Source organism: Sporomusa rhizae, assembly GCF_041428845.1.
Classification (GTDB): Bacteria; Bacillota; Negativicutes; order Sporomusales; family Sporomusaceae; genus Sporomusa; species Sporomusa rhizae.
This window is the reverse complement of sequence record NZ_CP156925.1, coordinates 3,140,001-3,197,671: the sequence shown is the minus strand read 5'-3', so window position 1 is coordinate 3,197,671 and position 57,671 is coordinate 3,140,001. Positions and strand designations below refer to the sequence as shown.

Genomic DNA, 57,671 nt, shown 5'->3' with positions numbered 1-57,671 from the left:
TACAGGGAAAAACGGCTAAAGATTATCCGGTCGAAATTATTAATACCGGATCCTATTGGTTTGACTGGCGGGAAATACAACGCTGGGATATCGATGAGGCTAGTCTGCCGCAAGGCAGCCTTGTTATGTACCGCCCAACAAACTTTATGTATGTTTACAAGTGGTACATCGTGGGCGGAGTGGTACTGTTTGCTATTCAAACTATCATCCTCGTTCTGCTAGTAAAAAACTTGAGGAAAAGGAAGAGAGCTGAGCAGGAGCTGATACGTCTTGATCGGCTTAATATAGTTGGTGAAATGGCGGCTAGTATAGGGCATGAAGTACGGAATCCACTAACTACAGTGCGTGGTTATTTACAGATTTTTCAGCGTAAAGAGAAATTTATCGAACATAGAGAGCAACTTGCGACAATGATTGAAGAGCTAGACAGGGCTAATACCATTATTACAGAATTTTTATCACTTGCTAAAAATAAGAAAATTGACTTGCAGCCTGGTAATTTGAATGCCACGATCCAAGCTCTCTTACCCTTATTGAAGGCAGAAGCTCTTCATTTCGGGAATGAAATTCACGAAGAAATAGGACATATCCCCATGTTTAATTTTGATGATAAGGAAATACGACAGCTTATCCTTAACTTGTCGCGAAATGCTTTTGAGGCTATGGACGCGGGTGGTATATTAACGGTAAAAACTTATTTTGAAAACGAGAAAATCGTACTTGCTGTTAAAGATACCGGCAGTGGCATACCAAAAGAAATTTTAAATAAGTTAGGTACCCCATTTGTTACGACTAAAGCTAGTGGAACTGGTTTAGGATTACCGGTATGTTATCGAATTGCCGATAGACACGGAGCTAAAATAGATATTAGTACCGGCTTAGAGGGAACGACGTTTACGCTAAGATTTCCCCCAGTTAACCCGATTTGATAAAAAATGTGCCCCCGTTAATTAAGCGGCTGCTTAGATAACGGGGGCATGGCGTATTATAGAATCATTTGCCGGCATTCTGATGCGCATGACCTGCAAATTTATAGAGATGTAATTTTTATTTTATCCTTATGTTGCGGGAAGACTAAATCTGGGGGTGATTACATGCCTAGAAAACATAAAAAACTAGGAAAAAAACTTAGACCAATTGTTCCGAAGACAACATGGCGGGATGGTGCCTATCTGGATACTTTAAAGCAATTACAGGAAGAAAGGGAAGAAGATTCGCAGTCTTTTTGATTTAATACAAAAGGCCACGCTGGCAACTTGCAAAATGCTGGCATGGCCTTTTAGGATTGAGAGAGATTAATTTGATTCTTGTGGGTACTTTTTAGATCGCGGTAATAGTCTAATGTCCAAATTGGCAGACGATACCACAAGTAAAAGAATCTGCCATTTTCAACGCCAAAATTTCAATCTGATCAAATATACTAATACTTTTATTAAACTTCTTGTTAAGTATTGCAACGGCTTCATCTTTTGTCAGAGCAAGATGTTTGAACCACATATCCCTCATGTCTTCATAGGACCAGCAATCGTTAATTTGGGCTAAAAAGCAGGCAATTTCATCTGCATTCTTATACCAGCGTCTTTCCGCATTTTCAGCAGTTTTGCTGTTGCCAGCCTTTGCTGCAGTTACAAGTTCGGCGGCAATCTTTAGATGATCAGTGATCAGTCTTCCAAATTCATCAGCAATTTCATCATCGTAAAAGCGGGAGAACACTTTCGCAAAATCAGGTGCATTACGGAGAAGGCGATTTGTTGTAGCTTCTAAATCAGGTGAACCAAAGGCAATAGCCAATATAACCATTCTTGTCCAGTAGATGTGCTGTTCCCAAAGCAGGCGAAAACAATTACTAAGTTGAAATTCCATTTTACTTACACAGCAATTACCATAGCCGGAGCTAGTATATCCATAATTTTTAGGCATTTTTCCTACTCCTTACACTTAGTTATGGTACATAATATGCATATGCTTTACATTTTGTGCAAATTTACTTGTGATCATAAATAATTATGGTGAGATTAGTTTAAGCACAATTACTGGTTCATGCATACAATATGATAGCTATACTTTTACAAAGGAGGGATTTTGTATGGATAGCCGACAATCTAGTATCGGTTCGAATTTCTTTTGTAACAGTAGTTTGATTTGGATAATTATTATCCTTCTCAGCTTGTTTTTCTTATTTGTAAATGAGACCTTCTAGTTAAATCCCAGGCGCCTAACGACGCTTAGTGCAATAAGAAAGCTAATTCCTTTTGGTTTTTAGGAGATAGTAAACTTTATTTACAATCCTTAATCTTTGGTATTACATGTAAAAAAGCAACAGCAAGTCGTTTTCTGGAACATGATTATGGGAGTAAGAATAATATAAAATAGGTTAACTGAAATTTATCACAAGGAGGAATGGGGATGTTTTGGAGTACTAATAGAGAGCTGTGGTTTGTAGTTTTGGTTATTGCTTTATTTATCCTTTTGTTTCCAGAGTTTGGAGATTCAACTTCCTGTACGTAAAAAGTCTTGCTTAAAGTTTAAGGAGAGGTTTTGACTTGAAATTTACAAACTTAATATACTTACCTGTTAGCTCCGTATTTTCTACAGTATAAAGGCAGACATCAACCCAGCTTGAGGGTTGATGTCTGCCTTTGTGCGTATTAGCTTACAGTATGTCATAATTTTTAGTCTCTCAAAAGGTTAACATATCTTGACAACAGAGAGTTGATATAATAGAATATAAATGAGAATGAATATCAATTGTGCAATTTAATGGTATGCTATTATAATCTTTGCAAGGCAAAGGTTTTTATTTCGAGTATTAATTGATAATGAATTTCATTATCAATTAATACTCGAATTCGGTGGCTTGAAGGCAAAGGAAAATTGCCTAATTACTGGTGTTTAAACGTAGTTGGAATTACATAAGAATGGGGTGAGATCATGTCAATAGTAGTTATTGGTGGAGACTATCTTGGTGGGATTGAAAAGAACCTTTATTCCGTGGGAGTTACCGAATTAATACATATTTCCGGTCGAAAAGCGTTAGACAGGAATAAAATTAATCTACCTAAAGCCACAGCTTTTGTCTTAGTATTAACTGACTATGTAAATCATTGTACGGCTAAAAGTGTGAAGTGTGTGGCTAAATCCCGTTCAGTACCTTTGGTTTATGCCAAGAGATCATGGAGTGCGGTTGAGGAGAAACTTAGAGAGGGGAAGTACATTGCTGTTAAAAACTGATTGCCTGTTTTATAAAGATAAGGTGGCTTAACGACCACAGAAACAAATTCTATTTAGATTAAACATGTTTGCCAGACCTGCAGCAGTAACTCCATAATAAATTACCGGTTTTCCATGTTGTAACTCATGATAAGTATCGTTTACCAGGACACTGCCTGTTGAAAGGACAATATCTGCCCAATGGACATGTTCGGAATTATTGATGGCATCGTAAATTTTTTCGCCACAGCGAACCTGAGCAATATTATCAGGGTTAAGGTCAGTTACGCGCATTTCAAAGCCGGCATCATGAAGAGCCTGAATAAGACCGGGCTGCAGTCCGATAAAAGCAATTTTGGGCTGTCCATAGCGCTTACGGATATAGTCGGGAACTTGCGTGGCGCAAAGTGCAGGCTCATTGTCCTTACAGTGAATGGTTGCATCTGCTTGCTTCAAATGACGCATTACAGCGTTTAAGGTGGCGACAAACACTGCCCTGTAAAAATTGGTGTTGAGCGGCAATTGCAGCACTTCACCTAGTGTGCCTTCAAATCGGCCCGCCTGATCGGTATAGGCTTGGCCAATCCCATCACGGAACCGGGCTTCCATCATAACTTCCTTTCCTTTAAGGAGAGGATAGTCGTTTCGGTCCGGGGTCCCAATAGCTTCTGTTGGTGTGAGATCGCGAGCTGATACAATATGAATTTTTTCGGTCTCATCCCAGTTGTGGATTGCTGCTAGTTGGCGTAATTTTGTTCTGGCTTCTTCCAAGAGGGTCATAATAGTATACTCCTTAACAAAATATTATCTATTAACCAAATCTTTTTTGGTGTTAGATGTATTTTCCTGAAAAAATTCCCCAAATAGTATTATTACTATCTGCATTATAAAGAATTATGTTGTAATATTCAATGATTTACAACAATTTTCCCTACAAGACTTAATTTTACCTCAGCATAGTTTAAAAGTAGATGGACAAGTAGCCCCTAGGATATTTTCTAAGGGTTGACTTACCAATTTGTATAGGCGCTTACAGTTACTAAAGGGTATCATAAGGAAAAATAACACTAATTCGATTATACAAATAGGGGATATTATTTACGATACCTATACCATGTACAGACAGGCATTAGAAAAAATGGAATGAGCTGCGAACTTCGTAATATTGCAATAACTCGCTTACGGTAACAAATGTATAGCCTTGTTCGCGGAGATTGTCAATTATAGTTGCTAGCGCCTCTGGTGTTGGCAACGGGTACTGTCCATCATGGAGCAGGACGATACTGCCTGGTTTTACGTCTTTTAATACCCGTTTAACGACTTGCTCTTTTGGTGGGCAGCTCCAATCTCGTGGGTCAATAGACCACAGTACTACGGTATAACCTTTTTGATGGGCTATGTCAAGAACTTGTGAATTATAGAAACCACCGGGCGGACGAAATAGAGTAGGTTTTGGTGCTATAGTGGCAATTGCTTTTTCCGCTTTTTCAAATTCTTCGTTAAGCTTGTTGGCATTTAACTTTGGTAATTTTGGGTGACTATAAGTATGTGTGCCAATTTCGTGGCCATCGTTTACTTCTTGAGCCAGAAGTTTAGGATTTTGCTCAGCATTTTCTCCCAGCACAAAAAACGTAACTTTTACTTGTTTTTCCCTGAGAACTGCTAAAATTTCCGGAGTTACTTTATAGTGTGGGCCATCATCGATTGTTAAGGCTACAACCTTATGAGTTGTGGGAACGGAAGAGATTGTTTGAGCATCTTCTGACAGCTTGTTTTCAGTAACACCTGCTAGTATAAGAAGGACGCCTGTTATACAAACAAGCCAGTGAGACGTTTTCATATCAGTTTAGCCCCCTTTAGAAAAATTGGGAAATTCCTTTGGCAATTGCCTCAGCAAGCTTTTGTTGATATTCAGGCGTCTGCAATAACTGACGCTCATCCTTATTTGTAATATAGCCTACTTCGATGAGCACGGCCGGAACTTTGTTGCGACGTAATACGAAATAATCGGCAGATTTCGCTGTTCGGTTAATCTGGGTAACTTTACAAAGTTCAGCTTGTATACAATCTGCTAGCATCTTTCCTTCTGCTGATTTAGCTGAAAAGAAAACTTCAGCCCCGTGTCTCTTCGCGCTAGAGACAGCATTGGCATGGATGCTAATAAATACGTCTGCGTCAGACTCCTCAACCATTTCCAGCCGAGCCGCTAAATCACGATGATAACGGCCTTTCACCTTCTCGTTGTCACATTCCGGACTAAGCTCTACGTCTGTTTGGCGCGATAGCACAACTTTTGCACCATGTTGATGAAGCGCTTCTTTGAGCGCCAATGCTATGGCCAAATTAACATCTTTTTCGAGGATTCCCGGGCGGTTTGCCCCGGGATCAATGCCGCCATGACCTGCGTCCACTACAATAACACTACCGGCCAGCTTCTGGTTGTCATGGTACGCATAGTAGGTACTGAATAGGAAAATAGCAGGCAATATGAGCATGATAAAATGTCGTTTGCCGATGTATAACATTCTCAAGTAATAAACACCTCGCATAGATAAAATATATGCTAAGGATTGGGGAATATATCGAATTTCAGGCGTCAATTTAATTTTAAAAAAGCTAACCAGACAATAAATGAGCCGGTTAAGGAAAAATCCTAACCGGCTCATTTATACATGAAAATATCTTTATGGTGTATTAATGGGGAGTGTCATTATCGCGGATGTTACGACTTATAAAGAACTGGCCTTTGGAATCTATTCCGGCATAGGTAACTTCGGATTCGTCGGTAATGTTCCGGGCAGCTAACTGCTGTTTTAACCACGATGTGCTCAGCTTTTTCAATTCTAAATTACGCATAATAATCTTGCCGTCCATAATTAACTCAACAGGGAAAATAGGATCAGGTGTATGAATATTTAAGTCACTTCTGGTGATTGGTTGATAATCAGACTTTTTAATAACGCTCAAGTCACCATTAATTTCTAAAATCGCATACTGAACTTCAGATGGATCAAACACGCCTTGTTGCCGGAGCTGGCCGTGCAATTCATCCAGGTCGTAACGGAGTTTTCCCATACTCTCTTCCAGAATTCGGCCATTTTGAATCACTATAGTAGGCGAGCCTTCAATTATCTTACGAAGTGGACGGCTTTGCAATGTGACTAAGGAGATCAGATAAGTAAGGGTTACAAACAATAAAAGGTCATAGAAATGACTCCAAACTTTATCTGGGTCGGATGAAACCACGGTAGCCGCGATAGATCCAATTGTAATACCGCTTATGTACTCATAAAAGGTCAACTGGCCCACTTGCGTTTTTCCAAGTATGCGGGTTAGCACCAGTAAACTAAAAAAAACCAGTGAAGTTTGCCAGGTATCACGAAAAAATTCTTGAAAATCCATTCTTTTCCTCCATTATAGTAGTTTACCTTTATAGTTAACTACTATAAGAATAAATATTCTTAGCCAGAGTACAGGAAGGACAAAATGACCGCAATTAGTTGTGCAGCACTTCACAAACATTTTACAAATTTGGCAAATTATTGTAAAATAAAATCGAACAGAGTTGTGAAAACTCATTACAAGTTAGTCACGGTAAAAATTTAAATAGTAGCGAAATGTAGCTCAAGGTATGAAACCGAAAGAGGATAAAAATAATCCTCAGGTTATTCATACCTTTTTTATTTATTAAGTAGTCGTTTTACTGATATGGCTAGCTGAGCCTGATGAACGGCTAATAAATGATAAATGGAGGTTGAAAATACTATGAATCGCCCATGAAGGGATGTAAATGTACAGGTGCTCCTAGTAATTCGCACTGAAGTCATTTTACGAAGAGTACCAATGTTGTCTAATAATTCGTTAAGGAGGTAGACAAGAATGAAAAAAAACTGCTATCGAAAAGTTCTCTCACTAAGCATTGGGTTGTCTTTGACTTTACCAATTTATTGTTTGGCTAATGAAACACCAAGTTTTGATTTAGAACAGGTGGTTGTTACAGCTACGCGTACTGAAGCAAAAATGAAGGATGTTCCTGCAAGTGTTTCAATAGTTACGGCCAAAGAAATTAAAGAATCGGGTGCAAACAATATGGCCGAAGTTCTGAAAAAGGTAAGTGGATTATTTGTTGTCGATTTATATGGTAGTGGTTGCGATACCCGTATGGGGTTGCGGGGATTTCAGGGTGTTGATGGCAACCAGGATATTCAGGTTCAGGTGGATGGGATTACGGTTAATAATCGAGGGCAAAATGCATATACTGCACTAGGTAACATAAACATTGATAGTATCGAAAAAGTTGAGATTGTCCGTGGGCCGGCATCTGCTTTGTATGGAGCGGATTCTATGGGTGGTGTTATAAATGTAATTACTAAAAAAGGCAGTCCTGACGGTAAAACTACTGTTGCTTTAAAAAATGGCAGTTTTAAGGGGCGGGATTATGCATTTAGTCATTCAGGTCAGGAAAAAAATCTGAGCTATTCATTCTCATATCGGATTCAAAAAGGTGATGGATATAGAAAAAACAACGATTATGATAATAAGTTTTTCAATTCACGATTTGATATTGACTTTGACAAAAAAAGTAATGTTGAAGTGATAATAGACCATAACGATCGCTACTACAGGTATCCAGGATTATTGACACAGGCTCAATACGACCAAGACCCACTGAGGACCTCAACGCCAAACGATTTTCGGAAATTAAAAGAGGATAGAATTGCCGCTATATATAAGTCACAGATTAGTCCAGATATGAGTTTAACTAACAAGATTTTTTATAGTAAAACTAACGAAAGCCGACATTTTGATATGGAGATACCATCCAAAAATGCAGATGTTTATCGTCTTAAAGATGGTGATGGTACAGCCTATGGTGTTGAATCTCAAGTCAATTTTAAGACTCAGCTTTGGGGCAGAGAGCATGATATAATTACCGGAATATTATATAAAAGAGAAAAATTAGCTAAAGACTTTTTTTATGAGTCATTTGATGTTCCTTACGAATTTGGTGATACTATCTTAAAACAAAAGACTACGGCATTTTATGTACAAGACAAGCTTAATGTTTCGCCTAAAGCTTCTTTGTTATTTGGCATCCGGCAGGATAAGTTTAATTTTGACTTTTCGGATCACAAGGATTCATCCCAAAATTATTCTTCATCGACTGACGCTTGGAGCCCTAAGATGGCTTTGAATTACATGCTTTCTGACAAGACCAATGCATATGTCAGTATATCCAGAGCTTTTAAACCGCCTAGCGATCTCAGGCGGATTCAAACCAACAAACTTGAGCCAGAGAAGGGATGGAACTATGAAGTTGGTATCAAATCTTCTCCATCAGAAAAGATCAGCTATAGTTTAGCTGCCTATAGGATGAATATTGATAATCTAATTGTTTTGAATCCAGTTGACCTCAAGAGTCAACAGAATGCAGGCAAGGCACATCATCAAGGCATTGAATTTGAGAGTGAATACCAATTAGCCTCCAAATGGTCTGGATTCTTAAATTATAACTACACCCAAGCAAAATATGATAATTATCTTTATAAAGATGATTATGGCTCTAAACATGTTGCTGACGGCAAAAACGTTGAACAAGTTCCTAAACAGATTATAGTGACCGGATTACGCTATGATGATAAGCAAAACTTCCAAGGAAATCTATCGCTTCGCTGGGTGGACAAGCAGTATATGGATCCTATGAATGAAGCGCCATTACCAAGTTATGCTGTAGTTGATTTGGGGTTGAGACAAAAGCTGGATAAAGATACGACTCTAAGTCTAAATGTTAATAATCTGTTTGACAGGAAATATGCGGAGTATGCTCACTACAATTCTAAACTGCACGAGTATGGTTATTCGCCGGGTGTTGGAAGAAATATCTGGGTTGGTTTATCTAAACAACTTTAGTAAAGTCAATACCCCATTTGTAGAAAAATTACAAATGGGGTATTCGCTCGTTTATATTCATTCAAATTTTTCCGGATAAAAGGCCTTTGCCAAAGCCTCTACTGTTGTTGGGTTTCTTACTCCATGGAAGATATTTTCCAAAGGGATTATTACAATTCGATCTTTTTTTACAGCTTCCAGTTTACCCAAAACAGGATGATTTTTAATGAATGTAATCTTTTCTTTGGACGGAGGCAGATCATAGTCATGGACAATGATTACTTCCGGATTGCGTTTTACAGCTTCTTCCCAGCTTACCCGGGCAAACTCTTTATTGATATCATCAAACACATTCTCTCCCCCTGCCAATCTGATTAGGTTAGATTCCAATCCCTTGCCGCCGGTAATAAGGATATCACTGCCCTGATCAAATACCAGAACCCGTACAGGTTTGTCAATTTGGCCAATTTTGTCTCTTACTGCCTGTATTCTCAACTGCATTGAAGATATTATTTTTTTTGCTTGGGACTGTACCGAGAAAATATTTCCCAAATTTTCAATCTCACTGTAAACATCTGCCATGGTAGCGCCTTTGATGTATGTCGGCATTGCAATGTAAGTCTGGATTTCATAATTAGAAAGTTCCTGCAGGTTTAATCCATCGGGGCCGCCCAAATCCCAGGCAGTACTATAAATAAAGTCTGGTTCGGCACTTAACAATATTTCTTTAGAGGGCCCCTTTTTGGCTAAAAGCGGTATTTTGGAATACTTATCCTTATATTCAGGTAATACTTCGCGGAAGTGGTCTTCATGAGCGGTTCCCACAATTTTATTTTCCAGGCCTAAAGCCAACAGAATTTCAGTACAATGCGGGTAAAGGCTTACAACTCTTTTGGGACTGTGTTGAAAGGTAAGCTCGCGGTTATAATTTTGCAGAGTAACCGGTTTATAATTTTCGGTGATAACTGTTGTATTTTTCGTATCGGTCTGCGGATTTTTGCTGCAGGCTGATAGGATCAGCGATACAGAAAGCATTACGGCAACTATCATTAGTATGATATAGTCTAGTCTTGAACGAAATGATTTCCGCATTTAGCAATCCTCCTCATACATAATGAATATTTCCTTGTTATGAAACAGAATTTAGACTTACCAGCATTCCGGGGATATAGGTAATTACCGGTCTTCCGATAACAGGATGCAGAGTAACATCAGCGAAAACATCGAAATATTGGTTGATGATACTAGGCGTAAGCACTTCCTCAGGAGTACCGGTTACAGCCACTTTGCCGTCATGAATAATACAAAGGCTGTCACAATATATTGAGGCAATATTTAAATCGTGGATTGCGGCCAATACGGTAATTCCTAGCTGTTTTACAATTTCCATTATTTGCAATTGATAATGAATATCCAGGTGGTTAGTTGGCTCATCCAATATTATTATATTAGCTTGCTGGGCTAGCGCTCTCGCAATTAAAACACGTTGTTTTTCTCCGCCGGATAAAGACATAAAACTACGCTTGGCTAAAGCGAGTAAGCCCACTTTATCTAATGCACTTTCAACAATGTGGATATCTTCAGCGGTATCTGGCGCAAACATTTTCTTATGGGGATGACGTCCCATATGCACTATTTCAGTTACGGTGAAATCAAAGACAGCAGAAGTTTCCTGCGACACTACCGCTAAGTTTTTGGCAGTTTCTTTATGGGACATCTGATACAGATTTTTACAATCAACATGTACTTGACCAGAGTCTGGTTGTAAGGTTCTATAGAGATTTTTAAGTAAAGTTGATTTTCCACTGCCGTTAGGCCCTACAAGTCCAATAAATTCTCCAGATTTAATTTCGAGATTAATATCTTGAATAATCTTTGTACCCTGAATGGAGCAGGATAGTTCTTTTACTGAAACTTTCATCTTTATCCCCCGCAATACTGTCCGTTTTTTTGTAAGATCCAGATAAAAAAAGGTCCTCCGAGCAAAGCAGTTATGACGCCTAGCGGTAATTCCTCCGGGGAAAGTGCCATTCTGGCAAAGACATCGGCCCAAATGGTAAAACTAGAGCCTAGGAGAATACTGACAGGCAATACCCGGCGATGTTCTGAGCCTACCAAAATTCTTGCAATATGGGGTATCATTAAGCCAATAAACCCGATTGCTCCGCTTACGGCGACAACCGCACCGGCAATGAGGGAGCTAATAACAACTAAGAGCTTACGCAACTTGTCCACATCTACGCCAAGGGTCACTGCAGCCTCATCCCCAAGCAGAAGAGCGTTGAGCGGCCTATGGTAGCATAAAAGAAATATAGTGCCAATTGTTACTATGAATGCAGGGATTATAAGATAACTCCATTTGGCTCCGGCTAAACTGCCCATTATCCAAAATAATGCCGAGCGAATCCCCATTTCTCTGGGGGCCATCATAACAATCAGGTTGGTTGCCGCGTTTAACATTAAAGAGAGGGCTACGCCGGAGAGCAATAGTTTGGTACTAGAGATTCTTCCACCAACCCGGGCCAATACATATACCGTAATGACAGACAATAAGGCGCCAAGGAAAGCACCCATGGATAGAGCAAATTGCCCCAATGCTCCGAAGAGGCCAAAGAGGATAACTAATGTTGCCATTACTGAAGCGCCGGAGGAAACCCCCAGTATATAAGGATCTGCCAGCGGGTTGCGCACCAAGGCCTGAATCGCCACGCCTGTTACAGACAGCCCGGCTCCCACCACTGCTCCAAGCAGTACTCTGGGAACTCGGATATGCCATACAATATTTTCCTGAACTGATGTCCAGTCAGGATTAATCCAAGTCTCAAGGATAGCTGCTTTGACTAAAGCAATTCGCCAAATTAAGTGAGGCTCAATTTTCACTGGCCCGATCATAATGCCAAGGGTGATAGATATTAGTAAAAATAATAGTAGGAAGGTGACTGTAACTATTAAAGGAAGTTTACGGGTATTTTTCTGGATAATTCCGCCATATTGTAGTTGCGTATTTCCTTTATGCAAAGACTTGTGACCTCCTTGGGTTTTTCTGAGTCCAATAAATGCAAAAGGAGATAGGGTATATTTGCCCTATCTTTGTACTTTCATGGATGGGGGGATTTGTGCGATTACCAAAATTCACGTACAAAAAATTCTTTTTTATAAATTAACCTTTGTAAAGCTGCGCTTCCAGGTACAAAAACTTTTGATGATCTAGCCAGACCTCCTTTGCCTTCATCTAGAATCCAATGGTAATTGTCTGTATCTAAATTACCCCAGGTAGCGTTGAGCCCTAATTTTTTGGCAGCTTGCCGAAACTGTTCCATAATTTCATCTGTGTCATTCCAAGCAAATAAAATAGCTCTTAATGATATTTTGGGCAACTGGCTTCGAGATCGCTTTCTTAACTTAAGTAGGGTCTCGATGTTGGAAAGCACTTGTTCGTAGTTCGCGCCAGTTTTTGCGTATTTTAACATATTACTAGTTCCGGGACCGCCATGTACAGATACAACTACTTGATTCAATTGACTTTTAATCAGCAGCTTAGAGATAGTTTCATTCATTAATAAGCCATTAGTGGCAAGTGTTAAAATTAAATCTTTAGAAGTATTGCGGCAGTTCAAAGCAAATTGGCCTAGATCATTGTTGAGTAATGGTTCACCGTAATTAAATAATTTTAGTCTTTTTATATGGGGGAGAAAGGACTTAATTTTTTCAAAAGTTTCTTGTAAATCCAGCTTGGCAGCATTGCGATAATTGTGTAAATCTTTGGCAACACAACATTGGTAGTTGCAGGCACTCATAACTTCAACAATCAGTTCACTAGGAAAGGAACTACAGCGATTTATCCATGTATTATAATCACCTGATTCAGCTATCAGAGAAGGTAAGCCTTGGTTGCCAATACAAGATTTACAGTAAGGCAGCTTATAGAGGCCCCGCTCCAAAATTTTTGGAATTACTAGATTCCAAGTGGTTACTATGTCTTGCTCATAAATATTTGCAAAAGAATTTTCGCCCAGAGTGTCTAAACAACAGGTAGTGATGCTGCCATCTGATAAGATACATATTCCATTTGGAAACATAGCACACCAGGGCTTAAATTGGGGGAGGGCATGTCTTAATTGATCTCCTTCGGGAGAAAGCATAATTTCCTTTACGAGTTTTCCGTCCGATGAATCAATATACAAGGGTCCGCTCAACTTACTTAAAAAATCTACAACATTGTTTTTCAACCGTAACACCTCACAGATCACCAGCACGACATACACCTTGATACAAAATCGAAATTTTTTTAGAAAGAAATGGCCTCATCTTTTACGTTATTATGTTTAGCTTTGAAAAGGTAAACAAAGCGTATGGTCCAGTAAATTCCGGCCATCAAAACAAAAAGACCGGTCATGAGTCCAATTAATTGCGCTGAAAAGCCTTCTAAAAGGAAACCGGCTAAAAGATTAGTGGAACTCATGATTATCAGCAATTTAGTTCGATCTATAACAAATATCCTTCCCTGAACCCCTTTGGGAATCAGAAACATTAGTAGTGAAATATAATGCACACCACAAGTTCCCTGGCAAAAATAAAGTACAACTAGCCAGAATGCAGCTAGCCAAATAGTAGGACTCTGGCTAAAAAAAATGATGGACGCTCCAATCCCAACGAGCATAAAGCTATTTATCAAAAAGCTGGTTTTTAACCTTTTGGGCTTTACTTTGCTAGTGAATATGCTGCCAACAATGAAACCCAACCCTAGAGCATTATAAAATATTCCAATTCCTATGCTTTCGCCTAAAAAAACTTTTACGGCAAAAATGCCAATTAAAACATTCATTAAACCACTGCCAACAGCCAAACAGGAATCGGCAAGAAGTAATGCCAGAATTAATGGGTTGTCCTTTATACACTTGCAAGAGGCTAGAAATTCGGAACTCCAGGAAGCGTACTTTTTTTCACATAAAGTTTGAATGGACTCTATCCCTTGTAGTAATAGCGCAGAAATCAAGAAAGAGGCTGAATTAAAAATAAAAGAAACATAGTATCCAAATTCTCCGATAGTCCAACCACTTAACATTGATCCCAATGCGATAGTCAAGCCAAAAGTAAAGCTAGTAAGCGCATTTGCAATATAGAGATTTTCCTTTTCTAAGATTTGCGGCATATAAGAAAGCTTTGCTGCATCAAAAAGAACAGATCCTATAGACAAGACTGCACCCAGCAAGTAGATAATCCACAAATCTTCTACCCGGTCAATATAAAGATACCCTAACACTAGCACGGCTCTACCCAAATCAGACCCAAGCATAATCCATTTTTTGTTTAGGCGGTCAATAAGTACCCCGGCCCAGGGCCCTAGGACTAAAAGTGGAATAGTGCGGCAAAGAATGGTTATTGCAACCTGCAACCCGGAATCTGTCAAATGTAATACCAGATAAATGATTGCTACGTAGTTAAACCAGTCTCCAATACTGCTTACAAACTGAGACAACCAAAGATAGCGCAGGGATGCATTATTTTTAAGTAAAGAGATCCAGGTCATTAATAGTGCCTGCTTGGTTGTATGAAGATACTTACTGCCATTTTAACAAGCCTCGTTTGCCTAAATCCTCTATAAAGGATACTAGTTCATCCTTAATTTCTGCTTCAGGCAGTTTAAATACATCAGATAATTGGCTGATTATTTCTTTGACAGTATGCTGCCCGTTGCACAGGTTGAAAACTGTGCTTTCATCTTGTTCCAGCAGTAATAGTGAAGAACCAGTGTGAATAATGGTTTTGCCGTCGTCTTCTTCAAGCTGCACGTCTGTTTTTAATCTTGTGGGTTTGCTATCCAGCAATAAGGGTCCGGACATAAATAATCTCCTTTCTCCTGCCAGGCTAAAGCTCTGCAGCCTCCACCGCAGCGTTCTTTGTATTTACAGGTGGCACAAGCTCCTTTTAGAAGTTCTGTATTGCGTATTTCCTTGAGAAAAGGGGCGTTTTGCCATATGGAAAACAAGTCATCTTTGCGAATATTACCCAAAATAATATCCATCATGTTGGGGCACGGGTAAATGTCTCCGTTAGCGTGAACGCCTAAAAAGAAATACGCTAGTAAACATCGTTTTTCAATGTCGGCGTCTTTTTCAGGGGCTACTAGGAAATCCAAAGGACTGTCAGCTTTGATTTCAACACCATAAGTGCATTCCCACTCATTTCTTTGTTCCATTACCATCCGGAAATCTTTTAACGGCAATAATAACTCCTTCTGTGTTACCCCTCTTCCTGCAGACATAATCGGATTAACGTGAATAACTTTCATTTTTCTTTTTTGCATCAGCAATAATAATTCGGTAAAACTGCTGATGTTTTTTTTGTGAACTACGGAGGAAAGTTCAGGTACTATACCATTTTCTTGTAATTTGTCTAATGCATTTAATGCTGCGGTAAAACTTCCAGAAAAGCGATATGCATCATTAACTTCCGGGTGGGCTGCATCTAAGCTAATTCTAATTCGTATCGATTTTATACTGTTCAAATTCTTAAGAAAGCTCGCTGTCTGTTTGTCGATCAAACTGCCATTGGATACTAAAGAAACGCTTAGACCTTTTTGTACAGCGTAATGCAAAATTTCAGGAAAATCATGACGGCAAAAAGGTTCTCCACCACTAAAATCGATGGATTGTACTTTGTTTGCCTGTACTTTATCTAGAAACGAAAAAATTTCTTCTTTTGTCAATTCGTCGGCCCAAGCATTTGATTTTTTGGCGTCTACAATGCAATAACCGCAAGAAAAGTTGCAGCGATTGGTTACAAAAAGTCCTAAAGATAAAGGATATTTTAGTACATACATAAAATCCTCCTTAAATTTTAGGGGCAGCCGGTCCTGGTAAAAGACCGACTGCCTGTGAAGATTAAAGTAGATTACATTGCACTTGGATGGTGGTTCATGCAACCGGAAAGACGATATTCTCTTACTTTTAAGGTGAATTTTTTCATTTTAGCACACTCCTTTCTTTGAAATATGTTAAATCCCTTAGAGCTCTTAAGGAAACTTTAAAACTTAGGTTTATCAATAGCTTTTTGGAAATTAAAAAGGCCATCGATTCTATTACATACAGTTTCAACCGTATGCATAGAATTGACGACCTTCAGATCATCTGCCTAAACACGAGAAATTTTTGATGTTTTATTATACATATAATACCATGTTATGAAAAGTCTGTAAATAATATTGTGAATTTAATAACAACTTTTTTATCGGAGAATTTTAACGTTAGTCATATTGCCTAAATACGATAAAATAGCAGGCGCGATCCATTGATACACGGGCTTATCCGCTGGGCCGGTGTGTGCAACAGACTATTTTGTTAACGTTTGATAGTGTCAAAATTCTTTTTTAGTAGGAATCCGGTTTTCTTAGGGAGAATAATAGGAAAAAGCGCCACGTCGTGAACCATTTATGGACAAGGTTTGTTAGCTTGTGCAAGGCAACGGAGGGGATTAGTTGGGCAACTATGAGGATACTTTACAAGAGTTTAATAGAGCGCGTATTAATGAGGATGCTGCAAATATAGAAAGAATTTATTTTTATAAAACAGACAAGAAAGTTGACCCCAAACGGGAAGATCCTTTCTGGATTGCGTTAGGAAAACTCCCTGTCTTGGTGTCGGCTCCCCATGCTGTCAGGCACTATCGGCAAAAAAAAATTAAAATGTCAGATCAATGCACCGGGGCTATCGCCTATCTTTTAAACAAGCTGACAGGATGTCAGGCGATTGCTACAACTAAGCTGTATGGCGGTGATCCGAACCATGATAATCCCTGTATCTATAAAGACAGGATTGTTGAAATTTGCAACAGGGAAAAGGTGAGGCTTGTTCTGGACCTGCATGGGGCGGCTCGCGAGCGGGATTTTGATGTGGACTTGGGCACAAATGGCGGGAAAACCTTATTAACAAAGGTTAGACTGCTGGAAACTCTGGAACACAACCTTCGCAATTTCGGGTTGAACAAAGTCTCCCTAGACCATTTCGCCGCAAGCGGCTCGAATACAATCGCCAATTTTGTCGCACATAAACTTAAAATTCCTGCTATCCAAATAGAAATTAACAAGCAATACCGGGTGCCGTCGCAAAATCCTCAAGGTTTTCACCGTTTACTAGGAGCGTTAACAGAAAGTATCAAAGAATTATCTGTTGATAGATAACAAAGTGAGGGCATAGCCGTTTAAGGCTTGCCCTCATTTTACTTGTAAAATTAATTTTGTTAGATTCATACCAAGATTGGCTATTGCCAGGACTAAGCGGGTCGGCTATTCACTAATCAGCAGTAGTGATAAGTTTATCTGTTTGTAAGATATGGCTAATAAGCCAATCAGTTACAAAGTTTAAGATTTCTTTCAAATAGAGATTTTGTTCGTTATCAATTTTACTTAAATCAACACCTTCAATTCTCTCAATAAAGTCATTATGTATCGCCTTATGCGAAAGAAATTTGCGATAGTTAATTTCCTGCATATAAGCTTCTTCAGCAGCAAAATGTTCTATAGTGTAATTACGTAATTCCTCAATAACAGCTACGATTTGATCATATTTATCTGTAAGTAAATCATTGTTTAACAGCTTATAGACTTTATTTGTGATCTCAAATAATTTTTGATGTTGTGCGTCAATAGCAGCAATTCCAATACCAAACTCTTCTTTCCATACTACCATGGAAATCACCTCCTATAGTGTTATGGAAAAAAATTCTACAGAATTCTCATTAATTCCTGCATTAAAGGAATATGTCAATTTCGGGGTTAATTATTTTTGCCAAATGCTTTTTTATGCTATGATAAATAAAGATAACAGATAGTCAACCAGAAGATACGAAACACTGCTGATGTCCTAAGAACAAAAAGTATCCGGAAAAGGGCTTGAAATATGGAAAATATCAGTGCCATTGTTCAACTAGCCTCTGAAAACGGGGCTAAGTTCATATATCCTGCCTTTGGTGTAACTTTACGGCAAAATCAGCGGGATTGGTTCTATCAAAAGCTGGATGAATTGTTTCCGGCGTTAAAACAAAAATATATTAGGCAATATAGCAATGCCTATGAATGCCGTTCTCCTCACGCTGAGCCTTTATGGCAGTTATTTATAAAGGAATGTAACAAAGCTGGCATTCTCTATAAAATGCAGGATATTATTCAGGCCTATAAAACAGGTTATGATGACAGGCAGTTGTCGCTGTTTTGAACAGGCTCCCTGTTGTCGCGGATAACAAGAGAGGGGTAAGTAATGAAAAGAGAAAACGCAATTTTAACATATACTAATGTGATGTTTTACCCGCTTGACCCTAGGGCTGAGGAAGTGAAACTTGAAGACATCGCGCATGCGTTGTCACAAATGTGCCGGGCTAACGGCCATTTTAAAACTTTCTATAGTGTTGCTCAACATTCTCTGAATTGTGCCCGTGAGGCTAAAGCCAGAGGCTGGTCAGAGCGGGTGCAGTTAGCTTGTCTTCTGCATGATGCCAGTGAAGCCTATATTTCTGATATAACAAGGCCAGTCAAGTTTTATTTAGAAGACTACAAGAAAATTGAGCAACACTTGCAAGCTGTGATATTTAGTAGATTTGGGATTTCAGATGTGATGGCAGACGAATGTGGTCAAATCGGAGAAGTTGACAATGCACTGCTGCATTATGAGTTCGAACAGCTGCACTATCGCGGCATGTTAGAGGAGGCTCCCAAGTTATATGCAATTCCCGATTTTGCGGAAAGAAATATGACTGAGGTAGAAAATGAATTTATTTGTGAAGCTAAGAGGATATTGCGGTGTATTGAAAGTAATTAGAAATTGAGCCGAAAGCTGCCGCGACTCACCCTTTATGTGCATTATTAATTAATACAATAAAGTTGTTGTTGGTTATCGTTGCAGGGAATTAAAAAAATCAATTAATAATAAATCTAATCCTCGTCTTTAATCAAGATGGGGATTTTTTATTTTTATGCTTAATTCACAATGGCAATTGACAAGGATGAATCTGCCAAATATAATTTAATTAATCGATTGATTAAATTGTGTTAAGATAAACTCATACAACTATGGTATTTATAAATAAGGAGTGGTTCTATGGAAAAGGATAATAAAGAAAAGTTAATTGAGGCGGGAGAAAAATTATTTGCCCAGAAAGGGCTAACCGGGGTATCCATTAGAGAACTTTCACAAGCGGCAGGGACTAATAGCGCTCTGATTTCTTATTATTTTGGCGGTAAGGAGGGGTTGTATTCGACTATTCTTGAAACTCAGTTTTTACCCATGGTTATGATGTTAGATTCGATGGCTGAGCTTAAGGCTTCGCCGAAAGAAAAAATCATTAGCTATGCGAAATGTGTTGCTAGGATTCACCGAAAGAGTCCTTTTTTAACAAAGTTTCTTATGGGTGAATTAACTAATCCTTCCAGGTTTTTTGAAATAATTGTCCGAAAGTATATTGAACGTGTTTATCGTTTTCTGACTGAAACATTAAAAGAAGGCATTGAACGTGGCGAATTCCGTCCAGATATCGATGTAAACGCTGCGTCACTAACTCTTGCCGGGATGATGAATTTCTATTTTATTGCCCGCCCTATTTCCCGGCATTTTGCTCCTGGCGGGCCAGAACAGGATGATAGCTATGTGGAGCAGGCCGTAGAAATTTTCTTAAACGGAGTGATGCCGTATGCAGGTAAATAAAAAGCTGCTTGCTATTATTGTTGCTGGCGTTGTTGCTGTTGGCGTAGTCGGTTATAAGTATTTTCGACCGGTAGAGACAGGAATTACGGCGACCGGCACGATCGAGGTTACGAAAGCCGACATTATGCCTAAGGTAAGTGGCTATATCGGTGGCTTGGAGCTGAAAGCCGGCGATTCTGTTCAAACAGGACAAAAGGTTGCCAAGATAACCCGATCAGACCTGGAGGCGCAAGTTATCCGGGATGAAGCAGCTTTAGCTAAGGCGGAAGCACAATTGCGGGATTTGGAGGCAGGCCCCCGAAGACAGGAGCGTCAAGAACTTGGCGCCATGTTGGAGTCGTCCCGTTCTGTATATGCTAAAGCTAAACAAGACTACGAGCGTTATCAAAGCTTGTACGCTAGCGGCGCGATTTCGACACAGCAATTGGATGCTGCCCGTTCCAATATGGAAGTAGCTTATAGCGCAATGAGTGCGTCGGCTGAGCGGTTGAGTTTGGGGGAAGAGGGAACCCGGCCGGAGTCTATTGAAGCGCAGCGTTTGGAAGTAGAACGCAGTAAAGCTGTATTGGCGGCGAGCAAAGTACTGCAGGAAGATACGAATGTTATCAGCCCTATAAACGGCCTTGTTTTGTCTAAAAATTATGAAAACGGCGAGTACGTTAACCCGGGAGCTGCTATTTTTACGGTAGGTGACATGAATGATTGCTGGGTAAAGGTTTATATTTCATCTACGCAGTTGGGAATGATTGCTGTTGGTCAGGAAGCGGGTGTAAAGATCGATTCGTTTCCAGGGCGTGTGTTCCGCGGGCAAATTAAAGAGATAAGCCAAAACGCCGAATTTACGCCCAGGCAGAGCATTACCCAAAGCGAGCGGGCTAATTTGGTATTTGCGGTAAAGGTTAAGGTGGATAATTCCGAAGGAATACTAAAGCCGGGTATGCCTGCTGATGTGGTGTTGAAATGATTACCCTCTTAAATGTTACTAGGCGATTCGACACGCGAACGGCTGTTGATAACCTTAACCTAAACGTTAAGGCAGGAAGCATTTTTGGGTTGGTAGGGCCGGATGGTGCAGGAAAAACCACAACTATTCGTATGATTACCGGTATTATGGATATTTCTTCAGGCCGAATAGAATTGCTGGGAAGTGACAATGTCGAATCGGTAAAAGATAAGATTGGCTATGTTCCTCAAAAATTTAGCCTATATGGTGATCTTACTGTAATGGAAAATATCCAGCTTATGGGGGCTTTGTACGGGGCCGATGCTACATGGATAGCTAAGAGTGGCACAGAGATACTAGCATTTACTAACTTACTGGCGTTCAAAGACCGTTTAGCCGACAACCTTTCTGGCGGAATGAAACAAAAACTTGCTTTAGCTGCCGGACTTATGCATCGCCCGCAGGTAATTTTTCTGGATGAACCTACTACCGGTGTTGACCCGGTCTCCCGGCGGGAGTTTTGGCAGATGCTGTATCGCCTCAATAAAGAAGGTATGACAATTTTCGTGTCTACTCCTTATATGGATGAAGCCGAACTGTGCACAGAGGTGGGGTTCATGAGTGACGGCCGTATTGTTGCCTGTGGTACACCGGAACGTTTGAAGGCTGATTATCCTTTTCGGCTGCTGGAATTGCAGGTTAAGGGTAAGCAAATCAAGCAGATTTTGGCTGGTTGCCCGATACTGGATGTCAATGCTTTTGGCGAAAGATATCACTTGGTTACCAGAAAGCAGGATAACGTTATTGACCAGGTGGAAGCAGCGCTAAATTTAGCTGGTGTGCAAATGGAAGCATTACATGAGATCCCGCCTACTTTGGAAGATGTTTTTGTCTTTCTCGCTGAAGGGGGCGACGAACCGTGTACGCAGTAGTTACAGAGAATCTTACCCGGGTATTTGGTGAATTTACAGCTGTTAATAAGGTAAATTTAAAAATCCCGCCAGGCTGTATCTATGGGTTCCTAGGGCCTAACGGTTCAGGTAAGTCAACGACTATCCGGATGCTTTGCGGAATTCTGACACCAACAAGCGGCGGTGGGCAGATTCTTGGTCTTGATTTGGCAGCCCAAGGAGAAGAAATCAAAGAAAAAATCGGATATATGTCTCAGAAATTCAGCTTGTATGATGAGTTAACTGTTCTTGAAAACTTGCGATTTTACGCCGGGTTGTACAGCCTTTCGGCTTCGAAAAGCAAGGAGAGAATAGAGATGATGCTGGAAATGGCCGGACTAAAAGACCGGCGACAGGAAAAAACAGTAAACCTGTCTGGCGGCTGGAAACAACGGCTGGCACTGGGTTGTGCTATTCTTCATAATCCGCCAATTCTCTTTTTGGATGAACCTACCGGTGGTGTTGATCCCAAATCCCGTCGTATGTTTTGGGATATTATTTATGAATTGTCCCAGCAAGGCACCACTGTTATGGTTACTACTCATTTTATGGATGAGGCCGAGCACTGTGATGCTATCGGGTTCATTTATGAAGGTAATCTGATTGCTGATAATAGTCCTATTAAGCTTAAACAGAACTTGCCGGGAGTTTTACTTGAGATTCCAACACCAGACCCTATGGGTCTTTTTACCGAACTTACCGGACGGCAAAAAGAGGTTTTGGATTTATATCCATACGGGACCAATGTACATGTGCTGATAAGCGAGGAACGGCTAAATGATTATCAGGATTATAAGTACAATATTATTACGCCGTCACTTGAAGATGTGTTTGTTTACTATGTTAAATCAAAACGCAAGGAGCTGGTGACATGATTCGGCTTAGGGCCTTGCTTATGAAAGAGTTTATCCAGATGCGGCGCGACCGGTTGACTTTTGGCATGATGGTGGTACTGCCAATCATTCAATTGCTGTTGTTTGGCTTTGCTATTAATACTGATGTCAAACACTTATCCACCATTGTTTTCGATCAGTCGCTGCAGCAGGAAGGACGCGATTTGTTGGCGGCATTTACCGCCAGTGAATATTTTGATATTAAGTACACCGCTGTAAGCTATCAAGAAGTTACAGCTGCTGTCGAGTGTGGCAAAACGAAAGTGGGAATCATCATACCCCCCGATTATACCGATAATATTAAGCATGGCCGAAGTGCAACAGTTCAGGTTATTGTGGATGCCTCGGACTCGATGGCTGCTTCCTCCGCTATAGCGTCGGCCCAGTTAATTGGCCAGATACGTTCTCAGGAATTGCTTATAAAACGAACGCAAGGGGCTACCGGTAAAACGATAGTGCCCCCTATAGATATTCGGATCAGACCTTGGTATAATCCTGATTTTATTTCCCCGTATTATATGGTACCAGGGATTCTTGGAATTGTGCTGACAATGACATTGGTTATGATTACCTCGATGGCCATTGTACGGGAACGGGAGCGGGGCACTTTGGAGCAGCTTATTGTGACACCGATAAAAACGCACGAACTAATGCTGGGTAAAATTATTCCATATATTTTTGTAGGCTATGTCCAGGCAACACTGGCGCTGGCGGTCGGGGTAATAGTATTTGATGTACCACTAAGAGGGAGTATTGCTCTTTTATATGGTTTGACTACTTTGTTTATTATTGCCTCGTTATCGTTGGGAGTGCTTATTTCCACAATTGCTAAAACCCAGATGCAGGCAATGCAGTTGTCTTTCTTTATTTTTCTGCCCAGTGTTCTCCTGTCAGGATTTATGTTTCCCCGGGAGGCCATGCCGCAATTTTTCTATCAACTGGGGCATGTACTTCCTTTGACATTCTATTTGGAAATTCTCCGGGGAATTATGCTTAAGGGAATTGGCATTAATTTCTTATGGTCACAGGTCTTCGCCCTTATAGTATATATACTTGCAGCACTATCGTTAAGCATTGTGAAATTCCAGAAAAAAATTGCTTAATGATCTATTGACGCAAGAGATGGATGATGATAAAATATTTGATTTAAAACAGTTTTTCTGATATAATAGGCATTGGGGGTGACTTGATGTTTCATATAGGAGACAAAGTTTTCTATCCAATGCATGGCTCAGGGGTCATTAGGACAATTGAGGAAAAGGAAATCGAGGGTAAAAAGCAGTTTTATTATGTAGTAAATATAATTCATAGAAACATGCAAGTTATGGTCCCTGTGGATATGACAGAACGGCTGAGAATGCGTCATATCGTTGAGCCCGAAAAACTGGATCATTTGCTTACTACCTTCTATGAAGGCGAGACAGAGTCTGTTTTAAATGAAAGTCAACGGCACCGCAAAAATATGGAAAAAATTAAGAGCGGTGATATCTACGAAGGCGCCCAAGTAATTCGTGATCTGGTTCGCATTAACCAAAAGAAGAAACTGGGAATGCTTGAAAAAAACATGTTAGAGAATGCCCGTCAGATCTTAATTAGTGAAGTTGAACTGGTGAAGGGAATTTCCCAGGAACAGGCTTCCAATTTATTGAACGAAGTTTTAAAGGTAGAGTAAAAATGTAAAATGTCCTGACCCGTTTATAAAGGGGCAGGATATTTTTATTTACATCGGCTTTTGCTGCTGTCAGAGGCTCGGCGCAAGCTGTGATTTCTTTATGTAGAAATCGAGTAGGAGCTAAATAATTAATTTATTTAGCGACCTCTCACACCACCGTACGTACCGTTCGGTATACGGCGGTTCAATAATTTTAACGTAAATGAAATGCCTCGTATTTCTTCGCTATGTTCATATAGCCTAGAGATTCGAGGTATTTGTCTGTTAGTGTCCTTTGTAAAATAGCACTTCCCGCAACACGCCAATACCCTAACCGTGTATTGGCATACTGCCAAGCTCTATTCCTATCCAGTCCCAGCTTTTGTAGATTCACAAACTTAGTCTGAACTTTCTTCCATTGCTTCCATAGATACATTCGCAGCCTGCGCCGTATCCATTTGTTCATTTCTTTCATGTTATTGCTCATGTTTGCAATGGAAAAGTAGTTCAACCAGCCTGTTGTATATTTCCTCAGTTCTTGCAGTGTGTCTTGGATTGCCCACCCACGACTTCGGTTGGTTATTTCCTTGATCTTCTCTTTGAAACGTTTCAAGACTTTCCCATGCGGACGTATTCCGATTTGTCCCGCTACCTTATGCAATGCAAATCCCAGAAACTTCACCCTCAGCGGACTGCCGATTTGGCTTTTCCGCTGATTTACTTGTAACTTCAAAGTTCCCTCAAGGAATTTCACACAACTCGCCATGACCCGCTTGGCTGCACGTTCCGTCCTGACATAGATATTGCAGTCATCTGCATATCTTACGAACTTATGTCCGCGCTTCTCCAGCAGTTGGTCAAATTTCGTCAGGTAGATATTGGATAGCAGTGGTGACAGGTTTCCTCCCTGCGGGGTTCCCGATGTACTGGGGCTGACTATACCGCCTTCCATGACTCCACTTTTCAGGTATTTCCGGATTAAGACGATGACTCGTTCATCCTTGATTTCTTCACGGAGCATGTTGATAAGCATGTCATGATTTACCGTATCGAAGTACTGCGCCAGGTCAATGTCTACTACTTTCGTGTATCCTGCCCTATAGTATGCTTCGGCTTGCTTTATCGCCTGATGCGCATTTCTGCCTACTCGAAAACCATAACTTCTTTCTGAAAATTTCTTTTCAAAGATGGGCGTTAACACTTGGGTTATGGCTTGTTGTATTAACCTGTCTAGTACGGTCGGTATTCCTAGCTTTCGGGTTCCTCCGTCCGGCTTAGGTATTTCTACCCTTCTCACGGGTTGAGGGGTGTATCTTCCGGTTCGCAGGGATTCAAGAAACTCTTCTTTATTGTCTTTCAGCCACTGCTTCATATCTCCAACCTGCATGCCATCCACTCCGCCTGCACCTTTCTTGCGCAGTACCTGGGCATATGCTGCATTGAGATTGTTTCGGTCTAGTATTTCTTCTAACAGATTTACGCGGTTCTCTTTTGCATCTTCCAGTGTCGTCATGCTCCGCGCTCCCTTGTTACTCTCTGCTTCCAGCATACCCTGGCAAGGGCAGCCCATTTTACTGGTTTTCTGCTCTCTTAACATGACTTCACCTTCCTTTGCTCAAGAACTCGATTATTGTTCAGTCCTTCTCGAAAAACTTCGGTACTATGACCTCTGCTGACTTCTCACAGTAAATCTTATTTCAACCATGCTTCGATTGAGTTATCTTCACATGTCTGTGAGATCTCCCCGGGTAAGAACGCAATCTTTCTCTCCATCTATCTGCCACATTTACAGCGCAAACTTTCGGATAGTTTCGGGCTTCGGTTTGTTATGCAACCTTACCCAGTTTACACTGCCTTATATGTGATTTCTGTTCGTCAGACCAGAGATTTGCCGCCGACTTCCTTCAGATTCCACCTCGCGGTGGACACCCTTGTCTTGAGCTATGCGCTTGGCACTATCTACCCGCGCTCGGGACTTTCACCCGTTAGATTGCGCCCATGCCGGGCGCACATAAAAAACAGGAGGGCATAGTTGCTCTCCTGTTTGTGTGTTGTTAAAAATAGGCTTATTTACTGTAAGTTTGCAAGTAGTTTAAACCTAATTGTTCGTACATCTCGAGATGCTCAATGACACTGGCTTCTTGACTGTTGCTTAAGCCGTCTACGCTGTTTACTCCGATAGCTTCTTTGATAATACTTTCGATTTCAAAGTGGCAATAACCTAAAAAAGCTAAACGTTTTAATAGGCGTAATATACGTTGTTTCATTTCGATTCCTCCCCCTAATTTAAAATTGGTAATCTATCACGTACAGGACGTAATCAGCCGCAATTACCTTCGACTACTACCAATTTACTAACTTAGAACAAAGAGAAATCCAATCTGACTGTTCTGACTTGAGTTTGTATTGCATGGTCAATAATCTTATATATAATATCATAGAAAAGCAGCATAGTCAAGGTAAGTGCCTGACTGTAAAAAAGAGGAAAGTATGGAGTATTTAGAGATACCTTTGTTGCAGAAGAAAAATAATAAGGTGGCAGGATATTGAGAAACTTATGGGTAATTATTCCATAATAGAAATGAATTTTTCCAGTTTTACATTGTTTGGGGATTTTTTTTGTTTATAGTATAATGGACATACTAGCTGAAAGGAGTACAAGCATGAAAAAATTGTTCTCAACTATCCTGTTGGTAATTTTGCTGGTGGTTTCACTGCCGTCTGGTGCTAAAGCAGGTAATAATATTACTATGCCGAATATTACCCCGGAAATGCAGGAAGAAGGTTTCTGGATCAGTAAATTAAAGGATGCGGACAAAGTTATTTTGGGGCAAAGCCAGATTAGTCTATTTAATCAGGCGGTAATTGCTAAACTCCCTGACACTGTATATGATTTGCGCCAGTATCCGGGTGAATTGAAAAGAGACGTTCTGGTGTCAATGATTACTGTGCCAAAGCTTCCCGAAAAAATCAAATACATAAGTGGTCAGTTGGCTTCAGCAGACTATTATAGGCATCTGAACGAGCAGTGCAATATAAATGGTATTGCTCCTATAACTAAGCTGCAATATGGTTTTACTGTTGAACGTGTCAGTATAAGAACTTTTCCTACGGACGACTGTGTAACTAGTCAGCCCGATGACCGTGAATTTGATGACCTGCAGGAAACTACCCTCGATCCTGCGGAACCTGTTATTATTTTGCATCAAAGTTTAAACAAGGCTTGGTACTATGTGCAAGCTTATAACTACCGGGGCTGGTTGTCCGCCGGTTCTGTAGCCATTGCTGCAAGCAGGCAGGAATGGTTAGAATATGTTGATGCAGCGGAATTTTTAACAGTTATCGATAGTAAACTTACAATAGGGGATAAGCAATTTGCCATGGGCTCCAAACTACCCTTGGCTGATAGAAAAAATTCATCACCACTTATTGATCGGTTAACGGCAAATGGAAGTTATGCGGTTAAACTTCCTGTACGCGGTGCCAGAGGAGAATTGGCTTTTGAGTTGGTTCAGGTAGCAGTAAATGATCAGGTGATTAAAGGATACTTGCCGTACACCAGGAGCAATATTATCCGCCAAGCCTTTAAACTTCAAGGAGAGCGTTATGGTTGGGGTGGCATGTATGGCGGTTGGGACTGCTCAGCTTTAGTGTTGGATGTTTATCGTAGTTTTGGTTTGACACTGCCGCGCAATGCCGATGAGCAGGAAATGGCAGCAGGACGTACTGTTGTCTTGAGCGGAAGTACAAAGGCAAGGGCAGAACAAATTATGAGTCTGGAACCGGGAGCAGGTCTTTACATGCCCGGACATACTACGCTATATTTGGGGGAAAACGAAGGACGTCAGTTCATTATTCATGCGGTGGCAGGCTACAACACCCCTGATGGCCGTGTACCTGTAATGCGAGTCGTAGTTAGCGATCTGAACCTGACCCTACGGAGCGGAAAACAATATCTGGAGGCTATGACTACCGGGAAACAGTTCCAGTAAAGTTGACTTAGAACCTTCACGGTCTTTAGCCGGTTAATCATAGGATAAAAGTGGTTAACTATTGGTTAGAGGGGGGAAACGTGTTATAATAGTGTGCGTTAAAGTGCTTAAAGGAGCTAATTTTTTACGATGACCAATATAAAGAACGTATATGATGAAGTCCAGGTCTTCTTTAACAAAGAGCTGGAATGGGATTCGGCAGTAAACCGCGATTGGGTGGAAGGCTTTTTGCGTCAAAAGGCTTGGCAGGGAGCCAATGATGAAGTTTTACGGGACCTGTGGCGCAATCTGCAAATGTTCGTATCCTATCTATCATATTCAGGTGAGACAGATATTGACGAAATGACGGCCTCAGAATACAGCTTAGCGATAGAGTGGATGATTGTTCAGGAAGAGGAATTTAACCCTAATCTCGCAACAGTACGGCACTTGTTTGATATATTACAAGAGTTTTATAACTATTTGGCTGGTAAAAAGCTAATTGCTGATACTGGTGAACTTAAACAGGCAGCAGAGTTTATGATTGGCGGAAAGCGTCTCAGATTTATGGAAGTCGAGGATGAACAAGGAGAGTTACCGTTAAAATCATTGACTGTTCCCAAAGATATTGGCCGGATTGTCGGCGAAGCGGTAGAACGCTTAATGCTTAAATTTAGTTCTTATTTCCAGCAGGAAAATTTTGTTGATGATTTTGACCGGGCTCTTACGCTTTACTTGGGGCCGCTGGGGCAAATGCCGGAAGAGGAAAATGACGATGAGTTTTGGCTGGGATTTTGGGATTACTTTTTATTTGATTATCATTTATTGGCTAATGACAATACGCCTCTTACCCAATTTCATATTGATTATAATAACAAGTTGGCCAGTGAAGAGCAAAAAATTCTTCGTGAGCTTATGGGCGCTAAATTCACCGTATTTTATGTACAAAGTGTAATTAATCAGGATTGGGTAGAGTGTGTTAATCTTTTAACCGATGAAAAATTCAGGTTGCCCAATCCGAATTTTGATTACAAGCTGATAAAAAAATTGCTGTTCTACGGGCATGTATTTTTGCAGCAAGAAGAGCGGGAACTAGTTATGATAAACTTTATCACTAGCGTTGAAATAAGTAGCAATCTACGCCGACGGATCAGAGAGGAAATTAACCGGCAGAAAGCTATGCTGGAATTACAGCAACCGGAAGCTTCATGGGTGGATTTTGTTGACAGGCATGCTAACGCTGTACGTCATACTATTGACCTTCTCGCTACTTGGGCGAGAGTAAATGTAACTTCCTACGCCCAGATGGAACGCAGCTTTCCGCAGCCGGTAACCGGTGAAAAGAACGTTAATACTGTAGTACTTGAACTGCTTGCTGTATTTATGCCGAAATTCGGGTATTCTTGCCACGACATTGTTTTGGCAAAGAAGTTGTGGCAGGATTTTTCCGGTATAGAAGCTGTACATATTCGTAAGCCAGCTGTTTGGGCGGCTGCCGTTATCCAGGCGTATTCCAAGATTAATAACGGCGACACCGAGATGCCGACAGAGACGTTGGCGGAAGAGATGGCAGTGGCAAAGTCAAGTATTAGTACTAGCAGAGCTAAGTTATTTGAAGCTTTGAAGCTGGAGAAATATGATCCTAGATATCTAAGCGAAGAAGGAATAGTTTCATTACTGTATGATTTGCAGTAAGTGTCAGGAGGAGAAATAATGCACTGTCCTAACTGTGGCGCACAATTGCATACAGGAGCAGAAAACTGCCCTAATTGTGGTTATGAAACGGGAGTTAGTGTCTTAAGCAGGCAGGAACGCGATAGTTTTAATGGTGTTACCATCGACGAAGCAAGTAAATCCGGTGAGCACCGTCAATATAGCAGCGATGAGACTGATAATGGGTCACGGATTAAAAGAATCAGTCTTTCGTTTGGTTCAACAGGTTGGATGGGAAAACTGATTGTTGCCGCCATTTTGGCGTTGCTGGTATTCTTTTTTCTTCCCTTGGTGATGTTTATACTGTTGGCGGTTGGCGCTGTTTTGATTGTCAGCTGGTTACTACAAATGCTGAGAAGATAATCGTAAATTACGTTATAATGGAAAACAAAAATGCGGACAGGTTACTGTCCGCATCAGAGTGTAGACAAATCCCGCTTCAGGCCGGAAGGCCAACAAGCGGGATTTTGTTAATAGTTACGAGTTTCATAAATTTTGATAACATAGACGGAAAAGTTCTTGAAAAAGGCGGTAACATACCGCGCTTTTTTTTCCACATTGCTAACTTCTTTAAATTCATACACGCAAAAAGAAGCGTGAGGTAGTGTTGTACTTTCCTCAAGCCACGATAGCGAGTATAGCGCATTCCATGTCTTTCTTTCGCATCTGCGAAGACACGTTCAATGGTTTGGCTTCGGCGGCGATATAGGTCTTGGCCTTGGTGAGTATGACGGACATCCTCTGCATATTCAACGCAAGATTCCCAGATATGCCGGTTTACGACTTTTGTAAAGTTTTGGCTTTGGGTACATTGCATACGCAGTGAGCATTGGACACATATCTTGGGATTGCTTTTGTATTCCCGATAGCCTTCTCTATTTGTAGTGGAATATTTTAGCACTTGGTTATTGGGGCAGATATAGCAGTCATAGTATTCGTCATAAACATACTCGTATTTCTTAAAGTATCCTTCTTTAGTCATAGGGCGTTTGTAGGGCATAACCGGTATTTTATTTGCTTGCATAATTTCACGACATACTCCCGGCGTTTTGTAACCAGAATCGGCAACTACTGCTTTTATGTCATTAAATTTTTCAATGACATCTTGAAATACATCGGTAAACACCTGACTATCATGAACATTACCTGGGGCTGTTTTAACACCAAGAATAAAATTGTTGCGCTCACAGGCCACTGTGGCGGTGTAAGCAAAGCAACGCTCTTTTTCACCTTTATGGAACATACCACTTTCTGGGTCAGTTGTACTTTCTTTGACTTCCTTTTCTTCAATCATTGTTCCGTCAGAATCATTGTCGTTGTCATCGGTAAAAGGTTTCTTGCCATGTGATTCACGGTCAGCGTTAATTTCAATCATCAATTCACGCTTATATTTATGTACTCGATGCTGGGCCATCTTTTTAACATACTTGTTTTTATTGGCGTTGGCCTTAACATGACTAGCATCAAAAAATACAGCATCTGCTTTGATAAAACCACATTCTATGGCCTCAAATAACACTCTTTCAAAGATTTTTTCAAAGAGGTCACTTTCTTTAAACCGTCTTTCATAATTCTTCCCGAAGGTAGAAAAATGCGGTATCTTCTCCTGAAAGCCGTAGCCTAAGAACCAGCGGTAAGCAAGATTGACTTGAGCATCGCTAATTGTTTGACGCATAGATGTAATACCGTACAAAATCTGCAGTACTAGCAATTTTATCAGAACGACCGGATCGATACTGGGTCTGCCAGTAGTATCACTGTATAAATCTTTAACTTCATCATATATAAAATCGAATTTTATGCTTGCATCAACTAAGCGCAGTAAATGATCTTGTGGAACTAGCTCGCTTAGACAAACAAATTCGACTTGGTCGATTATCACTCTGTTTTTCTTCTTAAGCACGATTATCTCTCCCAATCTCTTATTATCTCTATTTTACTATATTTCACACCGGATTAGAAGAGGTTCTCAAATATAAAAAGGCTGCCGACTTTGTCGACAGCCTGATGCGGACAGGTTACTGTCCGCATTTACTTTTCATTATGCTTTTAATGGCTGAGAAACCCAATCTGGATAAAGAATAGCACCATAAATAAATACATTATTGGGTGAATTTCTTTCGATTTACCGCGCAGCAGCTTAAGCAAAGGGTAGACGATAAAGCCAATACCAATGCCTGTAGCTATGCTGTAGGTCAGAGGCATTGTAACAACAACCAGGAAAGCCGGGAAGGCTTCTTCGGTATCTTTCCAGTCAATGTTTCTTAGACCATCCATCATAAAAAAGCCGACAATGATTAATGCTGGTGCGGTAACTGCCGGGATAGCAGCAAGCATTTTCGCTACCGGCAGGGCAAATAGGGTAAGACCTAGGAGACTGGCAGTTACTACAGCAGTGAGGCCTGTCCGTCCGCCTACGGCTACGCCGGCACCTGACTCGATATAAGCTGAGGTTGGGCTTGTTCCTAATAGAGCGCCGACTGTCGTAGCAATGGCATCTGCCAGGAATGCTCCTTTGGCGCGGGGAAATTTGCCGTCTTTTAAAAGCCCGGCTTGTTCGGCTACACCTAGCATTGTGCCGGTAGTATCGAATAGAGTAATTAGCAAAAATGTAAATACGACAGCGTATAGGCCTTGAGAAAATACACCGCTAATATCCAGTTGAAACGCCGTACTTGTTAAGCCGGTTGGCAGCATAAAAAGCTGGGGTGGCAGATTCATCATCCCAAACATAGCAGCAATTACGGCTGTTATAAGCATGCCGGCAAAGATAGCACCCTTGACGCGGTACACCAGTAATATCAGGGTTATAATCACACCAATTACTGTTAGCAGTGTCATTGGTTCGGAAAGTTTTCCCAAGGTAACCAAGGTTGCCGGGGAGGCAACGATAATTTTGCCGTTTTGTAGTCCGATAAAGGTGATAAATAAGCCAATACCGGCAGTTATAGCATGCTTTAAACTTGCGGGGATAGCATTAATTAGTATATAACGGAATTTAGTCAGCGATAACAGTATAAATAAAATACCGGCAATGAACACTGTACCAAGTGCAATTTGCCAGGAGATCTGTGTGCTGATAACAACACTGTAGGTAAAAAATGCGTTCATACCCATTCCGGGGGCAATTGCAATTGGATAATTGGCGAAAATACCCATAATTAGAGTTGCAATAATGCTGGCAATGGCCGTTGCCATAAATACGCCGTTAAAGTCCATGCCGGCAGCGCTTAAAATAGCCGGGTTTACTACAACAATATAAACCATTGTCAAGAAAGTTGTTACACCGGCGATGACTTCTGTAGAAATATTGGTGCCGCGCTCTGTAAGTTTAAACCACGAATTAATGATGTATCTCTCCTTAGGTTGCAGATAGTAGTGTATGTTTTAACTTTAGATATTCTTGGGTGAAATATACGCTGTTCTGTGCTTCTCGGTGATCAAATCCGTAGGCACGGCGGCTGACGGCCAATACCGGCGGTGCTTGTATGCGTTTTGCTACTGCCATACCTGTGTAGAGCCGCCACCAGCGTTCAAGATCATCAATAAAGTGACGAGGGGTCGGAAAAATTTTATCTACCAGTCCGGTCGCGCAGCCCAAGCGTTGTTCAAGTACATGGGAACCTTCCTTGTACCAATGTAAAATGTCTTCAGGAGTAGCTCTATTCCAATATTCCATAAACGCGCGGAACAAGTAGTCGTGATAAGGATAAATAATGGGATCGCCTTTGCCCTCATCAACTGATTGGTCAAAAGACAGTTCGGCACTGGGGACCAGATCAATGACGGCTTGAGGAATAACCTCTTTACCATACACGCAGGTATTCAAGTAATTAGCTAACTCATACACCTGGTGTTTCCACAAATCTGCTAGCGCAGCTAAAAAGCCGGCTTGGTCACCATAGAGGGTCGAATAACCGACAGTAAGCTCGCTTTTATTGGCGTTACAAGTAAAGCCACCGCCGAACGCAGCAGCTATGCCTGCCAGCAGACGTGAAGAACGGTCACGGGCTTGCATATTTTCTAGGACAAAGGATGATATCGACAGTTGGAAGGATTCGTTACTGGTTAGTTTTGTAATTGGAGTACCGCTGAGTTGCGCAGCCGTATTTTCTACAGATTGCTCAATTGGCATGATCGTGTATAAGCAGCCAAGGTTTTGTGCTAACTGGGCCGCCAAATCTTTGGTTGTTTTGGAATTAAATTTGCTGGGCATATTGACGAGCAGAATATTTTGGGGAGGGATAATGCTGGCATATAGGGCAGCACATACCGCTGAATCGATTCCGCCGGAAACGCCAATTACAATTTTGTTCATACCGATTGACTGTAAAAACAGGCGTACTCCATAGCTTACTGCCTGATAAAGGCTAACGGTAGTAAAGTCGTCCGGTACGCTGACGGGGCTGAGATCACGTCCGCCTGCAGCGATAGTAAGGTCGATATATTCAAGTTTTTCAGTGAAGGGCGGGCAGTAAGCAATTATTTGACCATCCCCATTATATACAGTGCTAAAGCCGTCAAAGGTATAAACTGTTTTTCCATTATTCTGCAGGCCTGTGTTATTAACATAGATTAGTGGCTTACCTGTTTCTTGGGCTTGTTTGGAAAACACCCTGTTGCGTTTGTTGTTTTTCCCTAAGGTAAACGGAGAACTGGAGATGTTTATTATTATGTCAAGAGCGCCGTTGGTAGTAAGAGCGGTAATCGGGTCAATGCTATAATCGTCGCTCCAGCCATCTTCGCAAATGATGCAGCCCAGGTGGTATTCCTTATTTTTAATAATTACCGCAACAGGTTCTAGCAGAGACTCTACGTCTTGTTTTAGGTCAATTGCTAGTTTGCGCAAGCTGACAAAGTGCCTGGTATCATCGAATTCACGGTAATTTGGCTGCAATGTTTTGATGCGTGTGGCAATAAGCTGTTCATTCTGTGCGACAAAACAGGCATTATGCTTGCGTACCCGTCCATCATCGCCCCGTTTGCTCCAATCTACGGCTATATTCCCATAGATAATGCAGATATCCTGAGAAGCGGCGATTATCTGTTTCCCGAAGGCTTCACAATCCCGTAAAAAAGCTTGCTGTTCCCAGGTATCTCCTAATAGGTAGCCAGGTATGGCCATTTCCGGGAAAATAATTATATCGGCATATTGCGTGCGGGCAGTGTGAATCATTGATAACATTTTATCTGTATTTAAATCCGGCCTGCCAGGAATTACTTCCATTTGGGCTAAAGCAATTTTAAGCAAAAACCATTCACCTCAACTCGTACAAATGACATGCTGTGTATTGTTCGCTGCCAGGTAGTGCTTGTCCTTCCTGTACTTTGCAATTATAGATTATTTTAACGGAGATTACCAGATTAATCTGGTAATCTCCGTTTTACCTTACTAATATTATCTGTAACTACAACAAACTAATACTGCTCGGGACCTTCGTAATTATTTCTTGGTTAATTCCGACTGCTGTTGTATTTGCTTGGAACATAGCGGCCAAATTGAGAGCCATATTGCGATAAGCTGCTTTATCCGACCAGGATTTTTCCGGCAAAAGTAAGGAAGCAGGAATTTCTGGACAGGTTACAGGTATGTGGAGATTAAATATAGGGTCTGTAACGTAATCAACGGTATTTAATTTACCTTGTATAGCCGCAGTGACCATTTGTCTGGTCACTTGAATGTCAATGCGTTTGCCTACTCCGTAAGGCCCTCCCTGCCAGCCGGTATTTACTAAAAATACTTGGACTTTATGGGTGCTTATTTTTTCTTTTAGGAGATTGGCATAGACAATTGGTTTTAATGGTAAAAAGGGAGCACCAAAACAGGGCGAAAAGGTTGCTTGTGGTTCAGTAATTCCATGTTCGGTTCCCGCCAGTTTGCTGGTATACCCTAAGAGATAATAATACATGGCCTGAGCTGGCGTAAGTTTGGCAATAGGTGGGAGGACACCAAATGCATCGGCTGTTAAGAAGATGACGGTACTGGGATGAGTGCCAACACCAGGATAGATACTGTTGGGGATGTGGCTAATGGGATAAGCTGCTCTTGTATTTTCGGTAACTGCCTGATTAGAGTAATTGGGTATGCGGGCGTTGTTGTCGATTATGACATTTTCTAAAATGGCTCCGAATTTAATGGCATCCCAAATCTGTGGCTCATTTTCCTGAGACAGATTTATGCATTTGGCATAACAGCCGCCTTCTATATTAAATATGCCGTTTTCACTCCAGCCGTGTTCATCATCACCAATGAGATGGCAGGCGGGGTCTGACGAAAGTGAAGTTTTGCCTGTACCGGAAAGACCAAAGAATAAAGTAACCTGACCCTGAGAGCTTTGGTTGGCAGAGCAATGCATAGACAAAATGTTTTGTTTTGGCAGCAGATAATTCATAACTGAAAATACACATTTCTTTATTTCGCCTGCGTAGTGGGTACCGCCGATCAAGACAAGTTTTTTGTCCATGTTAATTATGATAAAGGCTTCTGAGTTTGTGCCGTCTGCAGCAGGATTGGCGGTAAAACCGGGAGCTGCCAAAATAGTTAACTGAGGTTCGGTAGGAACAGGCCAACTAGTATCTTCCGGTCTGATTAAAAGCTGTTGCACAAACACGTTTTGCCAAGCATATTCATTGATGATTTTGACTGGTAACCGGTAGTTAACGTCGGCACCGGCATAGCCGCTAAAAATAAATAAGTCTTTGTCGTGTAAGTAATTGAGCATTTTGTTATGGAGATTCTCAAATTGGTTTTCTGATAGTTTTTTAGTATTTTCCCACCAAATTTCCTGGGTGATATCAGGTGTTTCTACGATGAATTTATCATTAGGGGATCGGCCGGTATATTTGCCGGTATATACTAATAATGCTCCTGACGCTGTAAGCATGCCTTCGCCTCGCGTCACTGCTAACTCTATTAGCTTGGCTATCGGTGTATTATAATAAATCATTATAAAACCCTCCCGGAAACTGTTTGAAATCATAGTATTCGAGAGGTTGGTAAATGCGCTAGACTCAATTGAAAAAATACAATATATTATATATTGCAATAGGAAAAAGCCGTCTATAAAAGACGGCTTTTTCTACCGCAATATATAATGAATACTAACTCCTGAGGTTTCCGCTAAATCGATTACGTCGCCGTTATCCAACTGGATAATTCCCCAGGAAGGATGTTCTTTATTAGCCATTATTACCCGGCCAAGACGCCCGTCAGTTAAAGCAACCCGGTTGCCTGAGAGAAAGTTAATCATATTATCAATGAAGGTAATGCAGATTTTGGGGTCAAGCCGGTAGACTTGATCGTGAAGATTTTGCAGGCTGGAATACGGGCTTAGCATGGTTTGGGGATCTTCGCGGTTAATGGTCATTTCCTCGTCATATAAATCAGCAATGGCTACAATTTTTGAATAGGGATGGATATAAAAGTCTGTAATTCCGCCCGGATAGCCGCTGCCGTCTCGGCGTTCATGGTGCTGGAAAACGGCGGTTGTTATGCTTTGTGATATATTAGGAATCTTGCTTGCAAGCTCGTACCCATACGCAACATGTTTCATATATTGTTCATAGTTAGCTGGTGATAATTTATAAGGCCTATTAAGTAGTTCCGGTAGTAAGAGGGCTTTCCCCACATCATGCAGCAAGCCTGCCAGAGAGATAGCGTTGACTGACTCAGATGGATAGTTAAGCCAAATCGCAATAAGGGCTGAAATGGCACTGACGTTAACACTATGATACATAGTGTAATCATCACAAGGTGGTAAATTGTATAACCGGTCAATAATATTACCGGCTTCTGTTACATTTGCCGCTATGTCGTTAGCGGTTTCCGTAAATGTTTCTATAGGAATTTCCTGCGTTGACGCGATATCCTCAAAGGCTTTCTGAACGACAGTAACTGATTGATTATATGTGTTGAGAAACTTTTGTAACTTGGGATCGGTTATGGGGTTGACAGTAGTTACCTCGGCATAAACAAAAACGCTAGGTATTTTCCAATTGATTAGTTTTTGAATATTGTGTTGGGCAATAATACTGTTTTTGCTAAACAATATTTTACCGTCTGTGGAGCAGATATCACGTGCCAATTCCATTCCGGGAACAAGAAACTCAATACTCTGTTCAATTATTTTGCGGTTGTCGTCAGATGTTTCGCTCATAGGCACCTCACACAAAAGAATGGCATACTCTAGATATATATGCCAAATCTACACTTCAACACGGTAGTAATAATTCCTTCTTTAATATAGACAAGATTTTTTTAGATATTGGCAAAAAAAATTTTGGTAATTTTTTCTGACTTCAGAGTAATTTTTGAAGGATTTTTATAACTTGTGGATAAGCTATTATAGAAGTAGATTTGCGGAGGTGTTGTAGCAATGACCAATTGTTCGACAATCATGGCCATTATCCAGGACAACCGTGTTGAAACGGCCGTAAAGGTGCAAGATGTACTCACCAAGTATGGCTGCTATATACGGGTCCGGCTTGGGCTTCACGATGCGGCCGTATGTTCATGTACCAACAGTGGAATGATTTTATTGCAGTTATGCGGGGAAGATGTGCCAACTACCGAGATAGAGCGAGAATTGTTACAGATACCTGATGTCAAAGTAAAATACATGATATTGGATTAAGCGAATACGGGCGCGGCTTACCGCGCTCGTAGTATTTATCTGACTTCATTTGTTGACAAACTGAAGAAACAATAATATACTGTGAAAAAATGTAACGCCAGTAGAATTTTATTCATGGAGGGGAGATATTTGTCCGCTAATGTATATTTTATTCCTGTAGCAGACTCTTTACCAACAAGTGCACAAGCTAAAGTTATGGCTAAAATCTTTGATGCCTCTGGTGCTGAACAAACCATTGGCAATAACGATTTTGTTGCGATAAAACTTCACGTTGGTGAAAAGAAAAATACAACGCATGTAAAACCTGAATTAATTAAAGAACTGGTACAGAAGGCTAAACAATTAGGTGGTCAACCTTTTCTGACAGAAACCTCTACTTTATATAAGGGAGAACGCGAAAATGCGGTAAAGCATATTTTGCATGCTCATAACCATGGTTTCAGTATTGAAAATGTAGGTGCTCCTTTTATTATGGCCGACGGTTTGGCCGGTAACAGCGAATACGAAGTTGAGATTAATGGTGACCTACATAAAACAGTAAAGGTTGCCAGAGAAATCGTTGGCGCCGATACTTTGCTGGTTGTTTCCCATCCGACGGGACATCCGGCTGCCGGCTTAGGCGCTTGTATTAAAAATATAGGCATGGGACTAGCGAGCCGTATGGGCAAAATGCGGCAGCACTCTGCAATGATGCCGGAAGTTAACAATAAAAATTGTAAGTACTGCCAGAAGTGTATCAAATGGTGTCCACAGGATGCCATCATAGAACAAGGTGGCAAGGCATTTATTGTTACTGAGAAATGCATTGGGTGTGGCGAATGTTTGGCAGTATGCCGCTTCGATGCTGTAAAATATGACTGGAATGCTGAGTCGGGTTTTATGCAGCGCAGTATGGCGGAACATGCTTACGGTTCGGTTATTGGTAAGCCCGGCAAATGTTTTTATTTCAATGTACTAATTGATATGACTAAGGATTGCGATTGTTTTAGTGTTAATCAACATAAAATTATCCCTGATATCGGGATTCTGGCATCAAGCGATCCTGTGGCCATAGATAAGGCAACACTTGACCTGACTGCTAAGGCGCATGGTAAGACACTTGCCGAGATGTCGTATGCGCACCACGATGCTATGATTCAAATTAGTCATGCGGCTAAAATCGGTATGGGTTCACTTGACTATCAGCTTATTACTTTAGAGTAGGGTAATTTCTATGTTTTTTTGCAGCGATGCGAGAGGAGAACGCTGTTGTGAAAACGAATGCAGCTAGGATATTAGACGGTCTTAAAATTGATTATGAACTGCGCGAATATAAAGTGGATGAAAATGATCTAAGCGCCCAAAATGTTGCAGAAAAAGTAAACATGCCACATAGCCAGGTTTTTAAAACTTTAGTAGCCAGAGGTGACAAAACAGGAGTTATTATGGCCTGTATCCCCGGAGATATGGAATTAGATCTTAAAGCTTTAGCGGCTGCTAGTGGTAATAAAAAGGTGGAAATGGTATCATTAAAAGAGGTGCAGCCGCTTACCGGATATATTCGGGGTGGTGTTTCGCCGCTGGGAGCTAAAAAGCGTTACCCGGTTTTTCTAAATGACAGTGCCGTTAACTGGCCGGTGATCGCCTGCAGTGCCGGTATACGGGGATGCCAAATTGTTCTTGCACCAAGTAGTTTGGTGCAAGCGGTAAACGCTAAATTATGTCCAATAGCCCGCGGAGAATAAGATAAGTTATGTAGATGTCCGGGGAGGAGTTTTGTAATGCAGATTATTATTCACGAAAGTATTAGTCAGGTTGTTCCTAATTGCCATTTAGGATATCTGACTATTAATGATGTTATTGTCAGGGGGACACCGCCAGGGTTAAGCCAGGAGTTTGTAAAACTGCAAGGAAAAGTAGCTGATGCCTACAACCTACAGGTTCTGCCAAAGCTGCCCCGGGTTTTAGCAGTACGAAATATGTACAAAAAACTTGATTTTGACCCGTCACGCTATCGTCCAGCCTCTGAAGCGCTGGTACGGCGGGTGCTTCAAAAGAAGGATTTATATTATGTAAACAGTGCAGTTGATGTCAATAATTATTGTTCTATTAAATACATGTTACCATTTGGTTTGTATGATTTAGATCAAATTGTCGATGATATTGTTTATAAAAGAGCCGATGACGGCAGTTACATAAATATCGCAGGTAATGAAATTTCTACTGACCACAAACCGTTTCTCACAGATGCTGCCGGCGTGTTTGGCAACCCTACTTCGGATGCACGCAGGACGGCGGTTACATTGACAACCCGTAACTTACTGGCAGTTGTGTATGCCGACGAAAGTGTTACTACCGGCGAATTGAATGAAATACTTGATTTTGCGGGCAATATGTTTGTTTGCTATAATGGTGGAAAAGTGACTGGAAAATACATAACCCAGTCTAAGGAGTAGCTGCAGATACTGCCTTGAACGGGAAGGGGAAGCTTTTTATGTATATTAGCACACGCGGTGCGGCCCATAAGCTGACCGCAGCCCAAGCCATAACACAGGGGATTGCTCCTGATGGCGGACTGTTTGTGCCTGAAACAATCCCGGCGATTGATAATGAAGCTTTAGCTGGATTCGTCCAGCTTGGTTATCAAGAACGGGCAGTTGCTATCTTGCGGTTATTTTTGGATGATTATTCGGAAAAAGAACTTCAAAATTGTGTAGCGGGTGCTTATAATGCCGAGAAATTCTCAAATGGTGCGATAGCACCCATAACCAAGGTTGCAGACAATCTGTTTGCGTTAGAGTTGTGGCATGGCCCGACGAGTGCGTTTAAGGATATGGCATTACAGCTATTGCCAAGGCTTATGTCCTGTGCGCTTAAGAAAAATGGGGAAAGCAATGAGATAGTTATTCTTGTTGCAACCTCTGGTGATACAGGTAAGGCTGCCCTGGAAGGTTTTAAAGATGTTGACCAAACGAATGTTATGGTGTTTTATCCGGAAGATGGGGTAAGCCGGATTCAACGGCTGCAGATGATTACCCAGGAAGGCTCAAATCTTAAAGTTATCGCCGTAAAAGGTAATTTTGATGATGCCCAAACTGGTGTGAAACGAATTTTTAATGATAAGGCTCTAGCAATTGAAATTGCACGCAATAATTTTAAGTTTTCTTCAGCTAACTCTATTAACTGGGGGCGGCTTGTACCACAGATTATATACTACTTCAGTGCCTATGCTGATTTAGTAAAGAATAAAGATATTACTATGGGGGCGGCTGTTAACTTTGTTGTTCCGACAGGAAATTTTGGTAATATCCTGGCCGGTTATTACGCTAAGCGCATGGGCTTGCCTATTAATAAGCTAATCTGTGCTTCAAACAGTAATAACGTATTAACAGACTTCCTCACAACAGGCATATATGACCGAAAACGCCAATTCTACAAGACATATTCTCCCTCTATGGATATTCTGATCTCCAGTAATTTGGAGCGACTGCTTTATCACATTAGCGATAACTCGGCAGCGGCAGTTAACCAATGGATGTCAGAACTAAACAACATGGGAGAATATCGCGTAGACGAAAAGCACTTGCAAGCAATTAAAGAAATATTCCCGGCAGGTTACGTGACTGATGAAGATACTGCGGCAACGATAAGCCGGGTATTTAAAGAACACGGCTATGCACTTGATCCTCATACAGCTGTGGCTTGGCAAGTGGCCGAAACCTATCGACTTCGTTCGGGTGACCAGACCCCTACTATAATTGTTTCAACCGCAAGCCCGTTTAAGTTTAATGAAACAGTGCTTTCAGCCTTAAACCAGACGGAAAGTGCGAATATTACCGACGAGTTTGCGGCACTCCGACATCTGGCGAAGCTTATTAACAGACCGGTGCCGACTGCGCTGGCTGAGCTTGAACAAAAAACTGTTCGACATACTGCGGTATGTAATAAACAAGATATGCCGGAAGTTGTTAAACAAGCATTACAGACAAAATAAAGTTAGATAAAAAAGAAACTGCGCCGTTATCTGGCAGCAGTTTCTTTTTTAATATACTACATTTTTCAAAATAAAATATACTACTTCATTATTAGTAAATACTAAATGTGAAAATGTATGCCTTTTTGCAAAAAAAACACTTCTGTATACAAAATACTTGTGATATAATGCTGGATATGATGCATATTGCAATACACTAAATCATCGTTAATAGCGAAAGGGGTACATAGCATGAATGGGAAGGTAGCTTATAATTTAGGACCGGCTCAACTAGTTGAAGCGGCCGTTAGACGCGGCGAAGGGGTGTTAACAGCCAGCGGCGCATTGCGGGTTACGACTGGCAAGTATACCGGACGTTCTCCACATGACAAATTCGTTGTTGATTCACCGGCTGTACACGATAAGATTGCGTGGGAAAACAATAAACCGTTTTCAACTGAAAGATTCAATCAATTATATAACCGGATGCTGGCTTATATGCAAAACCGGGAATTGTTTGTATTTACCGGCTTTGCTGGTGCTGACCCTGAAAATCGCATTATTGTACAATTTACTAATGAATTTGCCTGGCAGAATCTATTTGTTCACCAGCTTTTTATATGTCCTGAAGCAAAAGATGCCGAGATTGCGCCTGATTATAGAGTTATCTGCCTTCCTGGCTTTAAAGCCGATCCGGCTATTGACGGAACTCAGTCGGAAGCTTTTATTATTCTTAATTTCGAAGAGCGACTGGTACTTATTGGCGGTACGCAGTATGCCGGCGAAATGAAAAAATCCATTTTTACCGTTATGAACTACATTTTACCGGACCGGAATATTCTATCAATGCATTGCTCTGCTAATGTTGGAGAAAAAGGCGATACTGCACTGTTCTTTGGATTAAGCGGTACAGGCAAAACAACATTATCAGCAGATCCGGCCCGCCAATTGATAGGTGATGATGAACATGGCTGGAGTGAAGCGGGAATTTTCAATATCGAGGGTGGCTGTTATGCCAAATGCATTGGTCTTAAACATGAGACCGAGCCACAGATATGGGAAGCCATTCGCTTTGGGGCTGTTCTAGAAAACGTAGCATTAGATGCAGAAACCCGTATACCGGATTTTGCCGACGATTCAATCACTGAAAATACCCGGGTTGCTTATCCTGTAGAGTATATACCAAATGCGCGTATTCCCGGTGTTGCAGGCCACCCGCAAACAATAGTCTTTTTAACAGCGGATGCTTTTGGAGTACTGCCTCCAGTTGCTAAGCTAAATGGCGAACAGGCTATGTATCACTTTTTATCAGGTTATACCAGTAAGCTGGCTGGTACTGAGCGCGGTATTACCGAGCCACAAGCTACTTTCTCCTCCTGCTTTGGTGCACCGTTCCTGCCGTTATCTCCGCTCAAATATGCGAAACTTTTAGGGGAAAAGCTAAAACAGCATAATACCAATGTGTTTTTAATTAACACTGGTTGGTCAGGCGGCCCTTATGGTGTTGGCAGCCGCATGAAACTGTCTTATACCCGGGCTATGGTAACTGCTGCTATCGAGGGACATTTGGATAAAGTATCTTATGAACTCGATCCCATTTTTAACGTTTATGTGCCTACCAGCTGTCCTGGTGTACCGGCAGAAATTCTAATGCCGCGTAATACCTGGGGGGATGAAGCTGCTTATGATAAGAAGGCAAAAGAATTAGCAAGCCTGTTTGTTAAGAACTTTAACAATTTCAAACAAAATATTCCTGCAGAGATTGCTGCCGCTGGTCCTAGAGGTTAGTTAAACATATTGAGGCCGCCGTTTAAAAAAAACGGTGGCCTTTTTCTTAAATTATTTTATGGCCGGCAGCTTTTGTTTAAGCGTAAGAACAGGCGAGAATAGATCACCTAACTTGGCAGTGCGCTCTAGTACTTGCGTGGCTTCAAAGGATAATAAATCGGGATTTTTCTTGTCTACAACAGTAACAACTTCGTTCCAGGTTACCGGTGTTGAAACGGTAGGATGCTCTTTAGCGCGCAAGGAATAAACACAGACAGTCGTCTTATGTTCATCATTTTGGCTCCAGTCGATAAAGACTTTGCCCGGACGTAAGGCTTTTTTCATGTTGGCAACAATTTGGTTAGGGAATTTTTCCTGAAACCGATTGGCAAGGATGCGGGCATAGTTCTTGGTTATGTCGTAATTTACCGGGGTGTTTAGTGGGACGTAGACTTGTAAGCCTTTGGAGCCGGAGGTTTTCGGGAAGCTCTGAAGCTTTTGTTTATCAAAGTAGTCTTTTAGCAGCAAACCTACTTGAGCACATTCGACAATAGTTGCAGGTGGACCCGGGTCAAGATCAAAAACCAAAAGTGAAGGTTGATTGATTGCTGGTGCCAAAGATAAGGATGTGTGCAGTTCTAGTGCAGCAAGATTTACTGCCCAAACTAAGGTAGGCAAATCATTGGCATTGCAAAAATTAATGTTGCGATTATTACCACCGCTCCAAACCGGGATGGTTTTTACCCAACTGGGGCGATGGACCGGACATTCTTTTTGATAAAAAAATTTGCCCTGTGCGCCATTCGGATATCGCTTCATAGTCAGAGGGCGATTAGTAAGATGGGGGAGAAGAAGTGGGGCAATACGGATATAATAATCTAACATTTGCCCTTTGGTAAACCCTGTTGCTGCATAAAAAGTTTTATCAAGGTTACCGATTTTTAGTTTGCGTCCGGCAACATCAATTTGCGTTTTTTCTTTACTGTTACTGGGCACTTGCTCTCTTCCTCCCGGATGTGGCGGCAGTTTTGCCTTGTTTGCTTGGCTTAGTGTCGCTTTTGGTTTTTATGGCCGAAATGCTTGCTTCTAAAGCTGCCATCAGATCAATAACTTTACCACCCTCTTTAATTTCCGGTTTGCTAATAATCGTTTGACCTTCAGCTTTTTTCTCAAGCATTGCCATGACTTGTTCGTGATATTGGTCATGGTATTTGGCAGGTTCAAAATCAGTCGACAATGACTCAATAAGTTGTTCCGCCATAGCAAGTTCTTTTTTATCGGGCTCGGGAATATCTGTTGGCAGTTCGTCTAGCTGGTCGGCGGCGATAACCTCGTCGGCAAAGTGCATAGTGGAAAGTGCGAGAGCCTTGCCGAGTGGCCGAATGGCAGTAAGGTATTCTTTATTACGCATAACTACCCGGGCAATAGCCACTTTACTAGTCTTTTGCATTGCTGCCAACAACAAAGAATAGGCCTTACCTGCTCCTTTATCAGGAGTCAGGTAATAACAGCTATCATAAAATAGAGGGTCAATCTGATCAAGTTTAACAAAGTCTTCAATGGCAATGGCCCGCGCATTTTTTGGCTGGATAGCTTCTAGTTCCTCGCTGGTGACAACTACATACTGATCAGGAGAAACCTCGTAGCCTTTAACAATGTTTTCTGCCGGAACTTCAGCACCATCAGAAGGGCACACTTTTTTTAGACGGATTCGGCAGCCATCCGATTTTCGAAGTTGGTTAAAGTGGATTGATTTCTTTTTTACGGCGTTATACAACTTTACCGGAATATTAACAAGGCCAAAGCTGATTGAGCCGCTCCACATTGGACGGGGCACAAAGATCACCTCCGATTAGCTTTCGCGGATTACCTGACGTGGATCTTTATCATTTCGTAAACCTTTAAAAGACGGGTGACGCAAGGTATGGTTGGGCGTCCACTCGGTGAACTCAAACTCACCCACGATTATAGGTTTTACAAAGTGAGCATCTTTAACTTGCGGATCTATGGAGAAAGGACAGAATGTGGTACTTAATGGAGACAGTAGTTTGGCTAACTGGATTAGCGTTGCTTGAGTAAAACCGGTTCCAACTTTTCCTGCGTACAGGAGCCGTTGTGTCAGGCCTTTAGTTTGCGCGGTTTCGGGTGTTACGTCATAGTAACCAAGTAATAAAGCACCAATCTTTCCTAAACGGACTCCTTGACCTGCCACCCAGCCAACAATTATCAGTTCTTGCCGGTGTTGGTTCTTGATTTTGAGCCAGGCACCAGTGCGTCTACCTGCTTGGTAAAGGCTGTCCAACCGTTTAGCGATAATACCTTCAAGGCCAAGCTTGCGGCTGGCTGATAAGATGGTTTGCCCATCGCCGGTTTTATAGGCGGGAGTTTGCCAGTGCGAGCCGTCCAAAACCAAGCTGTCCATTATTTCTCGTCGTTCGCGGTAGGATTTGTTCAGAAGTGATTCGCCGTCAAGGGCTAGGATATCAAATATAATGTAATGAACAGGCGTTGTTTGCATAACTTTGCTTATTTGTTTATCACTAGATAATCCCATACGGTGCTGCAAGCGGGAAAAGGAGGGAAGACCATCAGTGCCAAAGGCCACAATCTCACCGTCGAGGATTATTGATTTGTGTTTGGCTGCGACTTCTTGGTTGAGTGCTGCTAACTCAGGGTACTGGCTTGTGAGATCTTTTAGATTACGGCTCATTAGCTGGTACGCGTTTTTTTCACCATAAAAGATAGCACGAATTCCATCCCATTTAATTTCAAAGGCATATTCAGATTGGTCAGAAGGCAGTTGACCGGCTTTAGCCAGCATGGGGCTGATAATTGCCATGATGTCCTCGTGTTAAAATAATATTTGTATTAGTTTTTGCATGCTGGGCAAATATATTACAACATAACAAAAAACAGGCCGGATATATCCGGCCTGTTAGTAGGCGATAAGTAATTATCTGTTAGCTTGGAAGCAATCGCGGCAGTATACAGGCTTTCCAGCGGTAGGGCGGAAAGGAACCTGGGTTTGGATGCCACAAGCGCTGCAAGTAGCGTCAAACATTTCGCGTTGCGGACGAGCATTGCCACCCATGCGGCCACCGTTTTGGCGTTTTCTAGCTGCACGGCATTCAGGGCAACGAGAAGGATCATTTTGGAAACCTTTCTCAGCATAAAAAGCTTGTTCGGATGCAGTGAAAGTGAAGGAAGCACCGCACTCTTTACAGTTAAGATCTTTGTCTTGGAAATCCATGTTTAACCAACCTCCGTAATATGTGTTTGACGCAAACAATTGCTGGTCGGTTGGTCAAGACATGAATTCGCTAGCCATCGAGAGCAATTATGTTTTGTCATATTACCAATATAACCCTTGGCTGTATAATTGTCAAGACTTGGTTGTCAATTTTTCCAGTTCATCCAGCATGTAGGAAAATTTATTAAGAGTAAGCTCAACTGGCTGCGGAGTGGACATATCGACACCGGCATTTTTCAGTATATTGATCGGATAATCAGAACCGCCGCTCTTTAAAAATCCAATATATCGTTGTTGTGCTCCAACACCTTCCTGGAGCATTTTGTCAGCGAGGGTAGTAGCGGCCGCATAGCCGGTGACATATTGGTAGACGTAGAAATTCCAATAGAAGTGGGGGATTCTTGCCCATTCAATATCTATTTCCTTATCAACCGTTATATCTACTCCGTAGTATTTGACATTGAGTTCATGCCACATTCCATCAAGCAGATCGGCAGTCAGCGTTTCGCCACTTTCCGCTTTATCGTAGATGTCTTTTTCGAACTCGGCAAACATAGTCTGGCGATAAACGGTAGCTCTTACCATTTCGAGATATTGATTAATTAAATATAGTTTCTTTTGTTTATCGGTAGTATTCTTTAATAGGTAATCATTTAGCAAAATTTCATTGGTGGTAGAAGCTACTTCAGCGGTAAAGATGGTGTACTGAGATTTGCTGAAGGGCTGGTTAGCCTGACTATAATGGCTGTGGATGGCGTGACCCATTTCATGGGCTAAGGTACTTACGTCTTCCAGTCTGTCGTTGTAATTCAATAAGACAAACGGGTGGACGCTATATACTCCCCATGAATATGCTCCTGTTTGTTTGCCCTTGTTTTCATAAACATCAATCCAACCTGATGTTAGGCCCTTATTTAGAATATCTGCGTATTCGGAGCCAAGGGGAGCAAGGGCGTCGCGCACTAATTTTTGGCCTTCAGTATAGGCAATGTTGAATGTTACTTCCTTCGCCAGTGGGGTGTAAAGGTCATACATGTGGATACTATCTAGTTGCAAAGCTTTTTTCTTAAGCGCGACATACCGGTGCAGGGGCGCGAGGTTATTAGTAACAGTATCAATTAAATTGGTATAAACGGCTAAGGGAATGTTGCCTTCAGACAAAGCTGATTCCAGGGTTGAATTATATTTGCGGATTTGGGCGTAAAAGATGCTTTTCTTAACATTGCCTGCTAAGGTAGCAGCAAAGGTATTGCGGAAATCATTATATGTCCCGAATAATCCGCTAAATGCGTCTTTGCGGACACGCCGGTCAGAAGACATGATTAAGGAACGATAACGGCCTTCGCTTAAAGTAATGGTTTTACCGTCTTCGCCGGTAAGCTCGGGAAACTTAATATCGGCGTGGGCCAGCATATTGAAGATAGTTTCGGATGCTTGAGTAACCTCGACCGACCGGGAAAGGATTTCTTCTTCGGCAGGGGATAAAACATGCTCTTTTTGCCGGGCTAAGTTGTCAAAATAGAAATTGTAGTCGGCAAGTGACGGTTTATTACGAAAAGCTGATAAAGTGTCTTCTGCCATAGCCAAAATTTCCGGTTCAATATAAGCAGTGGCTGCACCTGCTTCAGCCAGTAAACCTTCCATTTTTCCGACAAGAGCCTGATACTTAGCATCGGCGGAGTTTTCGTCACGGTGAAGGCGGGCATAGGCAAATAATTTACCGCAGATAATATTTATTTCATCTCGTAGTTTTAAGCAGGCGGCAAGCTTATCTGCAGATTGGGACAATGATCCTTTATATTCAGCAATCTTAGGTAAATCATCTTTTATTTTTTTAAAATCAACCTGCCAGAGTTCTTCGTTCGCATAGATATCTTCAACCCGCCATTTATATTCAGCCTGGATTTCTTCACGTGTGGGCAAGCCTGTTGATGTTTGCGACATAAGAGCACTTCCTTTCAGTGATTATTCAATAATTACTACTATATAATAGCATAATCTTGGTGGTATTTCTTGGTATAGCATGCCCCAAGTGAAATATTTTCTATACTTTAAAGAATTTTAATATTCCGTCGCAAATGCTTTCGGCGGCGTTATCCCGGCCATCTACGCTGGACAAAAGCATTTCTTCCACCGGATTGGAAATGAAAGCTACTTCAACAAGTATTGACGGCATATTTGTATGGCGAAGCACATAAAAGCTGGCAAATCGTGCCCCGCGGTCTTTAGTACTAAGCTTTTCTGATAAACCGCGTTGTACCAGATTGGCTAACCTTACAGATTCTTTATCCCCATAATGGAAGGTTGTGGAACCGGCCGCTGCAGTGCTGGTAAAGGAATCGTTATGGATACTGATAAATAAATCGGCTTCTGCTTGGTTGGCTGCTTCAACTCGCGCACCGAACTCTTCATTAGTAGCAGCGTCGGCATAGGCTACGTCTGCATCGGTATCCCGGGTCATGACAATTGTAGCACCGCTTTTTTCAAGTTTTTCTTTGAGTAATAAGGCAATTGCTAAGGTATTATCTTTTTCCATTGTACCGGTTGGACCTAAGGCGCCTTGATCGCTGCCGCCATGACCAGGGTCTAAGCAAATCACTTTACCTGCAAGACGTGCATTTTCATCTTCTGTCCGTTCTTCTGTATTATTATCAATTGGTAGCGGCGGCATTGTTGAATCTTTGGAATTGATAAGCACTAGCTCGCGTTGTGCATCATAGCGGATGCCCCATTTAAGAACTTTGGCCATATTGCGGAGTGTTATTAATAAATCACGGTTGACACGTGCATTGCCAGGTAAATAGCGCCCATCAATCATTATCCGCATACTTTTTCACCATCCTCACGTAGTATGAGTGAGCCAAGGTATGTTTACCTTGTTTTATTTTATGCAGAGTCGCTTGCGGTGGTGAATAGGCTGGTTCGCATTTGACAAGGCGGCTTGAAACCACTATACTGTCAGGGAGATTATGGGACAGGAGAATGCCTGTGAACGTTTTGCTATCAACTCTAAATACTAAATATATTCATTCTTCTTTAGCGCTCAGGTATTTAGCGTCTTTCTGTAAGCCGGCGGAAAATAATATAACAGTGCGGGAATATACCGTAAATAATGGATTGCTTGAAATACTGAGCGATATTTATGTGTGTCACGCCCAGGTAATTGGTCTAGCATGCTACATATGGAACATTGAAGCAAGTCTGGAACTTGCACAGCTTATAAAAAAAGTGCAGCCTCAGGTTACTATTGTGTTAGGAGGCCCGGAGGTTACCTACCAACCGGAAGAAATATTAGCCGCGCATGCTGCGGTTGACTATATAATCATGGGTGAGGGTGAGCAAACCTTAGCTGATTTGCTGGCTGCGTTAGGCACCGGACAGTCTTGCCGTAATATTCCAGGGCTTGCTTATCGTCAAAATAATGTTATAGCGGCAGGCACTCCCCAGGTAGTTGATAAGCTTGATGATATTCCTTTTCCTTATACGCAAGGGGAGATGTCTCAGCTTAAAGATAAAATTCTCTACTATGAAAGTTCCCGCGGTTGTCCATTTTCCTGCCAATATTGTTTATCAAGCGCGACGGCAGGCGTTCGGTTTCTAAGCCGGGAACGGATAGTTAGCGACTTACAGTTTTTTATTAATAATAATGTTAAACAGGTAAAGTTTGTTGATCGTACTTTTAATGCACGAAAAGATCATTATTTTCCTATTCTAAAATTTCTTGCTGAACAAACCTGCCGGACTAATTTTCATTTTGAAATTGCTGTTGATATTTTGGATGAGGAAGTTATTGAGTTTTTAGGTGATGTTCCCCCAGGCAGATTTCAATTTGAGATCGGGATTCAGTCAACAAATGAACGAACTCTTGCCGCAATTAAACGGAACAATAACTGGCCACGGATTGTTAGCAATATTGATAAAATCAGAGGATATGGCAACATCCATTTACATCTTGATTTAATTGTCGGCTTGCCTTTTGAAGATATAACGATATTTTCTAAGTCTTTTAATGAGGTGTATGATTTACAGCCTGATATGCTGCAAATAGGTTTTTTGAAGATGCTTAAAGGGGCAGGTATCCGAGAAACTTCCGCCGCACACGGTTATATTTATATGGATATAGCTCCTTATGAAGTGCTTGCTAATAACTACCTAAACTATGGACAAGTCAGACAGCTCAAAATTTTAGAAGAAGTATTTGAGCAAGTATACAACAGCGGTCGCTTTCGTTTTAGCCTGCCATGGATTATTAATAGTAGCGGCAATACTGCGTTTGATTTCTATTGCAAATTAGCTTCTTACTGGGAGCAGCAAGGGCATCATCTTGTTGCCCACAGTGGCAAGACTTTATACAAACATATGGCCGGTTTTTGCGCCGTTTTTTACCCGGAGGTATTGCCAATCTATCTTGAATTTCTAAAATTTGATGCTCTTATAAATGAGCATGGTGGAGTACGACCCGAGTTTTTACCCTGGAATCAAATTAATCAGGCAGCTGCTGATAAATGGGGAGAGGCTAAGACAGCCTTTTGGCGAGATACCGAACTTGTGCGGCGGTATCTGCCTGATTATTCGTTTACAACCTGGCGGGATATAAAAAAGATGTATCATATAGAAGTGTTCGGTGTGGACATCCCTGCTTTTATCAAAAATCCAGGTAATTTAGAAGCAAAGGAAACAGCTGTGCTTTTCTCATATAGGAATAACAAACCTTGGTATCAGGTGATTAACAATGATGATTTCAGACGCTAGATATAATACATATTCCGAATACTTGCGCCAGAAATACGGTGAAAAGGTATATAAACTGCCGATTAGCTTGCCTGTAACCTGTCCGAATCGTGATGGTCAATGCGGGCGGGACGGGTGTGTGTTTTGTGGAGAGATTGGTGCCGGTTACGAAAATTTGCCTGCATCGTTAAGCGTAAGTAACCAACTAACAGCAAATAAACTGCATATAGCGCCCAAGTATAAGGCTAAAAAATTCATCCCTTACTTTCAGAACTTCAGCAATACCTATTTGCCGGTAGAAGAATTAAAACAACATATTATAGAAGCTTGTCAGAAAGATATAGTAGCCATTGCTTTAGCTACCCGGCCTGACTGCATTAATGACGCTTATCTGGAAATGCTGGCTGTTGTTCGTGATAAGTATGGTGTTGATATCAGTATTGAACTCGGCTTACAGACCGTGAACTATCATACATTGGTGAAGATAAATCGCGGTCATACATTGGCTGAGTTTATTGACGCCGCACAAAGAATTAAACGCTGGTCGATGGATGTGTGCGCACATCTTATCTTAAATTTGCCCTGGGACGATATGACTGATGTCATTGAGAGTGCCAAGATTGTTTCGGCGTTGGAGCTTGAACAAGTAAAACTGCATGCGCTGTATATTGTAAAGAATACAGTAATGGCTGATTGGTATCAAAAAGGTGACTTTACACTAATTAGCAAAGAAGAATATATAGAGCGAGTGGTTACATTTCTTGAATATCTGCATCCCGACATCGTAATTCAGCGGGTAATTGGACGTGCGCCGGAAACCAACACATTATTTACTAACTGGCAGACGGGCTGGTGGAAAATACGTGATGGTATTGAAGCGCGTTTGGTAGAACGGGATACATGGCAAGGCAAGAAATGTACTTATCTAAATGGAGCAGCGGTACAAAAGTTTCTATAAACATCTATATTTGCTTATAAACTTTATCTGATTTATTTGAAAAAACTTACTGTTCTGTGTTTAACAAAACATATTTACAAAGATAGTTAGAGTTGTTAATATTATACTGCAGTTAAGAATTAAGGAGAGTGTAGTATTAATAATGAGAAAGATTCAATTGTTGGAGCAAATTAATAAACTTTCGGGTTTAGTACATGGAAATGAAATGAATGAACTCAATCTTACAATAGGAACTATTAGTGAAATTCGTCAGAAACTTGATGAATTGACTGAAGAATATATTGATTGTTATTGCTAAAACATCGTATATACGATGTTTTTTTTATTATGATAAATTATCTGCTTCAAAAATTGCGATTGCCATGTTCCACGTATAGTTTTATTGAAAGTATTATATAAATCCTCAACAAGTTAATACGAACCGTGAGTATTAACTTTGTTTACATAACAACAAAGCGAATTTGGATTGACCGTTTGTTTTTGAAGCATTTGCAGGATATTTTTTACTAATAAAAGAATATTGACAGGTCACAATGAGCATGTTAATATATAAAAGTCGGTTGTGACAAACAACGACAACATTTACCAAAAATATATGGTGTTGACAAGCAGGGTAGCCTGTGTTAACATATAAAAGCTGTCGTTAAAAACAACGATGTGTTCCCTGAAAACTGAACAATGTAAGTAATGCATCAAAAAGCCAGATGTGCGGTGCTCATTGAGCACACAAAAACAATTTCTTTTTTAAATTTATGAGCCATCAAGGTTCCATAATAATGAAGTCAAATATGACTTTGAACTTTTGCCTGTCTCTTCTGATATAGTAGTTTATCTGCTTATCGAGATAGCAGCCGGCAAATAGCAATAAGGCATATAGACGGCATACAATTTTATGGAGAGTTTGATCCTGGCTCAGGACGAACGCTGGCGGCGTGCCTAACACATGCAAGTCGAACGGGGAGTTACTTGTAACTCCTAGTGGCGAACGGGTGAGTAACGCGTAGATAACCTGCCTCTAAAATGGGGACAACACCGCGAAAGTGGTGCTAATACCGAATGTGGTATCTTTATCGCATGATAAAGATAAGAAAGATGGCCTCTACATGTAAGCTATCGTTTAGAGATGGGTCTGCGTCTGATTAGCTAGTTGGTGAGGTAAAGGCTCACCAAGGCGACGATCAGTAGCCGGTCTGAGAGGATGAACGGCCACACTGGGACTGAGACACGGCCCAGACTCCTACGGGAGGCAGCAGTGGGGAATCTTCCGCAATGGACGAAAGTCTGACGGAGCAACGCCGCGTGAGTGAAGAAGGTTTTCGGATCGTAAAACTCTGTCGTTTGGGACGAACGTGCTTTGGGTAAATAATCTAAAGTAATGACGGTACCAAAGGAGGAAGCCACGGCTAACTACGTGCCAGCAGCCGCGGTAATACGTAGGTGGCAAGCGTTGTCCGGAATTATTGGGCGTAAAGGGCGTGTAGGTGGATTCTTAAGTCGTGTGTCTAAGTGCGGGGCTCAACCCCGTATGGGCGCAGGAAACTGGGGATCTTGAGTGCAGGAGAGGAAAGTGGAATTCCCAGTGTAGCGGTGAAATGCGTAGATATTGGGAGGAACACCAGTGGCGAAGGCGACTTTCTGGACTGTGTCTGACACTGAGGCGCGAAAGCTAGGGGAGCGAACGGGATTAGATACCCCGGTAGTCCTAGCCGTAAACGATGGGTACTAGGTGTAGGAGGTATCGACCCCTCCTGTGCCGGAGTTAACGCAATAAGTACCCCGCCTGGGGAGTACGGCCGCAAGGTTGAAACTCAAAGGAATTGACGGGGGCCCGCACAAGCGGTGGAGTATGTGGTTTAATTCGACGCAACGCGAAGAACCTTACCAGGGCTTGACATTGAGTGAAAAAATTAGAGATAAGTTCCTCCCTTCGGGGACACGAAAACAGGTGGTGCATGGCTGTCGTCAGCTCGTGTCGTGAGATGTTGGGTTAAGTCCCGCAACGAGCGCAACCCTTATCCTTTGTTGCCAGCACGTTATGGTGGGAACTCAAAGGAGACTGCCGCAGACAATGCGGAGGAAGGCGGGGATGACGTCAAGTCATCATGCCCCTTATGTCCTGGGCTACACACGTACTACAATGGGCTTAAACAAAGCGAAGCAAGCCTGCGAAGGTAAGCCAAACGCATAAACAAGCTCTCAGTTCGGATCGGAGGCTGCAACTCGCCTCCGTGAAGTCGGAATCGCTAGTAATCGCAGGTCAGCATACTGCGGTGAATACGTTCCCGGGCCTTGTACACACCGCCCGTCACACCACGAAAGTTGGAAACACCCGAAGCCGGTGGGATAACCGATTCGACATTGGATTTTCGACATACGATATTCGAAAGGGAAGAAAAACCTACGAAAGTCAAAAGTCGAAGGTCGAATGTCGAACCGGGGTCAGCCGTCTAAGGTGGGGCCGATGATTGGGGTGAAGTCGTAACAAGGTAGCCGTATCGGAAGGTGCGGCTGGATCACCTCCTTTCTAGGGAGAACTGTTCGGTGTAACAACTGAACTACTTCCAGGTCGGTACATTTGGCAAGCATTACGATACTAGACGCACCATCCGCACATTGAATCGAGAATAATACTGCGACGGTATGTAAGTACTGAATTAGTATAAATTGATTCGATAAAACGGCGGTGGCTGTAGTATCTCTTACATTGTTTGGTTTTGAGGGAATGCTCATTAAATATACTTCGACAAAACTGCGTTAACGGGTTGCAACGTTCGTAGTGGGGGTTGAGGGTAGAGAGTGTGTAAAATTCTCTTGAGGCTGTCATAAGCGAGTATCGCTAAGCAACACAGCGAGGGCGAGTTTCCATACAGCCGGAATTTCCGGGCCTATAGCTCAGCTGGTTAGAGCGCACGCCTGATAAGCGTGAGGTCAGTGGTTCAAGTCCACTTAGGCCCACCATTTTCGATATTCGATGTACGATATGCGACATTCGTTAATTATCGAAAATCGATAGTCGAAAATCTAATAACGAAATCTGGGGGCGTAGCTCAGCTGGGAGAGCACCTGCCTTGCAAGCAGGGGGTCAGCGGTTCGATCCCGCTCGTCTCCACCAAATATCCAGTGACGATAGCTGTGGGGTTCCACCTGTTCCCATACCGAACACAGTAGTTAAGCCCATAAACGCCGAAGGTACTTGGCTGGAAACGGCCTGGGAGATTAGGAAGTTGCTGGTTTTGATGAACACATACGTGTTCATCAATTTATAATGTTCTTTGAAAACTGCACAGAAGAAAGCAAAGTAAAGTAATGCCTCATATATAAATATGAGAAGTTCTTTACGCGCAATTAGGATATACTGAAGGCAAAACGTAAGCTAAACTAACGGCTTAATCAAATTAAGTCAAGTTATTAAGGGCATACGGTGGATGCCTAGGCGCCAAGAGCCGACGAAGGACGGGGTAAGCTCCGATAAGCTGCGATGAGCCGCAAGCAGGCTTTGACTCGCAGATGTCCGAATGGGGGAACCCGGCGGTGGTAATGCACCGTCACCCATGCAATTACGCATGAGGAGGGCACCCGGGGAACTGAAACATCTAAGTACCCGGAGGAAAAGTAATCAAACGAGATTCCCTAAGTAGCGGCGAGCGAACGGGGAAGAGCCCAAACCCTGTTCGACATTGGATTTTCGACATGCGACATTCGAAGGGAGACGAAAGTCTGTCAAACCCTATCGAAAGTCTAAAGTCGAAGGTCGAATGTCGAGCAGGGGGTTGAGGACTGACAAAAGTTAGGCCAGGTCTAGTCGAACTACCTGGAAAGGTAGGCCGCAGAAGGTAAAAGCCCTGTAAGCGAAAGACAGAGCCTAATGGTCAGAATCCAGAGTACCACGGGACACGAGGAACCCTGTGGGAAGCAGGGGGGACCACCCTCCAAGGCAAAATACTCCTTGGCGACCGATAGCGCATAGTACCGTGAGGGAAAGGTGAAAAGCACCCCGGGAGGGGAGTGAAAGAGAACCTGAAACCGTATGTCTACAAGCAGTCGAAGACCCTTATGTGGTCGACGGCGTGCCTATTGAAGAATGAACCGGCGAGTTACAGTAACTAGCGAGGTTAAGTGGAAAACACGGAGCCGAAGCGAAAGCGAGTCTAAATAGGGCGAGAGTTAGTTATTGTAGACCCGAAACCGCAGTGATCTATCCATGTCCAGGTTGAAGCGCAGGTAAAAATGCGTGGAGGACCGAACCCGTGAGCGTTGAAAAGCTTTGGGATGAGATGTGGATAGGGGTGAAATGCCAATCGAACGCGGAGATAGCTGGTTCTCCCCGAAATAGCTTTAGGGCTAGCCTCAGGTAATGAGTATAGACGGTAGAGCTCTGATAGGGCTAGGGGCCATATTGGTTACTGAACCTTGTCAAACTGCGAATGGCTATACTTTAACCTGGGAGTCAGACTGCGAGTGATAAG

At 41.7% G+C, this 57,671-nt stretch carries 50 protein-coding genes, 2 tRNA genes, 3 rRNA genes and 1 pseudogene (2 of these 56 cut by a window edge); 30 read left to right on the top strand and 26 right to left on the bottom strand.

Going from position 1 to position 57,671, the window contains the following annotated elements:
- Positions 1-929, top strand: partial view of an ABC transporter substrate binding protein gene (locus tag SRRS_RS15165; RefSeq protein ID WP_371361677.1) — the 3' portion only. It extends 922 nt beyond the left edge of the window; 929 of the gene's 1,851 nt are visible here — the last part of the coding sequence; its start codon lies off the left edge, out of view; the stop codon is at positions 927-929.
- A gap of 165 nt (positions 930-1,094) precedes the next feature.
- Entirely contained in the window at positions 1,095-1,229 is a 135-nt protein-coding gene (locus SRRS_RS15160; protein ID WP_371361675.1) for a hypothetical protein, read from the top strand.
- Between the two features lie 109 nt (positions 1,230-1,338).
- Here the strand turns inward: SRRS_RS15160 and SRRS_RS15155 are convergent, their stop codons facing one another.
- Entirely contained in the window at positions 1,339-1,920 is a 582-nt protein-coding gene (locus tag SRRS_RS15155; RefSeq protein ID WP_371361673.1) for a hypothetical protein, read from the bottom strand.
- Positions 1,921-2,931: 1,011 nt separating this feature from the next.
- On the opposite strand from SRRS_RS15155, the gene SRRS_RS15150 reads away from it, so the two are divergent.
- A complete protein-coding gene (locus SRRS_RS15150; RefSeq protein ID WP_371361672.1) occupies positions 2,932-3,231 on the top strand; it encodes a DUF2325 domain-containing protein in 300 nt (99 codons plus the stop codon).
- 27 nt (positions 3,232-3,258) lie between these two features.
- On the opposite strand, the gene SRRS_RS15145 is transcribed toward SRRS_RS15150, so the two are convergent.
- From SRRS_RS15145 to SRRS_RS15130, 4 genes are all read right to left on the bottom strand, one after another.
- Complete coding sequence (locus SRRS_RS15145) at positions 3,259-3,990, bottom strand: Rossmann-like domain-containing protein (protein ID WP_371361670.1); 732 nt, start codon at positions 3,988-3,990, stop codon at positions 3,259-3,261.
- Positions 3,991-4,339: 349 nt separating this feature from the next.
- Positions 4,340-5,050, bottom strand: coding sequence for a polysaccharide deacetylase family protein (locus tag SRRS_RS15140; protein WP_371361668.1), 711 nt, complete (start codon positions 5,048-5,050; stop codon positions 4,340-4,342).
- A 16-nt stretch (positions 5,051-5,066) separates the two neighbouring features.
- Complete coding sequence (locus tag SRRS_RS15135; protein ID WP_371369840.1) at positions 5,067-5,735, bottom strand: N-acetylmuramoyl-L-alanine amidase; 669 nt, start codon at positions 5,733-5,735, stop codon at positions 5,067-5,069.
- 169 nt (positions 5,736-5,904) lie between these two features.
- Entirely contained in the window at positions 5,905-6,612 is a 708-nt protein-coding gene (locus SRRS_RS15130; protein WP_371361667.1) for a DUF421 domain-containing protein, read from the bottom strand.
- Between the two features lie 477 nt (positions 6,613-7,089).
- Here SRRS_RS15130 and SRRS_RS15125 point away from each other — a divergent pair, with 477 nt between their 5' ends.
- Positions 7,090-9,120: a TonB-dependent receptor family protein gene (locus SRRS_RS15125; RefSeq protein WP_371361665.1), complete on the top strand. Its 2,031-nt coding sequence runs from the start codon at positions 7,090-7,092 to the stop codon at positions 9,118-9,120.
- A 57-nt stretch (positions 9,121-9,177) separates the two neighbouring features.
- On the opposite strand, the gene SRRS_RS15120 is transcribed toward SRRS_RS15125, so the two are convergent.
- The 7 genes from SRRS_RS15120 to SRRS_RS15090 form a co-directional block, all read right to left on the bottom strand.
- On the bottom strand, positions 9,178-10,191 hold the full coding sequence (locus SRRS_RS15120; protein WP_371361664.1) for an ABC transporter substrate-binding protein: 1,014 nt from the start codon (positions 10,189-10,191) through the stop codon (positions 9,178-9,180).
- A gap of 37 nt (positions 10,192-10,228) precedes the next feature.
- The gene (locus SRRS_RS15115) at positions 10,229-11,020 is read right to left on the bottom strand and encodes an ABC transporter ATP-binding protein (RefSeq protein ID WP_371361663.1); all 792 of its coding nucleotides are present in this window, start codon (positions 11,018-11,020) and stop codon (positions 10,229-10,231) included.
- 2 nt (positions 11,021-11,022) lie between these two features.
- Complete coding sequence (locus SRRS_RS15110) at positions 11,023-12,117, bottom strand: FecCD family ABC transporter permease (RefSeq protein ID WP_371361662.1); 1,095 nt, start codon at positions 12,115-12,117, stop codon at positions 11,023-11,025.
- 104 nt (positions 12,118-12,221) lie between these two features.
- Positions 12,222-13,328: a radical SAM protein gene (locus SRRS_RS15105; RefSeq protein WP_371361661.1), complete on the bottom strand. Its 1,107-nt coding sequence runs from the start codon at positions 13,326-13,328 to the stop codon at positions 12,222-12,224.
- Positions 13,329-13,387: 59 nt separating this feature from the next.
- On the bottom strand, positions 13,388-14,629 hold the full coding sequence (locus SRRS_RS15100) for an MFS transporter (protein ID WP_371361660.1): 1,242 nt from the start codon (positions 14,627-14,629) through the stop codon (positions 13,388-13,390).
- Positions 14,630-14,660: 31 nt separating this feature from the next.
- Entirely contained in the window at positions 14,661-14,942 is a 282-nt protein-coding gene (locus tag SRRS_RS15095; RefSeq protein WP_371361659.1) for a PqqD family protein, read from the bottom strand.
- On the bottom strand, positions 14,900-15,922 hold the full coding sequence (locus SRRS_RS15090; RefSeq protein ID WP_371361658.1) for a radical SAM protein: 1,023 nt from the start codon (positions 15,920-15,922) through the stop codon (positions 14,900-14,902). The genes SRRS_RS15095 and SRRS_RS15090 overlap by 43 nt, the downstream gene beginning before the upstream one ends.
- A 654-nt stretch (positions 15,923-16,576) precedes the next feature.
- On the opposite strand from SRRS_RS15090, the gene SRRS_RS15085 reads away from it, so the two are divergent.
- Positions 16,577-17,278: a hypothetical protein gene (locus tag SRRS_RS15085; protein WP_371361657.1), complete on the top strand. Its 702-nt coding sequence runs from the start codon at positions 16,577-16,579 to the stop codon at positions 17,276-17,278.
- A 112-nt stretch (positions 17,279-17,390) separates the two neighbouring features.
- Here SRRS_RS15085 and SRRS_RS15080 read toward each other — a convergent pair whose 3' ends face one another.
- Positions 17,391-17,786, bottom strand: coding sequence for a bacteriohemerythrin (locus SRRS_RS15080; RefSeq protein ID WP_371361656.1), 396 nt, complete (start codon positions 17,784-17,786; stop codon positions 17,391-17,393).
- Between the two features lie 210 nt (positions 17,787-17,996).
- Here SRRS_RS15080 and SRRS_RS15075 point away from each other — a divergent pair, with 210 nt between their 5' ends.
- From SRRS_RS15075 to SRRS_RS15040, 8 genes are all read left to right on the top strand, one after another.
- A complete protein-coding gene (locus tag SRRS_RS15075; protein WP_371361655.1) occupies positions 17,997-18,311 on the top strand; it encodes a hypothetical protein in 315 nt (104 codons plus the stop codon).
- 42 nt (positions 18,312-18,353) lie between these two features.
- A complete protein-coding gene (locus SRRS_RS15070; RefSeq protein WP_371361653.1) occupies positions 18,354-18,911 on the top strand; it encodes a hypothetical protein in 558 nt (185 codons plus the stop codon).
- A gap of 279 nt (positions 18,912-19,190) precedes the next feature.
- On the top strand, positions 19,191-19,793 hold the full coding sequence (locus SRRS_RS15065) for a TetR/AcrR family transcriptional regulator (RefSeq protein WP_371361652.1): 603 nt from the start codon (positions 19,191-19,193) through the stop codon (positions 19,791-19,793).
- On the top strand, positions 19,780-20,757 hold the full coding sequence (locus tag SRRS_RS15060) for an HlyD family secretion protein (RefSeq protein WP_371361650.1): 978 nt from the start codon (positions 19,780-19,782) through the stop codon (positions 20,755-20,757). The genes SRRS_RS15065 and SRRS_RS15060 overlap by 14 nt, the downstream gene beginning before the upstream one ends.
- Positions 20,754-21,668 (top strand): ATP-binding cassette domain-containing protein, encoded by a 915-nt coding sequence (locus SRRS_RS15055; RefSeq protein WP_371361649.1) that lies wholly within the window; start codon positions 20,754-20,756, stop codon positions 21,666-21,668. Before SRRS_RS15060 ends, SRRS_RS15055 begins: the two co-directional genes overlap by 4 nt.
- Positions 21,656-22,561 carry an ABC transporter ATP-binding protein gene (locus tag SRRS_RS15050; protein WP_371361647.1) on the top strand — a complete coding sequence of 302 codons (906 nt, stop codon included), beginning with the start codon at positions 21,656-21,658 and terminating at the stop codon, positions 22,559-22,561. Before SRRS_RS15055 ends, SRRS_RS15050 begins: the two co-directional genes overlap by 13 nt.
- Positions 22,558-23,682 (top strand): ABC transporter permease, encoded by a 1,125-nt coding sequence (locus tag SRRS_RS15045; RefSeq protein ID WP_371361646.1) that lies wholly within the window; start codon positions 22,558-22,560, stop codon positions 23,680-23,682. The genes SRRS_RS15050 and SRRS_RS15045 overlap by 4 nt, the downstream gene beginning before the upstream one ends.
- Positions 23,683-23,768: 86 nt before the next feature.
- Complete coding sequence (locus SRRS_RS15040) at positions 23,769-24,251, top strand: CarD family transcriptional regulator (protein ID WP_371361644.1); 483 nt, start codon at positions 23,769-23,771, stop codon at positions 24,249-24,251.
- Positions 24,252-24,444: 193 nt separating this feature from the next.
- Here the strand turns inward: SRRS_RS15040 and ltrA are convergent, their stop codons facing one another.
- Positions 24,445-25,827 (bottom strand): group II intron reverse transcriptase/maturase, encoded by a 1,383-nt coding sequence (gene ltrA, locus SRRS_RS15035; RefSeq protein WP_371361643.1) that lies wholly within the window; start codon positions 25,825-25,827, stop codon positions 24,445-24,447.
- A 469-nt stretch (positions 25,828-26,296) separates the two neighbouring features.
- Positions 26,297-26,497, bottom strand: coding sequence for a hypothetical protein (locus SRRS_RS15030; protein WP_371361642.1), 201 nt, complete (start codon positions 26,495-26,497; stop codon positions 26,297-26,299).
- 396 nt (positions 26,498-26,893) lie between these two features.
- On the opposite strand from SRRS_RS15030, the gene SRRS_RS15025 reads away from it, so the two are divergent.
- The 3 genes from SRRS_RS15025 to SRRS_RS15015 all read left to right on the top strand — a co-directional run bounded on the left by SRRS_RS15025 (position 26,894) and on the right by SRRS_RS15015 (position 30,277).
- The gene (locus SRRS_RS15025; RefSeq protein WP_371361641.1) at positions 26,894-28,222 is read left to right on the top strand and encodes an SH3 domain-containing protein; all 1,329 of its coding nucleotides are present in this window, start codon (positions 26,894-26,896) and stop codon (positions 28,220-28,222) included.
- A gap of 129 nt (positions 28,223-28,351) precedes the next feature.
- The gene (locus tag SRRS_RS15020; protein WP_371361639.1) at positions 28,352-29,896 is read left to right on the top strand and encodes a hypothetical protein; all 1,545 of its coding nucleotides are present in this window, start codon (positions 28,352-28,354) and stop codon (positions 29,894-29,896) included.
- Between the two features lie 18 nt (positions 29,897-29,914).
- Positions 29,915-30,277: a zinc ribbon domain-containing protein gene (locus SRRS_RS15015; RefSeq protein WP_371361638.1), complete on the top strand. Its 363-nt coding sequence runs from the start codon at positions 29,915-29,917 to the stop codon at positions 30,275-30,277.
- A 181-nt stretch (positions 30,278-30,458) separates the two neighbouring features.
- Here the strand turns inward: SRRS_RS15015 and SRRS_RS15010 are convergent.
- The 5 genes and pseudogenes from SRRS_RS15010 to SRRS_RS14990 all read right to left on the bottom strand — a co-directional run.
- Positions 30,459-31,817, bottom strand: a pseudogene (locus SRRS_RS15010) (IS1182 family transposase); the annotation flags it as partial.
- A 146-nt stretch (positions 31,818-31,963) separates the two neighbouring features.
- Positions 31,964-33,262, bottom strand: a complete 1,299-nt coding sequence (locus tag SRRS_RS15005) for an NCS2 family permease (protein ID WP_371369838.1) — start codon at positions 33,260-33,262, stop codon at positions 31,964-31,966.
- Between the two features lie 13 nt (positions 33,263-33,275).
- Complete coding sequence (gene nadE / locus SRRS_RS15000; protein ID WP_371361636.1) at positions 33,276-35,165, bottom strand: NAD(+) synthase; 1,890 nt, start codon at positions 35,163-35,165, stop codon at positions 33,276-33,278.
- A gap of 157 nt (positions 35,166-35,322) precedes the next feature.
- Complete coding sequence (gene pckA / locus SRRS_RS14995; RefSeq protein WP_371369837.1) at positions 35,323-36,894, bottom strand: phosphoenolpyruvate carboxykinase (ATP); 1,572 nt, start codon at positions 36,892-36,894, stop codon at positions 35,323-35,325.
- Positions 36,895-36,993: 99 nt separating this feature from the next.
- Positions 36,994-38,070, bottom strand: a complete 1,077-nt coding sequence (locus SRRS_RS14990; protein WP_371361635.1) for an HD-GYP domain-containing protein — start codon at positions 38,068-38,070, stop codon at positions 36,994-36,996.
- A 219-nt stretch (positions 38,071-38,289) separates the two neighbouring features.
- Between SRRS_RS14990 and SRRS_RS14985 the strand changes: the two genes are divergently transcribed.
- From SRRS_RS14985 to pckA (SRRS_RS14960), 6 genes are all read left to right on the top strand, one after another.
- A complete protein-coding gene (locus SRRS_RS14985; RefSeq protein WP_371361633.1) occupies positions 38,290-38,547 on the top strand; it encodes a hypothetical protein in 258 nt (85 codons plus the stop codon).
- A gap of 129 nt (positions 38,548-38,676) precedes the next feature.
- A complete protein-coding gene (locus SRRS_RS14980) occupies positions 38,677-39,750 on the top strand; it encodes a DUF362 domain-containing protein (RefSeq protein WP_371361632.1) in 1,074 nt (357 codons plus the stop codon).
- 26 nt (positions 39,751-39,776) lie between these two features.
- Positions 39,777-40,271 (top strand): Cys-tRNA(Pro) deacylase, encoded by a 495-nt coding sequence (ybaK, locus tag SRRS_RS14975; RefSeq protein WP_371361631.1) that lies wholly within the window; start codon positions 39,777-39,779, stop codon positions 40,269-40,271.
- A gap of 36 nt (positions 40,272-40,307) precedes the next feature.
- On the top strand, positions 40,308-40,982 hold the full coding sequence (locus tag SRRS_RS14970) for a B3/4 domain-containing protein (protein ID WP_371361629.1): 675 nt from the start codon (positions 40,308-40,310) through the stop codon (positions 40,980-40,982).
- Between the two features lie 38 nt (positions 40,983-41,020).
- Positions 41,021-42,520: a threonine synthase gene (gene thrC, locus SRRS_RS14965; protein ID WP_371361627.1), complete on the top strand. Its 1,500-nt coding sequence runs from the start codon at positions 41,021-41,023 to the stop codon at positions 42,518-42,520.
- Positions 42,521-42,751: 231 nt separating this feature from the next.
- Positions 42,752-44,287 carry a phosphoenolpyruvate carboxykinase (ATP) gene (gene pckA, locus SRRS_RS14960; RefSeq protein WP_371361625.1) on the top strand — a complete coding sequence of 512 codons (1,536 nt, stop codon included), beginning with the start codon at positions 42,752-42,754 and terminating at the stop codon, positions 44,285-44,287.
- Positions 44,288-44,338: 51 nt separating this feature from the next.
- Here the strand turns inward: pckA (SRRS_RS14960) and ligD (SRRS_RS14955) are convergent, their stop codons facing one another.
- The 6 genes from ligD (SRRS_RS14955) to SRRS_RS14930 all read right to left on the bottom strand — a co-directional run bounded on the left by ligD (SRRS_RS14955) (position 44,339) and on the right by SRRS_RS14930 (position 50,343).
- Positions 44,339-45,262 (bottom strand): non-homologous end-joining DNA ligase, encoded by a 924-nt coding sequence (gene ligD / locus SRRS_RS14955; protein WP_371361624.1) that lies wholly within the window; start codon positions 45,260-45,262, stop codon positions 44,339-44,341.
- The gene (locus tag SRRS_RS14950) at positions 45,252-46,103 is read right to left on the bottom strand and encodes a Ku protein (protein ID WP_371361622.1); all 852 of its coding nucleotides are present in this window, start codon (positions 46,101-46,103) and stop codon (positions 45,252-45,254) included. Before SRRS_RS14950 ends, ligD (SRRS_RS14955) begins: the two co-directional genes overlap by 11 nt.
- Positions 46,104-46,118: 15 nt before the next feature.
- Positions 46,119-47,105 carry a non-homologous end-joining DNA ligase gene (gene ligD / locus SRRS_RS14945; RefSeq protein WP_371361621.1) on the bottom strand — a complete coding sequence of 329 codons (987 nt, stop codon included), beginning with the start codon at positions 47,103-47,105 and terminating at the stop codon, positions 46,119-46,121.
- Between the two features lie 114 nt (positions 47,106-47,219).
- Complete coding sequence (locus SRRS_RS14940) at positions 47,220-47,516, bottom strand: zinc-ribbon domain containing protein (protein WP_371361619.1); 297 nt, start codon at positions 47,514-47,516, stop codon at positions 47,220-47,222.
- Between the two features lie 132 nt (positions 47,517-47,648).
- Complete coding sequence (pepF, locus tag SRRS_RS14935) at positions 47,649-49,460, bottom strand: oligoendopeptidase F (protein ID WP_371361617.1); 1,812 nt, start codon at positions 49,458-49,460, stop codon at positions 47,649-47,651.
- A gap of 100 nt (positions 49,461-49,560) precedes the next feature.
- Positions 49,561-50,343, bottom strand: coding sequence for an N-acetylmuramoyl-L-alanine amidase (locus SRRS_RS14930; RefSeq protein ID WP_371361616.1), 783 nt, complete (start codon positions 50,341-50,343; stop codon positions 49,561-49,563).
- A gap of 155 nt (positions 50,344-50,498) precedes the next feature.
- On the opposite strand from SRRS_RS14930, the gene SRRS_RS14925 reads away from it, so the two are divergent.
- The 8 genes from SRRS_RS14925 to SRRS_RS14890 all read left to right on the top strand — a co-directional run.
- Positions 50,499-52,268, top strand: coding sequence for a B12-binding domain-containing radical SAM protein (locus SRRS_RS14925; RefSeq protein WP_371361615.1), 1,770 nt, complete (start codon positions 50,499-50,501; stop codon positions 52,266-52,268).
- A complete protein-coding gene (locus tag SRRS_RS14920; RefSeq protein ID WP_371369835.1) occupies positions 52,252-53,205 on the top strand; it encodes a TIGR01212 family radical SAM protein in 954 nt (317 codons plus the stop codon). Before SRRS_RS14925 ends, SRRS_RS14920 begins: the two co-directional genes overlap by 17 nt.
- 142 nt (positions 53,206-53,347) lie before the next feature.
- Complete coding sequence (locus SRRS_RS14915) at positions 53,348-53,503, top strand: hypothetical protein (protein WP_371361613.1); 156 nt, start codon at positions 53,348-53,350, stop codon at positions 53,501-53,503.
- 591 nt (positions 53,504-54,094) lie between these two features.
- A 16S ribosomal RNA gene (locus SRRS_RS14910) occupies positions 54,095-55,729 on the top strand.
- A gap of 357 nt (positions 55,730-56,086) precedes the next feature.
- Positions 56,087-56,163: transfer RNA gene (locus SRRS_RS14905), tRNA-Ile, on the top strand.
- A 78-nt stretch (positions 56,164-56,241) separates the two neighbouring features.
- Positions 56,242-56,317, top strand: a tRNA-Ala gene (locus SRRS_RS14900).
- Between the two features lie 4 nt (positions 56,318-56,321).
- A 5S ribosomal RNA gene (gene rrf, locus SRRS_RS14895) occupies positions 56,322-56,438 on the top strand.
- 165 nt (positions 56,439-56,603) lie between these two features.
- A 23S ribosomal RNA gene (locus SRRS_RS14890) occupies positions 56,604-57,671 on the top strand (it continues 2,003 nt past the right edge of the window).
- Together the 16S, 23S and 5S rRNA genes with 2 tRNA genes alongside form the textbook arrangement of a ribosomal RNA operon.

What these genes read in the sequence shown, in the direction of transcription:
- pepF (WP_371361617.1), bottom strand. Translation starts at nt 49,460, where the DNA reads ATGTCGCAAACATCAACAGGCTTGCCCACACGTGAAGAAATCCAGGCT.
- pckA (WP_371369837.1), bottom strand. Translation starts at nt 36,894, where the DNA reads ATGATTTCAAACAGTTTCCGGGAGGGTTTTATAATGATTTATTATAAT.
- SRRS_RS15090 (WP_371361658.1), bottom strand. Translation starts at nt 15,922, where the DNA reads ATGTATGTACTAAAATATCCTTTATCTTTAGGACTTTTTGTAACCAAT.
- ligD (WP_371361621.1), bottom strand. Translation starts at nt 47,105, where the DNA reads ATGGCAATTATCAGCCCCATGCTGGCTAAAGCCGGTCAACTGCCTTCT.
- SRRS_RS14915 (WP_371361613.1), top strand. Translation starts at nt 53,348, where the DNA reads ATGAGAAAGATTCAATTGTTGGAGCAAATTAATAAACTTTCGGGTTTA.
- SRRS_RS14985 (WP_371361633.1), top strand. Translation starts at nt 38,290, where the DNA reads ATGACCAATTGTTCGACAATCATGGCCATTATCCAGGACAACCGTGTT.
- SRRS_RS15160 (WP_371361675.1), top strand. Translation starts at nt 1,095, where the DNA reads ATGCCTAGAAAACATAAAAAACTAGGAAAAAAACTTAGACCAATTGTT.
- SRRS_RS15155 (WP_371361673.1), bottom strand. Translation starts at nt 1,920, where the DNA reads ATGCCTAAAAATTATGGATATACTAGCTCCGGCTATGGTAATTGCTGT.
- SRRS_RS15125 (WP_371361665.1), top strand. Translation starts at nt 7,090, where the DNA reads ATGAAAAAAAACTGCTATCGAAAAGTTCTCTCACTAAGCATTGGGTTG.
- SRRS_RS15040 (WP_371361644.1), top strand. Translation starts at nt 23,769, where the DNA reads ATGTTTCATATAGGAGACAAAGTTTTCTATCCAATGCATGGCTCAGGG.
- SRRS_RS14940 (WP_371361619.1), bottom strand. Translation starts at nt 47,516, where the DNA reads ATGGATTTCCAAGACAAAGATCTTAACTGTAAAGAGTGCGGTGCTTCC.
- SRRS_RS15015 (WP_371361638.1), top strand. Translation starts at nt 29,915, where the DNA reads ATGCACTGTCCTAACTGTGGCGCACAATTGCATACAGGAGCAGAAAAC.
- SRRS_RS15135 (WP_371369840.1), bottom strand. Translation starts at nt 5,735, where the DNA reads ATGTTATACATCGGCAAACGACATTTTATCATGCTCATATTGCCTGCT.
- pckA (WP_371361625.1), top strand. Translation starts at nt 42,752, where the DNA reads ATGAATGGGAAGGTAGCTTATAATTTAGGACCGGCTCAACTAGTTGAA.
- SRRS_RS15065 (WP_371361652.1), top strand. Translation starts at nt 19,191, where the DNA reads ATGGAAAAGGATAATAAAGAAAAGTTAATTGAGGCGGGAGAAAAATTA.
- SRRS_RS15025 (WP_371361641.1), top strand. Translation starts at nt 26,894, where the DNA reads ATGAAAAAATTGTTCTCAACTATCCTGTTGGTAATTTTGCTGGTGGTT.
- SRRS_RS15070 (WP_371361653.1), top strand. Translation starts at nt 18,354, where the DNA reads ATGAAAAGAGAAAACGCAATTTTAACATATACTAATGTGATGTTTTAC.
- SRRS_RS15130 (WP_371361667.1), bottom strand. Translation starts at nt 6,612, where the DNA reads ATGGATTTTCAAGAATTTTTTCGTGATACCTGGCAAACTTCACTGGTT.
- SRRS_RS15080 (WP_371361656.1), bottom strand. Translation starts at nt 17,786, where the DNA reads ATGGTAGTATGGAAAGAAGAGTTTGGTATTGGAATTGCTGCTATTGAC.
- SRRS_RS15115 (WP_371361663.1), bottom strand. Translation starts at nt 11,020, where the DNA reads ATGAAAGTTTCAGTAAAAGAACTATCCTGCTCCATTCAGGGTACAAAG.
- SRRS_RS15060 (WP_371361650.1), top strand. Translation starts at nt 19,780, where the DNA reads ATGCAGGTAAATAAAAAGCTGCTTGCTATTATTGTTGCTGGCGTTGTT.
- SRRS_RS15020 (WP_371361639.1), top strand. Translation starts at nt 28,352, where the DNA reads ATGACCAATATAAAGAACGTATATGATGAAGTCCAGGTCTTCTTTAAC.
- SRRS_RS15150 (WP_371361672.1), top strand. Translation starts at nt 2,932, where the DNA reads ATGTCAATAGTAGTTATTGGTGGAGACTATCTTGGTGGGATTGAAAAG.
- SRRS_RS15030 (WP_371361642.1), bottom strand. Translation starts at nt 26,497, where the DNA reads ATGAAACAACGTATATTACGCCTATTAAAACGTTTAGCTTTTTTAGGT.
- SRRS_RS14920 (WP_371369835.1), top strand. Translation starts at nt 52,252, where the DNA reads ATGATTTCAGACGCTAGATATAATACATATTCCGAATACTTGCGCCAG.
- SRRS_RS14930 (WP_371361616.1), bottom strand. Translation starts at nt 50,343, where the DNA reads ATGCGGATAATGATTGATGGGCGCTATTTACCTGGCAATGCACGTGTC.
- ybaK (WP_371361631.1), top strand. Translation starts at nt 39,777, where the DNA reads ATGCGAGAGGAGAACGCTGTTGTGAAAACGAATGCAGCTAGGATATTA.
- ltrA (WP_371361643.1), bottom strand. Translation starts at nt 25,827, where the DNA reads ATGTTAAGAGAGCAGAAAACCAGTAAAATGGGCTGCCCTTGCCAGGGT.
- SRRS_RS15120 (WP_371361664.1), bottom strand. Translation starts at nt 10,191, where the DNA reads ATGCGGAAATCATTTCGTTCAAGACTAGACTATATCATACTAATGATA.
- thrC (WP_371361627.1), top strand. Translation starts at nt 41,021, where the DNA reads ATGTATATTAGCACACGCGGTGCGGCCCATAAGCTGACCGCAGCCCAA.
- SRRS_RS15045 (WP_371361646.1), top strand. Translation starts at nt 22,558, where the DNA reads ATGATTCGGCTTAGGGCCTTGCTTATGAAAGAGTTTATCCAGATGCGG.
- SRRS_RS14970 (WP_371361629.1), top strand. Translation starts at nt 40,308, where the DNA reads ATGCAGATTATTATTCACGAAAGTATTAGTCAGGTTGTTCCTAATTGC.
- SRRS_RS15075 (WP_371361655.1), top strand. Translation starts at nt 17,997, where the DNA reads ATGGAAAATATCAGTGCCATTGTTCAACTAGCCTCTGAAAACGGGGCT.
- SRRS_RS15140 (WP_371361668.1), bottom strand. Translation starts at nt 5,050, where the DNA reads ATGAAAACGTCTCACTGGCTTGTTTGTATAACAGGCGTCCTTCTTATA.
- SRRS_RS15055 (WP_371361649.1), top strand. Translation starts at nt 20,754, where the DNA reads ATGATTACCCTCTTAAATGTTACTAGGCGATTCGACACGCGAACGGCT.
- SRRS_RS15145 (WP_371361670.1), bottom strand. Translation starts at nt 3,990, where the DNA reads ATGACCCTCTTGGAAGAAGCCAGAACAAAATTACGCCAACTAGCAGCA.
- SRRS_RS15095 (WP_371361659.1), bottom strand. Translation starts at nt 14,942, where the DNA reads ATGTCCGGACCCTTATTGCTGGATAGCAAACCCACAAGATTAAAAACA.
- SRRS_RS15100 (WP_371361660.1), bottom strand. Translation starts at nt 14,629, where the DNA reads ATGACCTGGATCTCTTTACTTAAAAATAATGCATCCCTGCGCTATCTT.
- SRRS_RS14990 (WP_371361635.1), bottom strand. Translation starts at nt 38,070, where the DNA reads ATGAGCGAAACATCTGACGACAACCGCAAAATAATTGAACAGAGTATT.
- SRRS_RS14925 (WP_371361615.1), top strand. Translation starts at nt 50,499, where the DNA reads ATGCCTGTGAACGTTTTGCTATCAACTCTAAATACTAAATATATTCAT.